The 57,671-nt window shown below is 53.6% G+C and carries 51 protein-coding genes, 2 tRNA genes and 2 rRNA genes (2 of these 55 cut by a window edge); 22 read left to right on the top strand and 33 right to left on the bottom strand.

Annotation, left to right across the window (positions count from 1 at the left end; all coding sequences use genetic code 11):
- The 15 genes from pnp to rlmE form a co-directional block, all read right to left on the bottom strand.
- Positions 1–1,551 carry the 5' portion of a polyribonucleotide nucleotidyltransferase gene (gene pnp, locus MED297_RS01300; protein ID WP_008041621.1) on the bottom strand. Its footprint begins 570 nt before the window's first position, so only the first 1,551 of its 2,121 coding nucleotides appear in the window; it begins with the start codon at positions 1,549–1,551; its stop codon lies beyond the left edge, outside the window.
- Positions 1,552–1,761: 210 nt separating this feature from the next.
- The gene (rpsO, locus tag MED297_RS01295) at positions 1,762–2,031 is read right to left on the bottom strand and encodes a 30S ribosomal protein S15 (RefSeq protein ID WP_008041619.1); all 270 of its coding nucleotides are present in this window, start codon (positions 2,029–2,031) and stop codon (positions 1,762–1,764) included.
- A 142-nt stretch (positions 2,032–2,173) separates the two neighbouring features.
- Entirely contained in the window at positions 2,174–3,091 is a 918-nt protein-coding gene (gene truB, locus MED297_RS01290) for a tRNA pseudouridine(55) synthase TruB (protein WP_008041617.1), read from the bottom strand.
- On the bottom strand, positions 3,091–3,504 hold the full coding sequence (rbfA, locus tag MED297_RS01285) for a 30S ribosome-binding factor RbfA (protein WP_008041616.1): 414 nt from the start codon (positions 3,502–3,504) through the stop codon (positions 3,091–3,093). Before rbfA ends, truB begins: the two co-directional genes overlap by 1 nt.
- Positions 3,505–3,618: 114 nt before the next feature.
- Positions 3,619–6,174, bottom strand: coding sequence for a translation initiation factor IF-2 (gene infB / locus MED297_RS01280; RefSeq protein ID WP_008041614.1), 2,556 nt, complete (start codon positions 6,172–6,174; stop codon positions 3,619–3,621).
- 17 nt (positions 6,175–6,191) lie between these two features.
- On the bottom strand, positions 6,192–7,685 hold the full coding sequence (gene nusA, locus MED297_RS01275) for a transcription termination factor NusA (RefSeq protein WP_040556375.1): 1,494 nt from the start codon (positions 7,683–7,685) through the stop codon (positions 6,192–6,194).
- Between the two features lie 60 nt (positions 7,686–7,745).
- On the bottom strand, positions 7,746–8,201 hold the full coding sequence (rimP, locus tag MED297_RS01270; protein WP_272912036.1) for a ribosome maturation factor RimP: 456 nt from the start codon (positions 8,199–8,201) through the stop codon (positions 7,746–7,748).
- 283 nt (positions 8,202–8,484) lie between these two features.
- Positions 8,485–8,561 (bottom strand) — tRNA-Met (locus tag MED297_RS01265).
- A 140-nt stretch (positions 8,562–8,701) separates the two neighbouring features.
- Positions 8,702–8,788, bottom strand: a tRNA-Leu gene (locus MED297_RS01260).
- A 16-nt stretch (positions 8,789–8,804) separates the two neighbouring features.
- Complete coding sequence (gene secG, locus MED297_RS01255; protein WP_008041608.1) at positions 8,805–9,152, bottom strand: preprotein translocase subunit SecG; 348 nt, start codon at positions 9,150–9,152, stop codon at positions 8,805–8,807.
- An 8-nt stretch (positions 9,153–9,160) separates the two neighbouring features.
- Complete coding sequence (gene tpiA / locus MED297_RS01250) at positions 9,161–9,910, bottom strand: triose-phosphate isomerase (protein ID WP_008041607.1); 750 nt, start codon at positions 9,908–9,910, stop codon at positions 9,161–9,163.
- A 147-nt stretch (positions 9,911–10,057) separates the two neighbouring features.
- Positions 10,058–11,398 (bottom strand): phosphoglucosamine mutase, encoded by a 1,341-nt coding sequence (glmM, locus tag MED297_RS01245; protein ID WP_008041606.1) that lies wholly within the window; start codon positions 11,396–11,398, stop codon positions 10,058–10,060.
- On the bottom strand, positions 11,395–12,261 hold the full coding sequence (gene folP / locus MED297_RS01240; protein ID WP_237613398.1) for a dihydropteroate synthase: 867 nt from the start codon (positions 12,259–12,261) through the stop codon (positions 11,395–11,397). The genes glmM and folP overlap by 4 nt, the downstream gene beginning before the upstream one ends.
- 90 nt (positions 12,262–12,351) lie before the next feature.
- The gene (gene ftsH / locus MED297_RS01235) at positions 12,352–14,283 is read right to left on the bottom strand and encodes an ATP-dependent zinc metalloprotease FtsH (protein WP_008041603.1); all 1,932 of its coding nucleotides are present in this window, start codon (positions 14,281–14,283) and stop codon (positions 12,352–12,354) included.
- Between the two features lie 45 nt (positions 14,284–14,328).
- Positions 14,329–14,949, bottom strand: coding sequence for a 23S rRNA (uridine(2552)-2'-O)-methyltransferase RlmE (gene rlmE, locus MED297_RS01230; RefSeq protein ID WP_008041602.1), 621 nt, complete (start codon positions 14,947–14,949; stop codon positions 14,329–14,331).
- An 82-nt stretch (positions 14,950–15,031) separates the two neighbouring features.
- Here rlmE and yhbY point away from each other — a divergent pair, with 82 nt between their 5' ends.
- Positions 15,032–15,346, top strand: coding sequence for a ribosome assembly RNA-binding protein YhbY (yhbY, locus tag MED297_RS01225; protein WP_008041601.1), 315 nt, complete (start codon positions 15,032–15,034; stop codon positions 15,344–15,346).
- Positions 15,347–15,386: 40 nt separating this feature from the next.
- Here the strand turns inward: yhbY and MED297_RS01220 are convergent, their stop codons facing one another.
- Both MED297_RS01220 and glnE read right to left on the bottom strand, forming a co-directional pair.
- Positions 15,387–16,421 carry a branched-chain amino acid aminotransferase gene (locus MED297_RS01220; RefSeq protein WP_083779297.1) on the bottom strand — a complete coding sequence of 345 codons (1,035 nt, stop codon included), beginning with the start codon at positions 16,419–16,421 and terminating at the stop codon, positions 15,387–15,389.
- 97 nt (positions 16,422–16,518) lie between these two features.
- Complete coding sequence (glnE, locus tag MED297_RS01215) at positions 16,519–19,356, bottom strand: bifunctional [glutamate--ammonia ligase]-adenylyl-L-tyrosine phosphorylase/[glutamate--ammonia-ligase] adenylyltransferase (protein WP_008041599.1); 2,838 nt, start codon at positions 19,354–19,356, stop codon at positions 16,519–16,521.
- 209 nt (positions 19,357–19,565) lie between these two features.
- Here glnE and MED297_RS01210 point away from each other — a divergent pair, with 209 nt between their 5' ends.
- Genes MED297_RS01210 through MED297_RS01195 form a run of 4 tightly spaced genes read left to right on the top strand, consistent with a single transcriptional unit; the run spans position 19,566 to position 23,782 of the window.
- Entirely contained in the window at positions 19,566–20,759 is a 1,194-nt protein-coding gene (locus MED297_RS01210; protein WP_008041598.1) for an ABC transporter substrate-binding protein, read from the top strand.
- A 13-nt stretch (positions 20,760–20,772) separates the two neighbouring features.
- The gene (locus MED297_RS01205) at positions 20,773–22,515 is read left to right on the top strand and encodes an ABC transporter permease (RefSeq protein WP_154650806.1); all 1,743 of its coding nucleotides are present in this window, start codon (positions 20,773–20,775) and stop codon (positions 22,513–22,515) included.
- A 9-nt stretch (positions 22,516–22,524) separates the two neighbouring features.
- On the top strand, positions 22,525–23,166 hold the full coding sequence (locus tag MED297_RS01200) for an ATP-binding cassette domain-containing protein (RefSeq protein ID WP_008041596.1): 642 nt from the start codon (positions 22,525–22,527) through the stop codon (positions 23,164–23,166).
- Positions 23,159–23,782 carry a CDP-alcohol phosphatidyltransferase family protein gene (locus tag MED297_RS01195; protein ID WP_008041595.1) on the top strand — a complete coding sequence of 208 codons (624 nt, stop codon included), beginning with the start codon at positions 23,159–23,161 and terminating at the stop codon, positions 23,780–23,782. Before MED297_RS01200 ends, MED297_RS01195 begins: the two co-directional genes overlap by 8 nt.
- A gap of 23 nt (positions 23,783–23,805) precedes the next feature.
- Here the strand turns inward: MED297_RS01195 and MED297_RS01190 are convergent, their stop codons facing one another.
- The 6 genes from MED297_RS01190 to MED297_RS01165 all read right to left on the bottom strand — a co-directional run bounded on the left by MED297_RS01190 (position 23,806) and on the right by MED297_RS01165 (position 28,894).
- Positions 23,806–24,846 carry a GMP reductase gene (locus MED297_RS01190; protein ID WP_008041594.1) on the bottom strand — a complete coding sequence of 347 codons (1,041 nt, stop codon included), beginning with the start codon at positions 24,844–24,846 and terminating at the stop codon, positions 23,806–23,808.
- 227 nt (positions 24,847–25,073) lie between these two features.
- A complete protein-coding gene (locus MED297_RS01185) occupies positions 25,074–25,328 on the bottom strand; it encodes a YfhL family 4Fe-4S dicluster ferredoxin (protein WP_008041593.1) in 255 nt (84 codons plus the stop codon).
- Between the two features lie 31 nt (positions 25,329–25,359).
- The gene (gene coaD / locus MED297_RS01180; RefSeq protein ID WP_008041592.1) at positions 25,360–25,845 is read right to left on the bottom strand and encodes a pantetheine-phosphate adenylyltransferase; all 486 of its coding nucleotides are present in this window, start codon (positions 25,843–25,845) and stop codon (positions 25,360–25,362) included.
- Positions 25,846–25,908: 63 nt separating this feature from the next.
- A complete protein-coding gene (locus MED297_RS01175; RefSeq protein ID WP_008041591.1) occupies positions 25,909–27,342 on the bottom strand; it encodes a coniferyl aldehyde dehydrogenase in 1,434 nt (477 codons plus the stop codon).
- A gap of 78 nt (positions 27,343–27,420) precedes the next feature.
- Positions 27,421–28,014, bottom strand: a complete 594-nt coding sequence (gene rsmD, locus MED297_RS01170; RefSeq protein WP_083779296.1) for a 16S rRNA (guanine(966)-N(2))-methyltransferase RsmD — start codon at positions 28,012–28,014, stop codon at positions 27,421–27,423.
- On the bottom strand, positions 27,998–28,894 hold the full coding sequence (locus tag MED297_RS01165; RefSeq protein WP_008041583.1) for a hypothetical protein: 897 nt from the start codon (positions 28,892–28,894) through the stop codon (positions 27,998–28,000). The genes rsmD and MED297_RS01165 overlap by 17 nt, the downstream gene beginning before the upstream one ends.
- 77 nt (positions 28,895–28,971) lie before the next feature.
- Between MED297_RS01165 and ftsY the strand changes: the two genes are divergently transcribed.
- The 7 genes from ftsY (at position 28,972) to MED297_RS01130 (ending at position 35,091) form a co-directional block, all read left to right on the top strand.
- A complete protein-coding gene (ftsY, locus tag MED297_RS01160) occupies positions 28,972–29,964 on the top strand; it encodes a signal recognition particle-docking protein FtsY (protein WP_008041582.1) in 993 nt (330 codons plus the stop codon).
- Positions 29,961–30,647: a cell division ATP-binding protein FtsE gene (gene ftsE / locus MED297_RS01155; RefSeq protein ID WP_008041581.1), complete on the top strand. Its 687-nt coding sequence runs from the start codon at positions 29,961–29,963 to the stop codon at positions 30,645–30,647. Before ftsY ends, ftsE begins: the two co-directional genes overlap by 4 nt.
- Positions 30,640–31,602: a permease-like cell division protein FtsX gene (gene ftsX / locus MED297_RS01150; protein ID WP_008041580.1), complete on the top strand. Its 963-nt coding sequence runs from the start codon at positions 30,640–30,642 to the stop codon at positions 31,600–31,602. The genes ftsE and ftsX overlap by 8 nt, the downstream gene beginning before the upstream one ends.
- 147 nt (positions 31,603–31,749) lie before the next feature.
- A complete protein-coding gene (gene rpoH / locus MED297_RS01145) occupies positions 31,750–32,622 on the top strand; it encodes an RNA polymerase sigma factor RpoH (RefSeq protein ID WP_008041579.1) in 873 nt (290 codons plus the stop codon).
- Between the two features lie 70 nt (positions 32,623–32,692).
- On the top strand, positions 32,693–33,064 hold the full coding sequence (locus MED297_RS01140; protein ID WP_008041578.1) for a DUF423 domain-containing protein: 372 nt from the start codon (positions 32,693–32,695) through the stop codon (positions 33,062–33,064).
- Between the two features lie 12 nt (positions 33,065–33,076).
- Entirely contained in the window at positions 33,077–33,775 is a 699-nt protein-coding gene (gene trmB, locus MED297_RS01135) for a tRNA (guanosine(46)-N7)-methyltransferase TrmB (protein ID WP_008041577.1), read from the top strand.
- A gap of 101 nt (positions 33,776–33,876) precedes the next feature.
- A complete protein-coding gene (locus MED297_RS01130) occupies positions 33,877–35,091 on the top strand; it encodes an MFS transporter (protein ID WP_008041576.1) in 1,215 nt (404 codons plus the stop codon).
- Between the two features lie 30 nt (positions 35,092–35,121).
- Here the strand turns inward: MED297_RS01130 and MED297_RS01125 are convergent, their stop codons facing one another.
- The 3 genes from MED297_RS01125 to djlA all read right to left on the bottom strand — a co-directional run bounded on the left by MED297_RS01125 (position 35,122) and on the right by djlA (position 40,124).
- On the bottom strand, positions 35,122–36,534 hold the full coding sequence (locus tag MED297_RS01125) for a phosphoglucomutase/phosphomannomutase family protein (protein ID WP_008041575.1): 1,413 nt from the start codon (positions 36,532–36,534) through the stop codon (positions 35,122–35,124).
- Between the two features lie 13 nt (positions 36,535–36,547).
- Positions 36,548–38,947, bottom strand: coding sequence for a glycoside hydrolase family 94 protein (locus MED297_RS01120; protein WP_008041574.1), 2,400 nt, complete (start codon positions 38,945–38,947; stop codon positions 36,548–36,550).
- 370 nt (positions 38,948–39,317) lie between these two features.
- Positions 39,318–40,124 (bottom strand): co-chaperone DjlA, encoded by an 807-nt coding sequence (gene djlA / locus MED297_RS01115; RefSeq protein ID WP_008041572.1) that lies wholly within the window; start codon positions 40,122–40,124, stop codon positions 39,318–39,320.
- 267 nt (positions 40,125–40,391) lie between these two features.
- Here djlA and MED297_RS01100 point away from each other — a divergent pair, with 267 nt between their 5' ends.
- From MED297_RS01100 to MED297_RS01080, 5 genes are read left to right on the top strand one after another with little or no spacing between them, the layout of a single operon-like run.
- The gene (locus tag MED297_RS01100) at positions 40,392–42,848 is read left to right on the top strand and encodes an LPS-assembly protein LptD (protein WP_008041570.1); all 2,457 of its coding nucleotides are present in this window, start codon (positions 40,392–40,394) and stop codon (positions 42,846–42,848) included.
- 11 nt (positions 42,849–42,859) lie between these two features.
- Positions 42,860–44,080, top strand: a complete 1,221-nt coding sequence (locus MED297_RS01095) for a peptidylprolyl isomerase (RefSeq protein WP_040556369.1) — start codon at positions 42,860–42,862, stop codon at positions 44,078–44,080.
- Entirely contained in the window at positions 44,080–45,075 is a 996-nt protein-coding gene (gene pdxA / locus MED297_RS01090) for a 4-hydroxythreonine-4-phosphate dehydrogenase PdxA (RefSeq protein WP_008041566.1), read from the top strand. The genes MED297_RS01095 and pdxA overlap by 1 nt, the downstream gene beginning before the upstream one ends.
- Positions 45,068–45,856, top strand: a complete 789-nt coding sequence (gene rsmA, locus MED297_RS01085; protein WP_008041564.1) for a 16S rRNA (adenine(1518)-N(6)/adenine(1519)-N(6))-dimethyltransferase RsmA — start codon at positions 45,068–45,070, stop codon at positions 45,854–45,856. Before pdxA ends, rsmA begins: the two co-directional genes overlap by 8 nt.
- Complete coding sequence (locus MED297_RS01080; RefSeq protein WP_008041563.1) at positions 45,853–46,713, top strand: symmetrical bis(5'-nucleosyl)-tetraphosphatase; 861 nt, start codon at positions 45,853–45,855, stop codon at positions 46,711–46,713. The genes rsmA and MED297_RS01080 overlap by 4 nt, the downstream gene beginning before the upstream one ends.
- Positions 46,714–46,718: 5 nt before the next feature.
- On the opposite strand, the gene MED297_RS01075 is transcribed toward MED297_RS01080, so the two are convergent.
- Together MED297_RS01075 and MED297_RS01070 are read right to left on the bottom strand one after the other, a co-directional pair.
- On the bottom strand, positions 46,719–47,945 hold the full coding sequence (locus MED297_RS01075) for a flagellar assembly protein T N-terminal domain-containing protein (RefSeq protein ID WP_008041562.1): 1,227 nt from the start codon (positions 47,943–47,945) through the stop codon (positions 46,719–46,721).
- Positions 47,946–47,974: 29 nt separating this feature from the next.
- On the bottom strand, positions 47,975–48,571 hold the full coding sequence (locus MED297_RS01070; protein WP_050762840.1) for an LPP20 family lipoprotein: 597 nt from the start codon (positions 48,569–48,571) through the stop codon (positions 47,975–47,977).
- A gap of 439 nt (positions 48,572–49,010) precedes the next feature.
- Here MED297_RS01070 and traF point away from each other — a divergent pair, with 439 nt between their 5' ends.
- Both traF and MED297_RS01060 read left to right on the top strand, forming a co-directional pair.
- Positions 49,011–50,567 carry a conjugal transfer protein TraF gene (traF, locus tag MED297_RS01065; RefSeq protein ID WP_161599254.1) on the top strand — a complete coding sequence of 519 codons (1,557 nt, stop codon included), beginning with the start codon at positions 49,011–49,013 and terminating at the stop codon, positions 50,565–50,567.
- 95 nt (positions 50,568–50,662) lie between these two features.
- On the top strand, positions 50,663–51,901 hold the full coding sequence (locus tag MED297_RS01060) for a multifunctional CCA addition/repair protein (RefSeq protein WP_008041558.1): 1,239 nt from the start codon (positions 50,663–50,665) through the stop codon (positions 51,899–51,901).
- Here MED297_RS01060 and MED297_RS01055 read toward each other — a convergent pair.
- Positions 51,873–52,478, bottom strand: a complete 606-nt coding sequence (locus MED297_RS01055) for a flavin prenyltransferase UbiX (RefSeq protein WP_008041557.1) — start codon at positions 52,476–52,478, stop codon at positions 51,873–51,875. The two genes, MED297_RS01060 and MED297_RS01055, sit on opposite strands and share 29 nt — an antisense overlap.
- A complete protein-coding gene (locus MED297_RS01050) occupies positions 52,471–53,340 on the bottom strand; it encodes an acyl-CoA thioesterase (protein WP_008041556.1) in 870 nt (289 codons plus the stop codon). Before MED297_RS01050 ends, MED297_RS01055 begins: the two co-directional genes overlap by 8 nt.
- 222 nt (positions 53,341–53,562) lie before the next feature.
- Between MED297_RS01050 and MED297_RS01045 the strand changes: the two genes are divergently transcribed.
- A complete protein-coding gene (locus MED297_RS01045; RefSeq protein WP_008041555.1) occupies positions 53,563–54,165 on the top strand; it encodes a hypothetical protein in 603 nt (200 codons plus the stop codon).
- A 9-nt stretch (positions 54,166–54,174) separates the two neighbouring features.
- Here MED297_RS01045 and MED297_RS01040 read toward each other — a convergent pair whose 3' ends face one another.
- The gene (locus MED297_RS01040) at positions 54,175–54,759 is read right to left on the bottom strand and encodes an alpha-ketoglutarate-dependent dioxygenase AlkB family protein (RefSeq protein ID WP_008041553.1); all 585 of its coding nucleotides are present in this window, start codon (positions 54,757–54,759) and stop codon (positions 54,175–54,177) included.
- Between MED297_RS01040 and MED297_RS22265 the strand changes: the two genes are divergently transcribed.
- Together MED297_RS22265 and MED297_RS01030 are read left to right on the top strand one after the other, a co-directional pair.
- Positions 54,758–55,078 carry a hypothetical protein gene (locus tag MED297_RS22265; RefSeq protein WP_008041552.1) on the top strand — a complete coding sequence of 107 codons (321 nt, stop codon included), beginning with the start codon at positions 54,758–54,760 and terminating at the stop codon, positions 55,076–55,078. The genes MED297_RS01040 and MED297_RS22265 overlap by 2 nt on opposite strands.
- Before the next feature lie 22 nt (positions 55,079–55,100).
- Positions 55,101–55,436, top strand: coding sequence for a thioredoxin family protein (locus MED297_RS01030; RefSeq protein ID WP_008041550.1), 336 nt, complete (start codon positions 55,101–55,103; stop codon positions 55,434–55,436).
- Positions 55,437–55,686: 250 nt separating this feature from the next.
- Here the strand turns inward: MED297_RS01030 and rrf are convergent.
- A 5S ribosomal RNA gene (rrf, locus tag MED297_RS01025) occupies positions 55,687–55,802 on the bottom strand.
- Between the two features lie 186 nt (positions 55,803–55,988).
- Positions 55,989–57,671 (bottom strand): 23S ribosomal RNA (locus MED297_RS01020); it runs 1,208 nt beyond the window's last position.

Genomic DNA, 57,671 nt, shown 5'->3' with positions numbered 1-57,671 from the left:
ACCCTGAATCTTGATGTCCATTTGCAGCGCCGTAACACCGTTTTCGGTACCGGCCACTTTAAAGTCCATGTCGCCGAGATGATCTTCATCACCCAGAATGTCTGTCAGGACAGTGAACTTGTCGCCTTCTTTAACCAAGCCCATGGCAATACCCGCCACTGGCTTTTTAACCGGAACACCGGCATCCATCATCGCCAGAGAAGCGCCACAGACTGAGGCCATTGAAGACGAACCATTGGATTCGGTAATTTCAGAAACCACACGGACTGTGTAAGGGAAGTCATCGGTATTTGGCATCATCGCCAGAACGCCTCGCTTAGCCAGGCGACCATGACCGATTTCACGACGGCCAACACCACCGATTCGACCCGCTTCACCAACCGAGAATGGTGGGAAGTTATAGTGCAGCATGAAGTTATCGGTAATCGTGCCAGTCAGCATGTCTTCCATCTTGCCGTCACGCAGCGTGCCCAAGGTGGTCGTAACCAACGCTTGCGTCTCGCCACGGGTAAACAGAGCAGAGCCATGCGCACCGGGCAGTACACCCACTTCGACTTTAATGTCACGTACGGTTTTACCGTCACGACCGTCAATACGTGGCTGACCATCCAGAATACGCTGACGGACAGTATTTTTTTCGATTTTACCGAACATCGAGGCGACATCGTCAGCGCTGGTTTCGCCGTCTTCGGTTGCCAGCGTTTCCACGGCCTGTGCACGCAGATCGCTCAGCGCTGCATAGCGCTGCATCTTGTCAGAGACCTGATAGGCTTCAGCAATTTTCGCCGCGTAAGCTTCGGAAACCTTAGTTTTCAGAGCTTCGTTTTCTGCTTCCGGTGCCCAGTCCCAGGCAGGCTTACCGTGTTCAGCGGCAAACTCTGCAATCGCACTGACGGCAACCTGGAACTCCTGGTGCGCGAACAAGACAGCGCCCAACATCTGGTCTTCAGACAGCTCCTGCGCCTCGGATTCAACCATCAGTACCGCATCCTGGGTTCCTGCTACAACCATGTCGAGTCGTGAGGTTTCCAGTTGCTCAAACGTCGGGTTCAGCAAATAGCCTTCAGCGTCGGTATAACCCACACGCGCAGCACCGATTGGACCGTTGAATGGTACACCAGAAACTGCCAGGGCCGCTGACGTTGCCAGCATTGCCGCAATATCCGGATCATCGGTCTTATTTGCTGAAAGCACATTAATAATGACCTGAACTTCGTTCATGAAGCCTTTCGGGAACAACGGACGAATCGGGCGGTCAATCAGGCGAGAAGTCAGCGTTTCTTTCTCAGAAGGACGCCCTTCACGCTTCAGGTAACCACCTGGAATACGACCAACAGAGTAGAACTTTTCCTGATAGTGGACAGATAATGGGAAGAAGTCCTGACCCGGAGATACGCTGTCTTTGGCAACGACGGTCGCCAACACCACCGTATCACCATTCATGGTACAGATTGCAGACCCTGTCGCCTGACGCGCAACGCGACCGGTTTCGATCGTTACGTCATGCTGGCCAAACTTAAAGCTTTTCGTTTTAGGTGTTAAATCTATCACTCAATTTTCCTCAATACGCCAGCTGCAACGATGCTTCTATCTTTGGATTCGAGGCAAAGCCAACCCAAAGATAGAAGCCCCGAAACGGGAATGTATCGTTGCCCGCCGGCAAATGGTTTTTAAAAAAGGAGGGTACAGATCACGCATAAGCGATACTCTGTGAAAAGACAAAGGGCCCCACAGTTGGAGCCCTTTTCGGAAATCAGGATCTTACTTACGCAGACCCAGGCGCTTGATCAGAGACGCATAACGGTTTACGTCTTTACGCTTCAGGTACTCAAGCAGCTTTTTACGCTGTTGAACCATGCGAATCAAGCCACGACGTGAGTGGTGATCCTTAGCGTGATCTTTAAAGTGAGACTGCAGCGAATTAATGTTCGCCGACAGCAGAGCAACCTGGACTTCAGGAGAACCTGAATCGTTTTCGCCCTGTCCGAACTCTTTGATGATTTCCGCTTTCTTTTCGACGCTTAAAGCCATCGTACTTTACTCCAAGAATGTGCGTTTCAATAAAGGAGTGCATGCCGTGCACATTAACAGCCGCATTCCGATTCCGGCTCCGCAGAGCAGGAAACGCGCGGATTATACACAAGGCCTCGCTCTGAACCAAGTGAAATCAGGCTTAACCCTGGGCTATGAGACGGACCGGCTGCAGCCGAGAACGCTCCGTCACGCGGCCAACCCCCAGAAAACGTTTATGTGTATCATAAACCCGCACCTGGCCAGGCTGATCCGCATCGATCTGCACATCATTGCCATGACTGAATAGCCGGGTTGGCTGTTCCGCCAAATGAATCGCCGGTAAATCGGCCAATAAGACATCGAGGCTAATCAACCAGAAATCGAGCGCCTCCGGCCCCTGCTCTTCACGTCGCCGCTCTAGCGCTTCGAGAGTGACGGCATTGTCCAGGTGAAACTGGCCATGCTGCAGCCGTCTGAGCGTTTTTACATGGGCCCCGCAGCCGAAGTGAGTACCCACATCAGCGACCAAGGTACGAATATAAGTCCCTTTCGAACAGTGAACATCCAGATCAAACTCAGGCAACGCCAACCGCGTGAGCTGATTCCGCTCGATACGCACAGGACGGGGCTCCAAATCCACGGATTTACCTTCCCGCGCTAACTCATAGAGCTTTTTACCGTCTCGTTTCAGCGCAGAGTACATGGGGGGAATCTGCTCGATCTCCCCTGTAAAGTGCTCATCCAAGACCTGCTGAACCTCTGTCGCCGATATCGAAGGCACCGGACTTTGTCGAACAACCTCGCCTTCGCCATCCAGAGTGTCGGTCTCAACGCCCATAACACCTGTCGTTTGATAGCGCTTATCGGCATCTAACAAGAACTGAGTAAACTTAGTTGCTTCACCTAAACATATCGGAAGCAGCCCCGTCGCTGCAGGATCAAGCGCGCCTGTGTGTCCGGCCTTCTGCGCCTGAAACAACCATCGGACTTTTTGCAACAAGCCATTTGATGACCATCCAGCCGGCTTATCAACCAACAAGACACCGGTGACCGGGCGACCTTTTCGTCGACGGGCCATCAGTCCTCGTCCTGTTCCTGACCTGAACGTTTCTGATCCTGCTCCCGAGCTTCATCAATCAGTTGAGAGACTCGGGCACCGGTTTCGATAACGACGTCGTAATGAAAACGCAGCTGAGGGATGACACGAAGTTTCAGCCCTTGAGCCAGCTGAGTCCTCATAAACCCGGCTGCACGATTCAACAGCTTTTCCTGCTCTTTTCGTTCCTGCTCCTGAGCTTCAGCTTCACTCTGAGGCCCGAATGCCATACAGGTGAAATACACATCCGCATAAGACAGATCGGATGAGACTTTGACGTCATTGATTGTCACCATGCCGACTCGGGGATCTTTTACTTCCCGCTGAATAATGACCGACAGATCTTTTTGGATCTGATCGCCTATTTTTCGGATTCGACTGCTATTACTGGCCATGACAGACCTCCTGAAATGACTCTGCGATGACGCCCTTCAACCGCGCCATCCAAAAAAAAACCGGCGCACCTATGTTGACCCATAAGTTCCACCGGTTTCGATTACTCGCCTGCGTCAATCATCGATTGAACGGGCAACCTCTTTCACATCAAAGACTTCGATCTTATCGCCGACCTTAACGTCAGTGTAGTTCTTCACGCCGATACCACATTCCATGTTCTGACGAACTTCCTGGACATCGTCTTTAAACCGACGCAAAGATTCCAGCTCACCTTCATAGATGACCACTTCATCCCGCAGGACACGGATCTTCTTGTTCCGATAAACCGTACCTTCGACGACCATACAGCCTGCAACCTGACCGAACTTCGGCGAGTTAAAGACATCACGAACTTCGGCAAGGCCGACAATCTCTTCACGCAGATCCGGTGACAGCATACCGCTCAGTGCTGCTTTCACATCGTCGATGAGATCATAGATCACGTTGTAATACCGAAGATCCAAACCACCACGCTCAATGACTTCACGTGCTTTACCGGTTGCCCGAACATTAAAGCCAAAGACAACCGCGCCTGCGGTAATCGCCAGGTTAGCATCCGACTCAGAAATCGCACCAACACCGCCTGCAACGATGTTTACCTTCACTTCATCGTTACCAAGCTTCATCAAGGCACCGTTGATGGCTTCCAGAGAACCCCGAACATCCGACTTGAGTACGATATTCAGTACTTTCTTCTCGGAATCGCCCATGCCGGAGAACAAGGCATCCAACTTGGCGGCCTGTTGCTGGGCCTGCAGGGCGTCTTTAGAACGCGATGAACGCAGCTCTGCAACTTCCCGAGCGGCGCGCTCGTTTTCCGCCACAACCAGTTCATCACCGGCTTCGGGCGTTCCGTTCAAGCCGAGAATCTCTACCGGAATGGAAGGACCGGCCTCATCGATCGGCTTGGCGTTTTCATCCAAAAGCGCACGCACGCGACCGAAATGAGCACCCGCCAGTACAACGTCGCCTTTCTTCAAGCGACCGCTCTGAACCAAAACGGTAGCGACCGCGCCTCGTCCCTTATCGAGACTGGATTCAATGACCACACCTTTACCCGGGCCGTCATGATGCGCCGTCAACTCCAGCAGTTCTGCCTGCAGGGAGATAGCTTCAAGCAGTTCATCAATACCTTGACCGGAATGAGCAGATACTTGGATAAACTGAGTATCGCCCCCCCAGGCTTCCGGAATCACATCGTGCTGAGACAGCTCGTTCGTCACCCGGTCAGGATCCGCAGTCTCTTTATCGATTTTATTAATAGCAACAACCAAGGGTACGCCAGCCGCTTTCGCATGCTGAATCGCTTCCAAGGTCTGTGGCATCACACCATCATCGGCCGCCACCACCAGGATAACCACGTCCGTAGATTTGGCGCCGCGCGCGCGCATTGCGGTAAAGGCCGCGTGTCCAGGCGTATCCAGGAAGGTAATCATGCCGCGTGATGATTCAACATGGTAAGCACCAATATGCTGAGTAATACCGCCTGATTCACCTGCGGTAACACGCGTTTTACGAATATAGTCGAGCAACGACGTCTTACCATGGTCAACGTGACCCATGACGGTCACGACGGGCGCGCGTGGTGCCAGATCGCCTTCATAGGTGACTTCCATCATGGAGTCTTCGAGCGCGTTTTCATTAACGATCCGGTACTTATGACCCATCTCTTCAATAACGAGAATCGCGGTATCCTGATCGAGTACCTGGTTAACGGTGGCCATAACACCCATCTTAAAGAGTGTCTTCACTACTTCGGCTGACTTGGCAGACATCTGTTGAGCCAGATCAGCAACCGTAATGCTTTCGCCCAGTTCAACTTCGCGTATGACCGGAGCGGTCGGTTTCTCAAACTGGTGCTCCAGATTCTTTTTGCTCTTCTTCGGCCGACGACGACGGCCAAAGCCATCCTCATCTAACGCATGCAGCATCTGCTGATGCTTGTTGCCGGTACGATGAGTAGACGCGCGCTGCACTTCCGTCTTCTTGCCGCCTTTTTTATGTCCGGCTTTACGGCCGGTCTCAGCGACGCCATCGTCAACGCGCACAGGTTCGCGCGTTTTCGCATGTTTTTTCTTTTCAGCCGTACGATCTTCTTTGGCGATTTTCGCTTCGGCAGCAGCAACGTCCGCGACGGGTTCTTTCTCGTCAGCAGTTTCAGCTTGCTGTTCTGCTCGTTTGGCCGCTTCTTTCTCCTGAGCCGCTTTTTCTTCGGCCGCTTTCAGACGTGCCGCTTCGAGCTTGGCATCTTCTTCAGCCCGCTTCGCCGCGCGATCTTCTTCCTGCACCGGTGCCACCGGTTCAGCAGCTTTCACTTCTGGTGCTTCAACGGCATCACGTTTCACATAGGTACGCTTCTTTCGAACCTCGATGCTTACCGTCTTACCTTTGTTGCCACCACCGGCTTTTAACGTCGTTGTCACTTTACGTTTTAACGTGATTTTCTTAGGCGCCGCGGCTTCTTCACCATGGCTGCTTTTCAGATGCGCCAACAGCGTTTGCTTCTGGTCATCATTCACGGAATCCGTTTCTTGCGTATGCGGCAAACCTGCCGATTTCATCTGCGTCAGTAACTTATCGACGGGAGTGCCAACGGACTGCGCTAACTCTTTAACAGTAACTTCAGACATTCAGTTCCCCTTCCCGCTTATTCATTTTCAAACCAAGGTGCGCGTGCAGCCATGATCAGTTTTCCGGAAGCGTCTTCATCAAGACCGCTGAACTCCATCAACTCATCAATGCTCAGTTCAGCGACGTCTTCCATCGACACCACACCGTTACTTGCCAGAACCCGCGCCAAATGGTCGGTCATGCCGTCCAGCCCCAACAGGTCTTCCTGCGGCTCAGCGGAATCCAGCCGTTCTTCCGTGGCCAACTCCTGAGTCAACAACTCGTCTTTCGCGCGTTGTCGCAACTCGTTAACCAGGTCTTCTTCAAAACCATCGATGTCCAACATCTCGTTGATGGGCACATAAGCCACTTCTTCGAGAGTGGTAAAGCCTTCTTCGACCAGGATCATGGCCAGTTCGTCGTCTACACCCAGTTTTTCAACAAAGTGCGATACCAATTGACCCGCCTCTTGCTCCTGACGAGCACCGGCTTCATCTTCTGTCATCACATTAATGATCCAGCCGGTCAGATCGGCGGCCAATCGAACGTTTTGGCCGTTTCGTCCAATGGCTATCGCCAGATTGTCTTCTGCAACCGCCACTTCCATCGTATTGGTGTCTTCGTCCATCACAATGGAGGCAACTTCGGCTGGCGCCATAGCATTAATCACCAGCTGTGCCGGGTTATCATCCCAGAGAATGATATCGACACGCTCATTACCCAACTCGTTGGACACCGCCTGCACGCGCGAACCACGCATTCCGACACAAGCACCAACCGGATCAATTCGGCCATCATTCGTCTTCACGGCAATTTTTGCCCGTGAACCCGGATCTCGTGCACAAGAGCGGATTTCAATCAACTCTTCCTGAATCTCCGGTACTTCTATGCGAAAGAGCTCAACCAGCATTTCATTGCTGGTTCGGCTGAGTACCAGCTGTGGTCCACGACCTTCACTTTTAATCTCCTGCAACACAGCCCGAACGCGATCAGCCAATCGGAAGGCTTCCCGGCCGATCATCTGATCACGAGGCAAAACGGCCTCCGCATTATTGCCAAGATCAATAATCAAAGCGTCGCGGGTGACTTTTTTAACAGTACCGGTGACCATTTCACCAACACGCTCTCGGTAATTATCAACGATTCGAGCGCGCTCAGCGTCCCGCACCTTCTGAACTATAATTTGTTTTGCTGCCTGGGCACTGATACGGCCGAAACCTTCGTTTTCAATCTGGACTTCGTAAACGTCACCAGGTTTCAAGTTTGTGTCCACTTCGTGGGCTTCTTCAGTAGTCCACTGAGATCCCAGCTCCGGCACGACATCATCACCCATGACTTCCCAGCGTCGGAAGGTTTCGTATTCACCGGTCTTGCGGTCAATGACCACGTAGACATCCGGCTCGCCCTCGTCGTCCAGTCGTTTTTTTGCCGCGGTTGCCAACGCCAGTTCCATGGCATCAAAAATCACATCACGAGACACACCCTTTTCGTTTGCAACTGCATCTACGACCAGGAGGATTTCTTTGCTCATCGTTTCAGCCCCTTCCATTTTTTATTTGAACGCAGTGCGCCCAATGACTTAATACGGTTGTCAGTTAAAGTTCGGAATAATCCGACCACGATCAATGCTTTCTATCGGTAACAGGAACTCTTCTTTGTCGACCTGCACAATGACATCCCCATCTTCAATGCCAACGAGGACACCTTTAAATTTCCTTCGGCCTTCAAAAGCATATCGAAGTTTAATATCGACCCATTCGCCGATATAAGCCGCATATTGCTCCAGCGTGAACAGAGGTCTGTCCATCCCGGGAGACGACACTTCCAGGGTGTAATTCGAACTGATCGGATCTTCCACATCCAAAACAGCGCTCACCTGGCGACTCACGTCCGCACACTGATCCACCTGGATACCATCTTCATGATCAATGTAAATTCGAAGCGTCGAGTAATTACCGCTGGGAATATATTCCACACCCCACAACAGAAAACCCATTCCAATCACCACAGGCTCTATCAGATCTGTTAACTCATCAATCTTTGCCAAAACGCCAACCAATCATTTTTTATCAGAGTCACTTTTTTAAGTGACAAAAAAAGGGCAACCGATGCAAATCTCCAAACTTGGTGACTTGCAGCAGACCCACAAATACGACCCGAGCTGCCTTAGCTCATGACATCGAGCAAATCGGGTTCCAAAAACGAAAAAACCCCTTCAAGAGGGGTTTTAAAAGCAACTTCCTATGGCCGAAACACCCCTCAGGTACTTCGGTGCGCACCGGATCGATGCACAGGTGATCCTCATCACCAACCAATTTCTCATTTGAAATTGGTAGCGGGGGCCAGATTTGAACTGACGACCTTCGGGTTATGAGCCCGACGAGCTACCAGGCTGCTCCACCCCGCAACAAACGCTTGAAAACACCGATTAACACTGATGCTTCCCGACAAATCGCGCGAGATTATATAGGGACAACACTCAGCATGCAAACACGCAACGGTTTCTTTCTGAAAAGCAGAGGGCCTGTCAATGACAGGCCCTTAAAATGGTGCCGACGACTAGACTCGAACTAGCACGGGCTTGCGCCCACCACCCCCTCAAGATGGCGTGTCTACCAATTTCACCACGTCGGCTTAAACGGCTTACAAATTACTCTGTCGGCAGTGCACTGCTGCCGTCGTCCGTAGACGCGGGCACATCAGATTCCACCGGAGCAGCCTGTTCACTGACAGGAACATTGATATTATTCATATCTTCAGCGCGCTGCTTCGCAACGTACGCCAGCGCCATGCTGGTCAGGAAAAAACCTGCAACCAGAATCGCTGTCGTACGGGTCAGAAAGTTACCACTCCCTGACGAACCGAAAACGGTCTGCGACGCCCCACCTCCGAACGAAGCACCAGCTTCAGCGCCTTTACCACGTTGCAGCAGCACAAAGACTACAACACCGATGGCCAACGCTACATGAATCAACAATATCAGATTTTCGTAAACCATTTTAAAACTTATCCTTGAGCTGCGTTGCAGATCGCAACGAACTCGTCTGCAATGAGTGACGCGCCACCAACCAGGCCGCCATCAATATCAGGCTGACCGAACAAAGCTTCAGCACTGGCGGCTTTAACGCTGCCACCATACAGGATTCGGGTACGCTGTGATACATCCGCTTCTTCTGCGGCAAGCAGCTGACGGATAAAGGCGTGCACTTCCTGCGCCTGTTCCGGGGATGCCGTCTTGCCCGTGCCAATCGCCCAAACAGGCTCATAAGCAATTACAATTTTTTCGAAAGCAGCAATGCCAACTTTCTTCAGTACCGCATCGATCTGAGTTTTAACAACCTTCTCAGTAATGCCGGCTTCACGCTCTTCAAGAGTCTCACCAACACACAGCATTGGAATCAGATCAGCAGCCAATGTCGCCTCGACTTTCGCAGCGATCTGCTCGTCCGTTTCACCGAAGATTTCGCGGCGCTCGGAGTGACCAATCAATACATACTGACAACCGAACTCTTTTACCATGGACAGTGCAAGCTCACCAGTATACGCGCCCTTCTCTTCGAAGTAGGCGTTTTGCACACCGTAAGCAATGTCGGTTCCTTTCAGGCTCTCAGCCAGTTGACTGATATACAAAGCCGGTGGGAACACAGCGGTATCTGCTGAGCCATCAAAGCCCTTTTTAAAGGCTTCTAACAATGCTTCATTCGAAGCTTTGTTACCGTTCATTTTCCAGTTCGCTGCAACCAATGTGCGACGCATAGTCTTTGCCTCCATCGAGCGGGCGCAGAGTTTACTTACTTTGCTATAACGGAGCAAGTCAGTAAGCTAAATTATCCCGCAGATTATAAAAAAATGTGAAAAATCAGTCTTTTACGATCTAAACAGTCCTCGTATCCGTTCAGAACGTTAACTGACCGCTGCCTCCACTACTGCTGCTAACTGCTTGCAGACTTTTTGCACTTGAGAGATGTCTTCGCCTTCAACCATGACCCGAACCACCGGTTCGGTTCCAGACGGTCGGAGCAAGACCCGACCACTCTCAGCCAGCTCAGCCTCAGCATGGGACACAGCATCGATAACCGGCGGCAAGGCTAACACATCCATCTGCGATGGCAGCTTGACGTTGATCATCACCTGCGGAAACTTTCTCATCCCGGTCTTTGCTTGAGCCAGAGACTGATCTGAGGCTCGCAAGGCACTCAACACCTGCAAAGCCGCAACGATACCATCCCCGGTTGTCGTGACATGCTTGCAGACCAAATGACCGGAGCTTTCCCCTCCGAGCACCCAATCATGTTCGTTCAGCTGTTCCATGACATAGCGATCGCCGACATTTGCCCGAACCAGCTTCAGATCCAGCTTTTCCAGAGCGACTTCTAATCCCAGATTGGTCATCGACGTCCCAACAATACCTTGCCGAACCGTTCCATTGACACTCAAATGCCGAGCCAGGATGTATAGTAACTCGTCACCATCCACAGCCTGCCCTTCATGATCAACCATGAGCAGACGGTCACCGTCGCCATCAAAGGCGATGCCGACATCCGCACCGGTATCGAGAACCGCCTTCTGCAGTGCCGACGGGTGCGTTGAGCCTACCTGTTCATTAATATTCAGGCCGTTTGGCTGCGCACCAATCACAGTAATCTGTGCACCTAACTCCCGAAACACCTTCGGTGCGACGTCATAAGTCGCCCCATGGGCGCAGTCCAGTACGATGTGCATGCCGTCCAGGTTGAGGTATCCCGACGTCGACTTACAGAACTCGACGTAACGCCCGTTGGCATCATCAATGCGACGCGCCTTGCCGAGTTTTTCACTGGCAGCCGTTTCCATGACCCGATCGAGTTCAGCTTCAATCGCCAGTTCGATTTCATCTGGAAGCTTGGTGCCATCAGCGGAAAAGAACTTAATACCATTGTCATAGAAGGCGTTGTGCGAAGCCGAAATCACAATGCCTGCATCACAGTGGAACGCGCGTGTCAGATAGGCAATGGCCGGAGTCGGCATCACGCCAACCATTAAACTATTGCAACCAGCCGCTGCAAGACCGGCTTCCAGTACCGATTCAAACATATAGCCTGAAATACGCGTATCTTTTCCGATAAGAATTTTTCCGCGCCCTTCTTTTGCAAAGACCCGCCCGGCAGCCCATCCTAATCGCAGCACAAACTCTGGTGTTATGACGCCCTTACCGACCTCACCGCGAATACCATCGGTGCCGAAATATTTTTTTCCCTGACTCACTGCTGACTCCTATGTTCGTCTTTGCTCTCGTATCGTTCCATTCGAATGGCTTCAATCATTCTGACCACATCCACGTTTTCCGCAACATCGTGCACTCGCACGATAAAGGCATTTTGCCAGGTCGCCGCGGCCGTAAAAGCCAAAGTACCGCTTAACCGAGCATCCACAGGCCGATTCAGTACGGTACCGATGGTGCTTTTTCTGGACATGCCAACCAGAAGCGGTCGACCACCGATGGCAACATCCTGAAGATGATTGGCCAATCGAAGGTTGTGATCAACGGTTTTTCCGAACCCAAACCCAGGGTCCAGCAGAATCTTATCACGATCGATGCCGGCATTGAGACAGGCCTCCATCCGCGCCTCCAAGAAGGTCTTAACATCAACCAGCACATCGGTGTATTCCGGGCGCTCCTGCATGGTTGCCGGCTTGCCCTGCATGTGCATCAGACAAACAGGCAGATTGACATCCACCGCGGCTGCCAATGCACCCTCTCGGCGTAACGCCCGTACATCATTAATCAAGTGTGCGCCGACACGGGCGGCTTCCCGAATAACGTCTGGAGTACTGGTATCAACAGAAAGAACTACGTCAAGCTCGCTGGCCAGTCGTTCAACAACGGGGATGACCCGATCTAACTCCTCGGCCACCGACACGCTCGCTGCCCCTGGTCGGGTGCTCTCACCACCAATGTCGAGCAATGCCGCACCATCGGCCACCATTTGCTGAGCTTGACGCAGCGCATCGTCAAGGTGACGATACCGACCGCCGTCTGAAAAAGAGTCCGGCGTGACGTTCAGCACGCCCATGATGTGCGTATGGTTCAGCGGTAGTGTTCGACCTGCAAAATCAAATACTGACACTGGCAAGATTCCTCTGAAATTAAAAAAGCCGGCTCTCGCCGACTTTAATTGTCTCGTTTACCGAGCTTGAATTACCTGCTCGCGCTGACCTTACTCAGAAGACGCATCAGGCTGCGCACCTGGAGAAGGTTTTTGCTCGTCAGACTCTTCTTCCTTTTCGGCGACTTCGGGTTCAGCTGCGGCCGCTGGCGGGTTATTGCGATCATCCCAGCCACGTGGCTTGCGAGGCTTTTTACCTTCCATAATGTCGTCAATCTGATGTGAATCGATGGTTTCATATTCCATCAATGCATCTTTCATCAACTCCAACTCATTGCGATGAGTACTGAGGATTTCAGTCGCCTTGGTATAGGCTTCATCAATGATTTCGCGAATGGCTTCATCGACGGCCTTCGACGTTTCATCAGAGATGTGACCCCGATTGGTCTGACTACCCAAGTAGCCCTGCTCTTCCTCTTCGTACTGAATCGGTCCCATTCGGGAGAGACCCCATTTGGTAACCATGTTCCGGGCCATACCCGTCGCCTGCTGGATGTCGTTAGACGCACCCGTGCTGACCTGATCGTCACCGTAAATCAACTCTTCCGCAATCCGGCCGCCATAGGCTGAGGCGATCCGACCTTTGATGTATTGCTTGCTGTAGCTGACCTTATCTTCTTCAGGCAGGTACATGGTCACACCCAGAGCCCGACCGCGGGGAATGATCGTGACCTTATAAACCGGGTCATGCTCAGGCATCAGCCGGCCAACAATGGCATGACCGGCTTCATGATAAGCAGTCATTTCCTTGTCTTTCTCACTCATGACCATGGATTTACGCTCAGCGCCCATCATGATCTTGTCTTTTGCTTTATCAAACTCTTCCTGAGTTACCGTGCGGCGGTTAATACGCGCTGCAAACAGTGCAGCTTCATTCACCAGGTTTGCCAGGTCAGCACCAGAGAAACCAGGTGTACCGCGGGCAATGACCTTCGGATCAACATCGTCGGAAACCGGAACTTTGCGCATATGGACGTTCAGAATCTGCTCACGACCGCGGATATCAGGCAGTGACACCACGACCTGACGGTCGAAACGGCCCGGACGCTGAAGAGCCGGGTCCAGAACATCGGGACGGTTGGTTGCGGCAATCACAATGATGCCGTCATTGACTTCAAAACCATCCATCTCAACCAGCAGTTGGTTCAGAGTTTGTTCGCGCTCATCGTTACCACCGCCAATACCAACGCCCCGTGATCGGCCAACGGCGTCAATCTCGTCGATGAAGATGATACAAGGCGCTTGTTTTTTAGCTTGCTCGAACATGTCGCGCACCCTTGAGGCACCGACACCGACAAACATTTCAACAAAATCCGAACCGGAAATGGAGAAGAACGGTACGCGAGCTTCACCCGCAATGGCCTTAGCCAACAGTGTTTTACCTGTTCCCGGCGGTCCCACCATGAGCACGCCGCGAGGAATTTTACCGCCTAAGCGCTGATATTTACCCGGGTCACGCAAGAACTCAACCAGTTCCTGTACGTCTTCTTTGGCCTCTTCGACACCAGCAACGTCTTTGAAGGTTGTTTTAATCTGATCTTCACTGAGTAACCGGGCCTTACTCTTACCGAAACTCATCGGACCTTTGGCACCACCGCCTCCGCCCTGCATCTGCCGCATGAAGAACATGAATACGCCAAGAATGATAAGAATCGGGAACGCAGCGACAAACAACTGAGTCCAGATACTCGGCTGTTCAGGCTGTTGCGCAGACACCTCAACGTTATGAGACAGCATACTGTCGCGGATTTCAGTGTTATCAACGCCAGAAGGCAATTGGGTTTCGAATCGGGTACTGTCGCGCCGCTCACCATAGATCATTGAATCACCGACGAAGGTCGCTGTCTTGATCTGATCCTGCTCCACCAGCTGCACAAAGCGGGAGTAGCTGACATTTTGTGCGCTGGAAGCCCCATCAAAATTCTGGAAGACTGCCAACAACACCACGGCGATAATCACCCAGAGTATTAGATTCTTTGCCATATCGTTCAATTTTCACCTTCTTACGCAGACTCGCTGCGTGCCTGCTTAGCCTTTAAAACCGGTAGCAACGATGTAAGTTTCGCGTGAGCGGGCTCGGGAAGCCTCCGGCTTACGCATGACTACTTTTGTGTACTGTTGACGAACCGTTTTGACGTACTCATCAAAGCCGGCACCGTGAAACAGTTTGGCGACAAAGGCACCACCCGGTCTCAGAATCGATTGGGCCATGTCCAGGGCCAGCTCAACAAGGTACATTGCCGCTGGCTGATCAATAACCGCATTACCGCTCATATTGGGGGCCATGTCAGAAATTACAAGGTCGACAGGCCGATCTCCGATACAGTCCAAAAGGGCCTGATAGACCGCTTCATCGGTAAAATCGCCCTGAATGAACTCGACATCAGGAACGGCATCCATTTCAAGGATGTCCGATGCCACCACTCGCCCCTGGTCACCCACCATTCGAGCGGCCACCTGCGACCAACCACCCGGGGCTGATCCAAGATCGACAACCATCATTCCCGGACGAATCAGACGATCTTTCTCACAGAGCTCAAGCAACTTGTAACTGGCCCGGCTGCGATACCCATCCTGCTTCGCCTTGTGGACAAAAGGGTCATCGAAATGCTCTTTCAACCAATCTTTACTGTTTTTGGGCCGTGCCACGCACTTTCCTCTTTAGTGATTTGCCCCGTTCTAAAGTACAATTTAGATCAAAGCAATGAAATAAACATGAGATTTACGGATTATGAGCCTAAGCCAGGATCAAAAAAAGCGCTTGCGCACCATCGGTCACCAACTGAACCCGATTGTCACCGTTGGAGACAAAGGGCTGTCTGCAACCGTCATCGAAGAAATCAATCGTGCCTTAAACGACCATGAGCTGATCAAAGTGAAAGTCGTCACCGAAGACCGGGAAGACAAGAAAGCCATCGTCGCTGAACTGATTACGCAGACCAATGCGGTCCTGGTTCAGACCATCGGCCACGTTGCACTGATTTTACGAAAAGCAGACAAGCCGAACCCTAAACTGTCCAATCTAAAGCGTTTCCAGAACCTCTGACAAAGTCAGTCGGGCCTCAAGGCCCGACGTGCCCCATCGATCAGATGCGGGTCAACCAGCCATGTGCGTCTTCGGCTTTACCCCACTGAACATTATTCAGCGCTTCACGCAGCCGTAGCGTAGTCGCACCCGGCTTTCCGTTACCCACCTGAAACTCCTGCCCGTTATGAATCAGGGTTCCCACCGGCGTCAACACCGCTGCCGTACCAGACAGTGCGGCTTCAGTCCCCGGTTTCTGGGCGCGTTCAATCAGCTCATCGACCGTCAGATCCCGTTCACTCACGGTCATGCCCAGATCCCGCGCCAGAGTCAGAATTGAGTCTCGCGTTACGCCATGAAGAAATGAACTGTCGAGGCCTTTCGTGATGACTTCATCGCCGTCAATCAGAATGAAGTTCGCCGCACCCGTCTCCTGAACGTCCCCATTAGGACAAAACAGCACCTGGTCCGCATCAACACTTTCACGGGCACGGGAAATCGGCCCTAAGGCGCTGGCGTAGTTACCGCCGCTCTTCACCATCCCCATGTGTGGCGCACAACGCTGACCGTTTTCTTCGAGCAACAGGCGCAGGGTGACATCGCCACCGGCAAAATAGTCGCCAACCGGTGACAGCAGAACATACAGCAGGGACGACATGGACGGCGCGGCCGCCTTACCAATGGCCGCTTCGGTGCCGATGTGCGTTGGCCGGATATACATCGACCCCGGCGGGGTAGGTACGTCACCTTTAAACTGAGTGACGATGTCGACGATCATTTGATGCAGTTGGGCTTCGTCAATCGGCGGTAAAGACAGCAAGCGACTCGACTGCGCCATCCGGCGAATATTGGCATCCATACGGAAAATGCACACATCGCCATTGTCATGGCGAAACGCTTTTAACCCCTCGAAACAGGTACTGCTGTAATGCAATACATGAGCGCCGGGATGAAACTCCAAACGGTCTGAGGGAACCGTCTGAATATCGCTCCACTGCCCATCCTCAAAGGTGGCCAGGGTCATCTGAGGCATAAAAACCGTACCGAATGCTGCCATGGTGCACTTCCTGAAACTTTTGTGAATACGTCCGGCCATTGTAAGCGAAGTTAAAACAGCGAGACCAGAACCGTGACCGCATCTAAGCCGCAAAGATTGCAAGAAAACGTTGCGGATAGTTTCCAATACGACCTGTTTATGTCGACTCAGCGGTCGGAAGCTGAGACAGCAATCGCGACGCCCATGCCGACTGGATGCGCTCCCTGACCTGCACCAGCTCCTCCGACATGTCTTCCAGAGGGACTTTTTTGCTGTCGCCGGCCAACACCGCGTGATGAATCTGCTGCCGCAGCACCAGATAAGCTTCCAGCCACTGCTGTTGTTCGGTGTCGGTCAGAACACCGGCCCGGGCCAGTTCCTCGATTGATCGGATATTGTCCGACCATTTCGCTACATCCGGGTGGTCGTGAGCATGAGACAGCAACAAGTATTGTACTAAGAACTCAAGATCGACGATACCGCCGGGGTCCTGCTTAACATGAAACACCTCAGCACTTTCTCCGGTCGCCGCGGAAGACAGGTGATCGAGCATTTTCTGCCGCATAGCCACCACGTCCGCTGCCAAGGTATGAGGATCTCGTGACTGACAAATAAGTTGTCGCCGATAGCCATCGAACGCCTCGCGAATCCTCACGTCACCAGCAATAAAGCGAGCTCGGACCAGCGCCTGGTGCTCCCAAACCCAGGCCTGCTCCTGCTGATATTTCATAAACGACCCCAAACTGCTGACCAACAGCCCGGAATTACCCGAAGGCCGCAGCCGGGTGTCAACCTCGTACAACATTCCGGATGGCGTAACGGCGGACAGCAGGTGTATCAGCTTCTGCCCCAATCGGGTCATAAACACCACGTTTTCAACAGACTTCGGCCCTTCAGTCATTCCCTGCGGGTCGGCGTTGTGCAGAAAGACCAAATCCAGATCGGACTCGTAAGACAGTTCCAACCCACCCATTTTGCCGTAAGCAATAACGCCAAAGTCCGGATCACACCAGTCGCCATCGGCTTTACTGGGACGCCCGTGCCGTGCCACCTGAGCACGCCAGACGAGGGAAAGCGCCTGTTCAACAACCACTTCGGCCACCCAGGCCAGGTAGTCGGAGATTTTCATCAGTGGCAGATGCGCGGCCACTTCACAAGCGGCCGCACGTAATGCCCGTCCATGACGAAAATGCCGCAACAACTCCATCTGCCGCTCCAGATCTTCCTCTGGAACCCTCAGCAACTGTTGATGTAAATCGTCCATCAGCTCCGAACGATTCGGTAAACGGTAGAGCTGATCGACGTCGGTCAGTTCATCCAATAGAAATGGCTTCTCTTCCAGCAACCGACCAATCCAGGGGCTGGCCGGCACCAACTTGACCAACTCCCGGATAGCCTGGGGGTTTTCACGCAACAGCGAGAAATAGGAAGAACGCCTTAAAACCGCTTCGAGGATGGGACGAATCGCGTCGAAGCGCTCCACCGCATCGCTGTGGCGACGAAGCTCGGCCCACAACAGTGGCATAAACGCATCGAGATTATCCCGGGCCATTCCGCTCAATCGCTTGACCCCCGGCAGCTCGTGGAACACCTGCATCGCGTCGGTCAGAGCATTTTCACCCGCTCCTGCCCACTTTTCAGCTTGCCAGGCTTCCTGTAAGGCCTCCTGCTTAGCCGTATCGTGTTCATTATCCTGATCTGAAATCAGCTGACTGAAATGAGTCTGCACCCGCGCGCGATGCTCAGCCAATCGATCGAGCAACTCGCTGGCGTCCTTAAAGTTCAGACTCAACGCCAAACGCTCAAGATCGGTTTCATCCACAGGCAGATTCTGTGTTTGTTCGTCGCGAATGGCCTGAATACGGTGTTCAAGGTCTCGCAAAAAATCATAAGCCGCCACCAGTTCGTCAACCGCTTCTGCCGGCATTAACCCCATCGATTTAAGCACCGATAACACCGGCCAGGTCCCCCGCTGCTGGAGAATTTCATCTTGCCCACCACGCACCAGCTGGAACACCTGTGCGATAAACTCGACTTCCCGGATGCCGCCGGCGCCCAGTTTGACATTGCGATCCAGGTTCTGCCGCCGGACTTCCTTTTGAATTTTTGATTTAAGATCGCGCAACGCGCCTACGGCCTGAAAATCGACATAGCGGCGATAAACAAAAGGATGCAATATTGCCATCAGAGCTTCCTGAGCCGCCGGATGACCCGTGACCGGACGCGCCTTCACCAAGGCGTAACGCTCCCAAAATCGCCCTTGCTGCAGATAATAGTTTTCCAATGCCTTAAACCCGGAAACCAGCGCGCCCGACTGCCCCCAGGGGCGCAGTCGCATATCAACCCGGAACACAAAACCGTCCGCGGTACGGGTATCCAGCAACTGAATCAGTTTGCGCCCGATACGGGTAAAGTAAGATTCGTGATCCCGTCCTTCGGACGTCTGGCCCTGCGCAGGGTAGGCAAATATCAGATCGATGTCCGATGACAGGTTCAACTCACTCGCACCATGCTTCCCCATCGCGATGACAATGAGCTGCTGAGGCTCACCACTGTGAGGACAAACCGCCGCGACGCCTTCTTTAGCCCGCCAAAACGCTGTACTCCAGGCCAGTGCATGCGTTAACGCCCGATCAGCCATATCACTGACGGCTCGTGCCGTATCACGGACCGTCGACATCCCCCAGACATCCCGGGCAATTAAACGGGCCATATGGCGATTGCGCCAGTGACGCAGATCCGCCATGACTTGATCCTGTTCATCAACAGACCAGTGCTCAGCCAAGGCGTCCAGATCTTCAAAGGTGACATCGTCCGCATGACAAAAAGCCATCAGCTCAGCGTAATCAGACTGATGTTTTAACCAGCCTGCAAACCAGGGACTGGCCAGCGCTACCCGCATCAATGCATCTATCTGAGCATCGTCCAGCGATGCCCATCCGGTCTCCGCCAGATATCGACTCTGTTCTTTTTTGAGCACTTTACTGAGCGTCATGTTCACCTCGATTCTAAACGGAACTCAATCTATCCTGAGCAAAAGCGATAAAGATGTGAAGACCAGACCACCATCGGCCCATTGAAATGTACAGTTTTTATCCGGCGGAACTTTTTTGACCCGAATCTGTCTTCTCTCGTATAACATTGACATCATAAATCACTGTTCTGTTTATACCGAACTCACTTGATTGAAACAGGGAAAATTTCATGCTGAAACGCCTGCTTAGTTCTGCAGTCGCATTTTGCGTACTGACTACCTCACCTGTCTGGGCAGAAACCTGGACTGACATTCTTGAAAAGGCCAAGGGCCAGACCGTGTATTTTCACGCCTGGGGTGGCGACGAAAACATCAACGATTATATCCAATGGGCCATCAATCGCGTGGACAGTCTCTATGACGTTGAGGTGCAACATGTTAAGAACGTCGCGCCGAATGCGGTGAACCAGATTCTGTCTGAAAAAACCGCTGGCAACGACGATGACGGAGCCGTAGACCTACTGTGGCTAAACGGTGAGAATTTCGCCAACATGAAGTCCAATGGTTTGCTCTACGGCGCATTTACGCAACTGCTGCCCAACTATGCGCTGGTCGACACTGAGAACAAACCAACCACATTGTTCGACTTTACCACGCCAGTGGATAACCTCGAGGCACCCTGGGGCATGGCGCAACTGGTATTTCTGCACGACTCTGCCGAAATCGCCGAGGCGCCCACTTCGGCCGCTGAACTGCTGAACTTTGCCCAAAACAATCCGGGGCGCTTTACCTATCCGGCACCCCCGGCTTTTCATGGCACGACGTTCGTCAAACAGATTCTGCTGGAACTGACTGAACCTTCCGATGCCTTGTACAAACCGGTCGAACTGGCCGACTTTGACGCCATCACGGAACCACTGTGGTCGTATCTTGATGAACTCCATCCGTTAATGTGGCGTGAAGGCAAAGTCTTTACCGACGGAGCGCCGCAAATGAAGCAACTGTTAAATGACGGCGAAATCCTGATTTCCCTGAGCTTCAACCCATTTGAAGCGAGCAATTCCATTGCAAATGGCGAACTGCCCAACAGTGTCCGCACCCATATTCACGACAGTGGCACCATTGCCAATACGCACTTTGTCGGCATCCCCTACAATGCTGGTAGCCCGGAAGGTGCGATGGTCTTCGCCAACTTCCTGATGTCTCCCGAAGCCCAGGCTCGAAAAGCGAACACCGATATCTGGGGTGACCCAACGGTACTGGCCATGAGCAAACTGACGGCAACCGATCGAGCCCGCTTTGCCGATTTACCCAAAGGCGTCGCGACGCTGTCTAATGAAGCCCTGGCCAACGTTCTGTTAGAACCCCATGCTAGTTGGGTAGAAGCGCTCGAAAAGGCCTGGTTGGAGCGCTACAGCCAGTAACAAGGTGCCGACGTTGACATCCTCCCTCTCACTGCGCCGGCCAACGTCGCTGTGGTCTGCCATTCTGGCCATCATACCCTGGCTGACCGCAGCGCTGTTCCTGTTACCGATCATCGTTGGGTTGCTGGGCACCTGGTTACCCGCCTTCGGCTACTTTCCGGCGCTGAATGAACACAGCCTGTCACTGACGCCCTGGCGTCAGTGGTTGGCGTATCCGGGAGTGAACAGTTCGACCGTAAAAACACTGATCAGCGGTTTGGGCGCCTCATTCCTTGCTTTGGCGATGCTACTGCTGATTCTGATCGGACTGTATCCTTCGCGACTGTTCCAGAAAATCGAAAAAGCACTGTCTCCGGTTCTTTCGGTGCCACACGCGGCTTTTGCGATTGGACTGGGCTTTCTGATTGCTCCAAGCGGCTGGTTGTTGCGTTTGGTCCATGAAGCGACTGGATGGGTAGCCCGCCCACCGGTCTGGAGTCTCTTTCAGGACCCTTACGGGTTCAGCCTGGCGGTCACTCTGGCATTGAAGGAGCTGCCATTTTTACTGTTCATGTCGCTGGCCGTATTGCCTTCATTGAAAGTGCATCGAACCCTCTGGCTGATGCGAGGCATGGGTTACTCCCGACGGGCGACCTGGCTGTGGATGTTGTGGCCGCAACTGTACCGACAGATTCGACTGCCCTTTTTTGCGGTCGTCGCCTACTCACTTACGGTGGTTGACCTTGCGCTCATTGCCGGTCCGACCACACCACCAACGCTGTCAGTCCTGATCACCCGGCTGTTTAATGATCCGGATCTGAGCCTGCGCACGGTTGGTGCGGCCGGCGCGACCGCACTGTTCCTCGGTGTTTTGCTCATTTTGTGGGCATTACGCATCGTTGAAAAACCGCTGGCCTGGTGGCGTAACCGCACGCTGCGCCGTGGTCGCCAGATCACCCGGCACACATGCCCCGAGCGGCCCATTGCGATTTTATTGGTGAGCATCACCGGGTTACTGTATTTACTTGGCCTGGTCGTAACGACGCTCTGGAGCCTGACCTTACGTTGGCGCTATCCGGACTGGTTGCCGGAATCGACTTCACTGAGGGCCTGGAGCCGCATCACCGGTCGCATTGAAGATCCACTATGGTGTACTCTGCAACTGGCCGGACTGGCCAGCCTGATTGCCATTGTTCTGGTGATTCTGGCGCTGGAAAATGAGGTTCGGCTCAAGCAGATGAATCGCCCGGTCAATACCCGCCGGGTGCTCTGGTTGCTATACCTGCCGTTGGTCGTTCCCCAGGTTGCGTTTATTTTTGGCTTTCAGGTTTCACTGATCGGTCTGCGCTGGGATGGCACCTTTCCGGCTCTGCTCTGGTCACACCTGGTATTTGTTCTGCCATACGTTTTCCTGACTCTCAGCGGCCCTTATCGCCGGTTTGACGAACGTTACGCCTGGGTCGCCAGGACTCTGTCCAGCGGTCCGTTCACAGCCTATTGGCGGGTGAAGTTCCCGATGCTGTTACGACCCATACTGTATGCTGTCGCCACAGGCTTTGCTGTTTCAATCGCCCAGTACCTGCCCACACTGTTTGTCGGGGCTGGCCGTTTCAGTACCCTGACCACTGAAGCCGTAGCCATGGCCACCGGCAGTGACCGGCGGATGATGGCGGTGATGGCATTGTGGCAGCAATCGCTACCGCTGGTGATGTTTGCGCTGGCGACCCTGATTCCGGCTCTGTATTTCCGAAACCGACGCGAGATGATGCAAAACTGAGTGGCTAATATGTTTATTCTTGATCAGTACCAAATTCATTTACAGGGCGCTGCGCTTTTTGCTCCGTTGACCGCCCAACTGAGCAGTCGGGATGTTCTGGCTATCCAGGGGCCCAGTGGTTCCGGCAAATCCACGTTATTGGCTGATATCTGTGGCGTCCTCAATCCGGTCTTTTTCAGCACCGGCGCATTGACACTCAACGACCGGAACCTCAGGGACCTGAGTGTCGACCAACGCAACGTCGGCATCCTGTTTCAGGATGACTTGCTGTTCCCGCACCTGAACGTCTACGACAACCTGGCATTTGGCTTGCCATCCGGCCTGAGTCGGGACGTACGGGATCAACGTATTCACAATGCCCTGGAAGAGGCGGGTCTGACTGGCTTCGCCCCCAGAGACATCGCCACGCTGTCCGGCGGGCAACGTTCTCGGATCGCCCTGCTGCGTACGCTGTTATCCGAACCTGATCTGATTTTACTGGATGAGCCCTTTTCCAAACTGGACCAGCAACTGCGCACCCAGTTCCGGGGATGGGTGTTTGAACACATCGCCGAACAGAACATTCCATCCATTCTGGTAACACACGACCCAGCCGACATTCCTGAAGGCAGTCAGCGACTCACCCTCAACAAGGAGCCTGCCAATGCTTGATCGCTGGACATTACAATGGATTAAACCTCCACTGGCACAGACTGCAAAACGCCTCGTTAACCGGGGCGTGACCGCCGATCAGGTGACGATTTCCGGCTTCATGGTTGGCATGGCCGCCGTTCCGGCTATTGCCTTGGGCCATACCGGTGCCGCGGCTGTATTGATCCTGGCTAACCGGATTATGGATGGACTTGATGGCGCCATCGCCCGTCAGACTGAAGCGACGGATCGCGGCGCCTACCTCGATATTGTTCTGGATTTCATTTTCTACTCGGCGGTGGTATTTGCCTTTGCATTGGCAGACCCGGCGCAGAATGCCCTTGCGGCGAGTGCATTGATTTTTTCTTTCATGGGCACCGGATCGACGTTTCTGGCGTTTGCCATTCTTGCCGAACGTCGCAAGCTGCAATCAATGCAATATCCCAGTAAAGGGTTTTATTACCTTAATGGCCTTGCTGAGGGAACGGAAACGATTTTGTTCTTACTGGCCATGTGTCTCATACCGACGCACTTTGCCACCATAGCCTGGGTGTTTTTTGCCATCTGCGTGGTCACCACCGTGACCCGGGTAATCGGCGGCGCGCATACTTTAGCGCAACCGCCCATAGAGAACTGACGCCGAATGGCGCCAGTCTATGCTCAGCGTCCGAAGACCTGATTTTCCTGCTCTTCGACGCGGATAAAGGTTGTGCGCTTGCTCAACTCTTTCAATGCCGCGGCGCCCACATAAGTACAGGTTGAACGCACGCCACCCTGAATGTCCGCCAAGGTAGCGACTAACGGGCCCCGGTAGGGTACTCGTACTGTTTTGCCCTCACTGGCGCGATAATTAGCGACGCCACCGTGATACTTGTTCATGGCTGTGTCGGAACTCATGCCATAGAACAAACGGTACTGTTTGCCATCGTCCTCAACCAGTTCACCACCGCTTTCATCGTGACCGGCCAACATGCCGCCCAGCATGACAAAGTCAGCACCTGCACCAAAAGCTTTCGATACATCGCCAGGACAAGTACAACCACCATCGGACACCACATGTCCGTTAAGCCCATGAGCAGCATCGGCACACTCAATGGTCGCCGAAACCTGAGGATAACCCACACCGGTCTTCACCCGGGTGGTACAGACCGACCCCGGACCGATACCGACTTTAACGATATCCGCACCAGAGAGCAGTAACTCTTCGGTCATTTCACCGGTGACGACATTTCCGGCCATGATGGTTAACGACGGAAACTCACGGCGAACACGACGAACAAACTCGACAAAATGCTCAGAATAACCGTTGGCGACATCAATGCAGACAAACTCCAGCCCGTCGTTCAGAGCAGTAATGGCTTTTAGCTTGTCATAGTCCGCGTCGGAGGTACCGGTCGAGACCATGATGTAAGGCAGTACCGATGAATCGGATGTCGACAGAAACGCCTGCCATTCGTCCACGCTGTAGTGTTTGTGGATCGCTGTGAGCATTTTGTGCTCGGCCATCACAGTGGCGGCTTCAAAGGTTCCGACCGTATCCATATTGGCCGCAATGATCGGGACACCAGTCCAGGTGCGTTGACTGTTTCGGAAGGTATAGGTTCGTTCGAGAGAGACCTGGGAGCGGGATTTTAATGTGGATCGCTTTGGACGGATCATCACATTTTTAAAGCCCAGTTTAATGTCGGTTTCAACGTGCATGTCAGTGCTCCGGTTAGATAATTTTGGCAAACCGGTGATTAAGCCTATCACCGGAAATGGAAATCACCAACACCTTTCTGACCGTTTGGTCAGGTGACCACTGATTGAAATCAACTCCCAGCGAAAACCACGTTTACCAGGGTTTTGTGGAGGTATCCAATACGTTGGTTCGGAGTGTGTTTAACAAGGAAGTGTGGGCCGAATCGGATGACCAGCCCGGGCATTGATCAGGCCTGTGCCGCCATGATCCGTTCGTACTTATCCATCAGCTGTTCTTTGGACTCGACATGGTTCGGATCGTTAGGAATACAATCCACCGGACAAACCTGCTGACATTGAGGCTCATCGTAATGACCGACACACTCGGTACAGAGCGTCGGATCGATTTCGTAAATTTCATCACCTTCATAAATTGCATTGTTCGGACATTCCGGCTCGCAAACATCGCAGTTAATGCATTCATCAGTAATAAACAGGGCCATTCAGTTTTCCTCTTACAAACCAGATCGCGACTCAGTCCTGACTGAATCGTTTTTTCAATGCCGCTTCAACTGCAGGATGGACCATCTTAGAGACGTCTCCATTCAAGTATGCAATTTCCCGGACAAATGTCGATGAAATAAACGAATACTGCTCAGATGGGGTCAAAAACAGGCTTTCCAAATCCGGAGCCAACACACGATTCATGTTCGCCAGCTGAAACTCGTACTCAAAATCACTGACCACCCGTAATCCGCGCAGGATAACCTGAGCGTTATGTTCCCGGGCGAAGTCGACCAGCAGGTTACTGAACCCGGCCACTTCCACGTTGCCGAGTGATTCTGTCACTTCCCTTGCCAGAGCTACCCGCTCATCGAGGGAAAACAGGGGTTTTTTCTTGGGGCTGTCGGCCACGGCAACGATAACCTTGCCGAAATGGCGTAAACCACGTTCGATCAGGTCCATGTGCCCAAGCGTGATCGGATCAAACGTCCCAGGGTAAATGACAGTACTCGACATAATTCCGGCTCACTGGCAATAAAAAAGCGCGCGCATGGTACCTCAGCGACGCGCCCCGGGCAATTATCGGCCAAAAAGCTTCAGAATTGCGGTCATTAACCAACCTTTGTAAGGCGGGTAAATCAACTTAAGGCTATTCAGACGCTGTTTAGAAACAACCGGTTTCAGTTTAGAAAAGGTATTGAACCCGTACCGTCCGTGATATTGCCCCATGCCACTGGCACCGACGCCGCCAAAGGGGAGACTGTCCATGGCGACATGAATCAATGCTTCATTAAACAACAGTGCACCGCTGTGGGTCTTCTGCTCAAACGTGGCTCTCAGTTGTTTTTCATAACCATAAACGTAGAGCGCCAAAGGCCGGGGGTGCGCATTAATGTAGGCCAGCGTTTCGTCGAAGTGCCGATAAGCCATGACCGGCAGGATCGGTCCGAAAATCTCGTCCTGCATCAGCGTCATCGACGCTTTCACGTTCGTCACCAGGATCGGTGGCAGTTTATCGCCGTAATCGTCCAGGTTATCCGAATCTCCCGCGATATGGATCGACGCACCCTTGTCACGGGCATCGTCCAGATACCCCACCAATCGATCGCGCTGACGCTTGTTAATGATGGCGGAGTAGTCAGGATTCTCAGCAACATCCCCAAACTGGCGCCGCGCTTCATTAATAAAATGCTGTACGAAGGCGTCGACACTGTCTTCCGGGCACAGCACGTAATCGGGCGCCACGCAGGTCTGACCTGCGTTCAGACACTTAGGGTAAACCAACCGATCCGCCGCCTCGCGAACCGGCATGGAGCGATCAATAACCGCCGGGCTTTTGCCGCCTAACTCAAGCGTAACGGGTGTCAGGTGTTCGCTGGCCGCGCGCATGATATGCCGTCCCACCGACGTCGATCCGGTAAACAACAGATGATCAAATGGCAGCGAAGAAAACGCCTGCGCCACCTCAACCTCGCCGTTCACAACCGTTACGACGGATGGATCAAACGTCTGCTTCATCAGATCCGCAAACAACGCTCCGAAAGCCGGTGTGAACTCGGACATTTTGATCATGGCATGATTACCGGCAGCCAGTGCGGCAATTAATGGTCCAACCGCCAGATACAGCGGATAGTTCCATGGGACGATGATACCGATGACACCCAATGGCTGCGGAAAGACTTTCGCGGCCGCCGGCTGAAAAACCAAAGGCGCCAGTTTCCGCTGTGCTCGCATCCAGCCCTTCAGATGCTTCATCGCATCGGTGATCCCCATGATGCTGGGAAGAAACTCGGCCGACAGCGTTTCCATCCGGGCACGACCATTAAAGTCCCGGTCGATGGCGTCACACAGCGCGTCCTGATTGGTCTGCAAAACGTGCTTCAGGCTCAATAAACGACGTCGACGTTCCGCCGCATCCGGATAGGGTTGATTCAAAAACGCTTTCCGCTGCCGACTCAGCGTATCGCTTAACCACTGAGTATCTATCGGCTCGGATGGTACCTGTGCGGACATATCCCGCCCTCCTGTGATCAATCAACGCTATCCTGCCGCGTAAATGACCGCCGGTCAATTAAGTTCTGTTAACCGTTCCTAGCCAGCCACGCCAGCTTTCTGCCAAAGCTGAAAGCGCACCTTGCCGGCCGTTTTTTCCTTCACCACCGTCAATCCATCCGGCACCGTGAGGGTTTGTCCGACAGGCGCCTCGACGTAGATGTAGCCACCCGATGACAGCCGGTCCGAGACCGCCAGTCGATCGACTGTCGATTGCCAAAGGTCCAGCGAAAAAGGCGGATCGACGAACACCAGATCAAAGACCGCATCGGTCTGCTCGAGAAACTGCTCAGCAACCATGACCCGGACCTCCGCCGTCAGATTCAATGTCTGAAGTGATTGACGAATGCCCTCGGCAGCCACCGATTGCGGCTCAACAAACACAGCAGATTCAGCATCCCGGGACAACGCTTCCAATCCAAGTGCACCGGTACCGGCAAAAAGATCGAGAACATGCATCCCCGGTAACTCAAACTGAAGCCAGTTAAATAACGTCTCCCGGGTCCGGTCAGAGGTCGGTCGCAAACCATCCAACGCCGGAATGGGCAACTTTCGTCCTCGATGGCGTCCTCCGATAAGGCGTAAGGTTGAAACAGGCACAGCGGATGTTTTGCGTTTATTGTATCTGGGCAAGCGTGTTCTCCCGGCTCTGGTTGATATCCGACAGAGTGATCTGCTGCAATCGAGCAGACTGACGAACAAAGAAATCAAACGGTACATCATACAGCAGACTGGTCTCGAGATACCGGTGTATCTGCTCTGCAGAACGTTCGGTTTGCGCGGCCGCCGCCAAATAGGCGTCCTTAACCGGCTGCCATTCGGTGTCGGTCACCGGATACAAGACATCCGCTGACAGTGTGGTGTTCATCCGGATCAGGCTGGATGCCCGGCGATGATCCCAGGTCACGGTTACCTGATACCCAGCCAGACGCTGCTTGAGTACTTCAATCCACAACAAGTACGCCAACTGCTCGGATGTTCCAAAGGTTGGCGCCTCTAAGACCGTTAACGCCGATGGCTCTGACAAGGCTATTGGGCGTCCGGCGCCGATACTGGTCTCATTTAGGTTTTGCAATGCTGTCCAAAAACGATCCGACACCGCCCCGGTAGCGACCCAGCGAGGTGAGCTGTTTTGCGGCAATAGGACCCGAAGAAACTCGATGACCTGAGACTCCAGCGTTTCCGTCGGTGCAAAGGCCAGACGAACCACGGCATAACCGGCGCGTTGACTGAATGACATCTCGACCCTGTCCGGAACCTGCTCGGCTCCGGCAGGAACAGACGACACCAACGCACTGACACGGATAAAATCAGTGCCGTCCAACAGCAGTCGACAGCCATCCATGCAATCCGGCGCAAGCTCGTTCATTGTCCAGCGCAGGTCGGTGTTTTCTGCTTGGCGATCCACCACCACAGACTCTTCCGGGTCCGGCCCCAGACTGTTCAGAATCAGAATCAGCGGGATCGTGATATAAATGATGATCCACAGCGTTCGGCGTTTAAAGTGAAACATTCGTCCATCCATTTTCAACGGGCAATATGCTAGCATAGCGCCCCGTTTATCAACCGCTGACCGGTACCCCTGACACCATGTTCGGATTTTCAAAACGTAAAGACAAGCAACCCAGCCAAGAATCCCAGAATAACGACAGCAAACCGTCCTGGTTTCAGCGCGTCAAGAACGGACTGAGCAAGACACGATCCGGGTTTTCCAATGGGCTGGCCACCGCCCTGCTGGGCCGAAAAACATTGGATGACGACACGCTCGAAGAGTTGGAAACGCTGCTGTTGTCTTCAGACGTCGGCATCGAAGCGACACAGACCATTCTCGATGACCTTGTTGAGCGAACTTCCCGCAAAGAACTCAACGATAACAACGCCCTGATGAACGCACTGCGGGAAACATTGGTAGAACAACTCACCCCCGTCGAGCAGCCGCTGCAGATCGATACCGGTAAACAACCCTTTGTCATTCTGGTGGTTGGCGTCAATGGTGTCGGTAAAACCACCACCATCGGCAAAATGACGCAACGTTTCCAGTCGGAAGGCAAGTCCGTCATGCTGGCGGCCGGCGATACGTTTCGCGCTGCGGCCGTAGAGCAACTGCAAACCTGGGGTGAGCGACACAACGTCCCGGTCATTGCTCAACATACCGGCGCCGACAGCGCCTCGGTAATTTTCGATGCGGTACAGGCGGCGAAAAGCCGTGGCGTAGACGTTTTGATTGCGGACACGGCCGGCCGACTGCACAACAAAGATAACCTGATGGCCGAGCTCGAAAAGGTGCTGCGGGTCATGAAAAAAATCGACGACTCCGCACCGCACGAAGTGCTCCTGGTTCTGGACGCCGGTACCGGTCAGAATGCTGTGGCTCAGGCCGAGTCGTTCACCAAAGCCGCCCCATTAACCGGCATTGCCCTGACCAAACTCGACGGTACAGCCCGTGGCGGAATCATCTTTGCACTGGCGCGTAAGTTCGGCATACCGGTGCGGTTTATCGGGGTCGGTGAACAGGCTGAAGACCTCGACCGGTTCTCGGCACAAGAGTTTGTCAGTGCGCTTCTGGACAGTGACGACGAATGATCCACTTCGATCAGGTCAGCAAACGCTACGATGGCGGCTTTGAAGCGCTTTCTTCGGTCAGTTTTCATATCGAACCGGGTGAGTTTGTCTTTCTGACCGGCCACTCGGGTGCCGGTAAAAGCACCTTGCTGAAGCTGGTCACGGCGACAGAGAAACCCTCCTCCGGCCAGGTTCGGGTGGATGGACAGCAGTTAAAGTCCCTCAATCGCCGGGAAATCGCCTTTTACCGGCGCAAACTGGGGATCGTACATCAGGACCATCAGTTGCTGATGAATCACTCGGTTTATGACAACGTCGCACAGCCCTTGTTCATCAGCGGAGAGCATCCGGGTGACGTTAAGCGCCGGGTTCACGCCGCTCTGGATAAGGTCGGCTTGCTAAACAAGGAAAAATTCAGACCCATTCAGTTGTCCGGCGGTGAGCAGCAGCGGGTTGGTATCGCCCGGGCCGTGGTCAAAAAGCCCGATGTGATTCTCGCAGACGAACCGACCGGCAACCTCGATCCGGCCTTGTCTCGCGACATCATGAACCTGTTTGCCCAGTTTAACGATATCGGTACCACCGTTCTCATCGCCAGTCACGACCTGGGTCTCATTGCCCGGCTGAATTACCGGGTGCTATCACTGAAACAGGGACAGATGATCAGCTCGCCGTTCGGAACCAACGGAGGTACTTATGGCTAAAAAACGCCCAGCCTCCAACCGTCGTCGTAACCGCGCCCCAACCTTCGATGCTAAAGGCTGGGCCCGACACCATTGGCTGTGCTGCAAAGACAGCGCCTTAAGCCTGCTTAAAAGCCCTATTTCCAGTGCGCTGACGTGGCTGGTAATCGCCATCGCCCTGCTCCTGCCCACGCTGTTCTACATCTCACTACAGGCGTTGAACAGCCAGGCGGATACCTGGCAGGAAGGTGGCCAGATCACGCTTTATCTGACGTTCGATACCGAAGAATCATCCGGTCGCCAACTGGCGCAGGAACTGACCGCACGAGCTGAAATACTGCGAACTGAATACATCAGCCAGGAGCAAGCCTGGGCCAGTTTCAACCAGACGTTAAGTTTGGAATCCAATCTGGAGCTGGCGGAGAACCCCTTGCCAGCAAGCATTGTGGCTATTCCGGTACAGCAGAGTCAGGCGGATTTGGAAGCCTTACTGCTGATGCTCCGCGATTTACCGGAAGTAAACGATATTCAGATTGATTTGGCCTGGATCGACCGGCTGAACCGACTGCTCGATCTGGCACGTTCCATGGTGCTGTTGCTGAGCCTGATTCTTTCGGTCGCCGTGCTACTGATCGTCGGGAACACCATTCGATTGTCGATTGAGTCGCGCAAGGCCGAAGTTCAGATCATCAAGCTGCTCGGCGCGACCGATGCTTACGTCCGACGCCCGTTCCTGTATCTGGGGCTGTGGTTCGGATTGCTCGGAGGCATCGCCGCCTGGGTCATGCTGACGGCGATCAGTGTTAGCTTTCAGCAACGGTTAGACGGCTTTCTGGGCACCTATGGTCTGGATGCACCAGCCATCTGGCTGAACGCGACTGAGCTCAGTCTGTTACTTCTGACATCTGTCATTGTCAGCCTGGCCGGTGCCAGAATCGCACTCTGGCGGCATCTGAAAGACACCGATCCGAGTTGATCCGATTCTGTCAGTCCGACGTAAAACTCACTGAGAAAGCTCTGGCCTTAGGTCTATACTCGTGTCAGCACTTTCAAAATTCGGCCGGGTTGCTACAATACTCGGTCCGAAACTAGTTCACCGTTGCACCCATTTGGAGGTTATAGCGTGAAACTGAACCGAAGCGTTCCTGCACTCGCACTGGACACATTGTCACCAGGTCAGAACCTCGAAGCCTATATTACGACCGTTAATGGCTTCGAGCTGCTCAGTGCCGAAGAGGAAAAAGATCTGGCGGAACGCCTGTATTATCACGACGATCTCGAATCGGCCCGTCGGCTGGTTATGTCGCACCTGCGCTTCGTGGTCCACATTGCCAAGAGTTACTCCGGTTACGGTCTGAACCAGGGCGATCTGATTCAGGAAGGTAACGTTGGCTTGATGAAAGCCATTCGTCGGTTTAACCCGGAAGTCGGGGTTCGCCTGGTGTCCTTTGCAGTGCATTGGATTAAGGCCGAAATTCATGAGTACATCCTGAAAAACTGGCGCATCGTTAAGATCGCGACGACCAAAGCTCAGCGCAAACTGTTTTTTAACCTGCGCAGCTCGAAAAAACGTCTGGGCTGGCTGAATGAGCGCGAAGCTCAGGCCATTGCCGACGATCTGGGTGTTGAGAAGAAAATCGTGTATGACATGGAAGGCCGTCTGACAGCGTCCGATGCCGCCTTCGATGGCTTTAACGACGATGACGATGATGGTGCAGCCTTCCATCCGTCTGACTACCTGATGAACGAAGCGGATGACCCGGCGGCGGCCGTTGAGCAGGCTAACTACACCGATGACGCCCATGGGCAGCTGTTCAGCGCCCTGGAAGATCTCGATGACCGCTCGCGCGACATCATTCAGCAGCGCTGGTTGAATGAAGAAAAAGCAACGCTGCATGAGCTGGCCGATAAGTACGGCGTATCCGCCGAGCGTATTCGTCAGCTTGAAAAAAATGCCATGAATAAAGTCAAAAAGGTAATGACCATCGAGTTTTAACTGATTTGACGTTGGAAAAGCCGCCTCGGGCGGCTTTTTTTATGTCTGATTCCTATCGACAGGACACGCTATGAACCGTTTTGCTCTGATCAGCGGCAGCCTATTTGCCGGCCTCGCTATCGCACTCGGCGCCTTTGGTACCCACGCCCTGGACACGCTGGTCACCCCGGCCCGTTTGGAAACCTGGGCCACCGGCGCGCGTTATCTCATGACTCAAGGTCTTGGGCTGTTGCTGATCGGATTGCTCAGCGAGCAACTCAAACGACCGTTAAGGGGCCCGAGCTACTTGCTATTTGCCGGTACTTGCGTATTCTGCGCAGCGCTTTTTTTGCTGGTTCTGTTGAATCAGCCCTGGCTTGGCGCCATTGCTCCGCTGGGAGGCGTACTGATGATCGCAGGTTGGCTAAGCCTGGCCATCATCCTGATTCGACAACCGAAATAAACGAGACACCCGATGATACAATCCGAGCAGCCTTTTCAGCGTAAAATCCGCAGTTTTGTCATGCGTGCCGCACGCATGACCGATGGTCAGAAGAAAAGCCTGGAGCGAAACTGGGCCGAGTTTGGTCTGAGCAAAGCCACCGGCCCGCTGGATTTGACCGAGACCTTTGGACGCGATGCGGATACCGTGCTCGAAATCGGCTTTGGTATGGGCGACTCGTTGGTCGACATGGCTCTGGCCGCACCCGACAAAAATTTCATCGGCATCGAAGTGCATCTGCCGGGTGTTGGGCGAATGCTCAATCGCACCGAATCGGAGGGTTTGACGAACATCCGTTGCTACAAAGACGATGCCGTTGAGGTCCTCTCGGACTGCATTGCCGACGCCTCACTGAGCACTGTCCAGTTGTTCTTTCCAGACCCGTGGCATAAGAAAAAGCACCATAAACGCCGCATTGTGCAACCGGAGTTTGCGCAGCTGATCCGTCGCAAGCTGAAGACCGGCGGTACTTTTCATCTGGCGACCGACTGGGAAAACTACGCCGAACACATGCTTGAGGTGATGGACGCTGCTGAGGGTTTTGAGAACACCGCCGGGCAAGATCATTACCTGCCGGAACGCCCTGCACATCGCCCGGTGACCAAGTTTGAAAAACGCGGACAAAAACTGGGTCATGGCGTCTGGGATCTGATTTACCAGAAAACCAGCTAACGGCTTTAAATTTATCCATATAAACCCCGCATAAAGTCATTCACAGCTTGGTTGGGGTTCATTACACTCCCCGGCCTCCTATTCAATTTGCGAGGTCGCCTGTGCTCAACGCCTACTGGTTCGTGATTCGACGTTATTGGCCCATGCTCAGCTTTGGTTTGCTGACGGTCTTTTTCGGTAACTTCGGCCAATCGTTTTTTATCAGTTGGTATGGCGCATCGATCCAGGAACAGATGGGCCTGTCGGCGGCGGCATACGGCTCTGCCTACGCCACCGCAACACTGATCAGCGGGCTGCTGATCTTTTTTGCCGGCGGCATGATCGACCGGTTGCCACTGCGGGTGTTCCTGACCCTCGCCGCCCTGGGGCTGACCGCCGCCGCGCTGGTGATGTGGCAGGTTGAAAGTTACCTCAGCTTATTGATCGGACTGTTTCTGCTGCGCTTTTGCGGCCAGGGTTTACTGCCGCATACGGCCATGACAACAATGGCCCGCTATTTCTCTGACAACCGCGGCAAAGCCAGCAGTATTGCCAGTAATGGTGTTCCGGTTGGGGAAATGATTTTACCGACACTGGTCGTCGCTCTGATCGCCATGCTCGGGTGGCAGGCCAGCTGGCTGGCAATTGCCCTGCTCATCCCCATCCTCTACCTGCCGTTGGCCCACACCTTCTTATCCTTTGCCGGACCGGGTGAAACCGACGCACAGACTACAGCTCAGAACCAGCCGGCCAACCCAATCCCCGATGGTTCCCGCCGCACCGTGCTTCGGGACCGGCGATTCTGGCTGGCCCTGCCACTGGTACTGGCGCCGCCGTTTATTGTCACCGGTCTGTTCATTCAACAGGGTACGATCCTCGCCGACAAAGGCTGGTCTCCGGCGTTATTTGCCAGTGCCTTCGTCGTCTACGGTGGCGTTCATTGGTTAAGCTCGTTCGTTTCCGGGGCGCTGGTGGACCGCTTTTCTGCCATCGCATTACTGCGTTTTCTGGGCTTGCCGTTTGCGGTAGGCATGGGCTTCGGGGCCGTTCTTCACGGACCGTGGGTCGCGTTTCTGATGATGGCCATCATCGGCATTGGTATTGGCATGATGGGGCCGATTTCGAACTCATTGTGGGCGGAGGTCTATGGCACCAAGCACATCGGTGCGATCCGCGCGCTGCTAACGTCCATCATGATTGTCAGTACGTCGGCGTCACCGTTTCTGCTCGGTCTGGCGATTGATGCGGGCTTGTCCGGCGCACAACTGCTGCTGGTCATGGGTGCTTACGCGGCCGTGGCCACGGTGCTGGCCGGATTTTCGTATAAAACACGCTAAGACTGGCGGGCCATTGCCCGCCATTCCGATTCAGATCGCCAGAAAGGTTTTCATCTGCTGAACCAGAGTTTCCGCGTCGGCTTCATTGTCCGCTTCGGCAAAAATACGCAGCAGAGGTTCTGTTCCGGAGAAACGTGCGATAACCCAGGCACCATTATCAAACATGACTTTGGCACCGTCGGCATAACTGACGCTGGCAATCGGGAAATCAAAAGTCGGCAGACGTTTTTCTTCGTAAACCATATCCCAGATACGCTGACGGTCTGAAGCCTTAAAGGTGCAGTCGCCTGAGGCCGTGACAAACCGGCCGTAACGTCCGTAAATGTCATCGAGCAACTCAGACAGCCGCTTACCAGTCACACTGATCATTTCCACCAGCAATGATCCGGCAAAAATACCGTCTTTGCCTTTGATGTGACCGCGGATCGTCAATCCACCGGAACTTTCACCACCAATCAACGAGTCGTCTTTTTCCATGGCTTCGGAGATGTGTTTGAAGCCGACCGGAACTTCAAAACTTCGCTCGCCGTGATCTTCAGCAATCCGATCCAACAGATGCGTCGTCGCGACGTTGCGCACCACGCTGCCTTTTTCGCCCCGATACTCCAGCAGGTAAAAATACAACAACGCCAGCACTTCATTCGGGTGCACAAACCGACCGGTTTCGTCGATGATGCCGAGACGGTCCGCGTCGCCATCGGTACCGATGCCCAGGTCATAGCCCTTCTCCGGGACCAGGTGCGACAGCTTAAACAGCGTATGCGCGGTCGGCGATGGCAAGCGACCACCAAAGGTGGTGTCGTGCCGATCGTTGATGACATCCACATCGCACCGGGCGCTGATCAGTACTGCCTGCAGGGAGGTTTTCGCCACGCCGTACATCGGGTCGAGCAGGATTTTCAGGTTCGCGTTTTTGATTGCTTCGATGTTGATACCGGCCAGGACGGAATCGATGAAATCGTTCAGCGGCCGGACGATGCGGATTTTACCTTCGGCCAGCGCGTCCTCGAACGGGAAGACCTGCAGATCACCGTCGGTAAGGCCACGAATTTCGCTTTCGACCGCATCCGTCAGAATTTCTGTCGCATCGCGCCCACCCTCCGCAAAGAGTTTGATCCCGTTGTAATCGGCCGGGTTATGCGAGGCCGTGATGCAGGCACCATAGGGCAGGTTCTGATTTTTCACACAGAACATCACCACCGGGGTCGGCACCGCCTTATCGATCAACTCCACGGCAATGCCATTGCCCGCCAACACTTCAGCTAACCATTTAGCCGCCTTGTCCGATAGAAAGCGCCGGTCATAGCCGATGACAAACGGCGCAAAGGCGACCTTTTGTTTATGCATCAGGTTAGCGACCGCCTGACCCACCCGTTGTACGTTGGCTTTGGTGAACTCCTCACCAATAAAGGCGCGCCAGCCACCTGTTCCGAACTCAATCATAGGATGCTCCCGATTACCCTAACGTGACCACAACGTTGTTTTCCGAGCCGGCCGGTTGTACCGGAATCTCGCCGTTTATCACCTCGCCGTTCAGCTCAATGCGGATCACGCCTTTGCTGACATGGTTCGGGTTTTTAACCTCAATCTGGTAGACCGCGTCACGCCATTCCCGTCGGACAGAAAAGCCATCCCATTCGGGCGGGATGCACGGATCGACTGTCAGACCATTGAAACCCGGCCGGACACCATAGATGTAGTTGGTCGTCGCCACGTAAGCCCAGCCGGCCGACCCGGTCAGCCAAGGATGGTTCGCGCGACCGAAGTCCTCGTGATCCCGTCCCATCACAAACTGACAATAGGAGTAAGGCTCAGCTACGCGCTTATCGGCCAGATCGTTGTAATTGGCCGGCAGCAACCCATCAATGAACTTCATGGCGCGGTCACCGCGGCCCAGTTTTGCTTCGGCCACCCAAGCCCAGGGGTTTGGATGCGAGAAGATCGCGCCGTTTTCTTTCACGCCCTGATACACCCGGGTCACAAAGCCGATGTCATCATTCGGCGTGGCAAACGAAGGGGCATTCAGATGCAGGCCATAGTCGGAGGCCAGCCAGGTATCGACCGAGTCCATCGCCTTCACGGCACGCTCCTGCGACGCTGCCCCGGAAATCACGGCCCAGGTATTCGACTCCAGATGCACCTTGCCTTCGTCTTGTGTGTGAGTGCCCACTTTGTCGCCGTGTTTGGTAATGCCGCGAAGGTACCAGTCACCATCCCAGAGCTGCGTTTCGCACGCATCTTTCACCCGATCGGCCATGGCTTGATAGGTGTCAGCATCATCGAGACGACCCAAATGTTGCGCGGCTTCAACAAAGGCTTCACAAGCCCAGAGGTGCAGGAAGGACACCAATGCAGACTCACCACCACCCAGGTTCAGACAGTCGTTCCAGTCTGCGCGCAGGCCCAGACAGATACCGCTTTGCCCGATGTACTTGGCTGAGAAATCCAACACCCGGGTCATGTGCTCATACACGGTGCCTTCGCCGCCGTCGGCGTAAGTGATCACTTCATCAAAGAAGGCCGTATCGCCGGTTTCCTGCACATAACGGCAGATCGTCGGTACCAGCCAGAGAGCATCGTCCGAACAGGTGTCTTCAATGCCGTGAATCTTGTCATCATCGCTGGGGGTGGGTACCACCGTAGGGGATTTGGACGGTGCCACGTCCTCTTTTTCCGGATCAAACCAATCCGGGTCAAACAAATGCAGTCCATATCCCGCCTGCACCTGACCACGCAGCAGATCAACAATGCGTTTTCGGGTCATCGGGGCATTGGTGTGCGGTACCGCCATGGCATCCTGTGCAGTATCGCGATAGCCCAAACCGGTTCGGCCGCCCACTTCAATAAAGGAGGCAAAGCGTGACCAGACGACGCAGGTTTCAGCCTGATACAGCGTCCAGATGTTGGTCATGGCATCGAGTTCAGAGTGCGGAGAGCTCACCTGAAAACGGGACAACCGATCGTCCCAATGCGATTTGATATCGGCGAATGCCGCATCCACATTGGCAAAATCCTGGTATTTCGCACGCTTTTCCTGCCCTTTGCCTTTACCCAGTCCCAACACAAGAACAAACCGAACCTCTTCACCCGGCTGCAGCTCAAACGCTTTGTGCAAGGAACCACACTGGTTGTAACAGGTTTTGGCGGTGTTGCTGCACTGCCCTTGCTCTACGGCAAGCGGATTGGACTCATCACGATAAGCACCGAGAAAATTATCGCGCGACCCGTCATAGCTATCAGGATCGAAACTGGAAGCCAGGTAATACCAACCTTCGTATTCATCGGTGTTGTAATAGAGGTCATACTCGATCACGCCGTCTTCATAAGACGTACCGGAAGAGTACAGACTCATCTGATGATTCTGGTTATCCGAGGCAATGTGACTGAACGAAAACTCCACATAGGAAAAAGCAGAAATCCGACGCGGACGGTCATCGTTGTTGCGGATTCGCACGTCCCAAATCTGCAGATCTTCGCCTTTGGGTACAAACAGTGTTTTTTCGGCCTTGATCCGATCGTAATCGCACTCGAACTTGGAATACGAGAGGCCATGACGAACCACATACTCAGCCTCATCCAGGCTTTTTGCGACCGGCTGCCAGGAGATTGACCAGTAGTCGCCAGAGTCATCATCCCGCAGATACACGTAATGCCCGGGCCGGTCAAAGGTGAAGTTCGGTCGGAACTTAGTGACCCGGTTGTACTCGGGTGAGTTATAGAACGAATATCCCCCGGCATGGTTTGAAATGACGGTGGCAAACTTTTCCGTCCCCAGGTAGTTCGTCCATGGTGCCGGCGTATCCGGCCGGGTTATAACGTATTCGCGGTTGTCGTTGTCGAAGTAGCCGAATCGCATGATCGCATCTGCCTCTAATTGGTATTGTTATTTAAACGCTTATTTAATACCAATTGTATACCAATAATATTATTGGTTCTAACGTATTTTACGCACTCAGATCAATTCCCGTGCCGGGACACAGCGCTGATGAAGGTGTTGCCTATGGGAGGTTAATGTTTTTTGGCTGATGGCTCTGATGGCCGGACTTTTCCAGGCCCGCAAGCGAATGATTCCTGAGCAAGAACCATTAAAACGACTTGATCAGGTCCGTTTGATGGCAAGATCGAGACTGATCTCATCTAAGTGGATAGGTTGTTTGGCAGGCTGGGCAAAAAACAGAGTCATCTGCCCCGAGGCAATGACGTTATTCAAGAATGGCAGTCATCACTCACCCAGCGCGTCGGGCATTGCGTATCTGTTCGTAAGCTTTCTGAATGTCCTGCGTTTTTTCCTTGGCAATGGCCATCATCTCCGGCGGCAGCCCCCGCGCCACCAGCTTGTCGGGATGGTGCTGATTCATCAGCCGTCTATAGGCTTTTTTCAACTCTGCATCGGACACGGTCGATTCAACCCCCAACACCTGATAACACTCTGTCAGTGCCTCTCGGTCGGCGTTAACACCCGCACGCTGCTGCTGTTGCGAAAAATGCATCTGTGCGCGGATGCGCTGGTGAATGATCTCAAACTGCACCCGGTTAATGCCCAGGTGAGTGGCAATGGTATGCAGTACATCCTTTTCATTGACGGTGAGCTGTCCATCGGCGTAGGCCGCTTGCAGCTGAACCTCAAGGAAAATCTGTGCCAACGTCACCCGGCGCCCAATCACCTCAGCCAGATCGGTCAACACCGCTTCCACGGAAAAATCAGGCGACTTGCCTTCATTAAACAGCCGCATGGCTTCCAGTCGCTGAGCTTCATCGAGCGCCATACGCGCCATGATGTGCCGAGCCAGCTCAATTTCCTGCTCACTGACCCGGCCGTCCGCCTTGGCGATTTTTCCCATAACCGTGAAGGTGGCTTGAAAGAAGGTGGTCTGCAGAATGCCATTGCTGGAAGAACCGGCCTCGTTCAGATCCCGCCGGGCCTGTGTACGATCAAAGGCATTGCCCAGTAATACGCCCAAAGCCAACCCCACCGGCCCTCCTGCATAGAGCCCGATCGCGCCACCCAGAATTTTACCGGTCCAGTTTTTCATGCTGTCTTACCCACCATCCAATCAACTTCCACGCCCTGAGGGGTCATAAACAGTGTGCAGATTACCCTGATCATTGCTTTTTTACTAACGGTTTACCGACCGACAAGACAGCTAACGCCACTCACACAACCAGACCAAACGAGACCAGCAGCCACACAGCGCGTGCACAAGCCCTGATGTTGAGGCATGTTGAAAGAATGCCCGGGGACGGCGGTAAGCCGTGAACGACCGCGCTAAATTCGGTATCATGCGCGGCTCTGATTCATCGTGAGTTCCAAGCTGCCTGTGCGCCACTATCTTGCCATCACCGTTATCGGTTTTTCTCTGCTCAGTCAGGCACTGGCCGAGTCCGTTGTCGTGTCTGACTGGCAACCCTGGAGCGCATTGCCGGAATCCGAAAAACAGGGCGTTGCGCCCTATTGCCCGGGCGGTTTCATTGCCATGCCATTGCAGGCGGAAACCAACCCGGAACAGCATTTTCGCTTCGACCAAGGGCAGTTCAACCAGGATCGCAGTGCCACGCTGAATGGTCATGTCGTCATTCAGGGTCCAAACCTCGCTTCCGAAGCCAATGCCGTTAACTACCAGCCGGACGGAATCAGCACTCTTTCTGGTGAAGTCAATTTTCGCCTGCCCGGTGTTGCCTTCAGCAGTGACGAGGCTGAAATCAGCATAGAAGGCTATTACGCTCAATTAAAACGAGCCGAGTTTGTGCTGGCCGAGCAGGATCTGCATGGTCAGGCCGACTCAATTGAGCGTCAATCGGAGCGGCGCTTTCGCGCCAATGACATCGCCTTTACCCGCTGTGCACCCAGTTCCAACGCCTGGCGCATCCGCGCCGCACGTCTGGACATCGACAATGAAGAGCAGATCGCCCGGGCCTGGCACTCCCGAGTGGAAGTTCAGAACATTCCGGTTCTGTATCTGCCTTACGTCTCTTTTCCACTGAATGATCAGGCCCGTACCGGTTTCCTCATTCCAACCTTTGGCAGCGGTTATTACCAGGAATATTACCTGCACCTGGCCCCGAATTATGACGCAACCCTGGCAGCCAACTATGTCGGTCAACAGGGCTTATACGGGCATACCGAGTTCCGTTTTCTGACAGAACATCACAACGGCATCACCAACCTGGGAGTGTCACTGACCGAACCGGATAGCCAGGACTTGGATCGAGACACGCGTGACTACGCATTTGAGCATCGCCAGTCCGGCGAACTCACCGATTGGTTAGGCTACGATTTGCAAACCCGATGGGTCAGCCATAAAGATTACGACGTTGAGATCACCCCCGGTGCCAACAAAGAAATCGAGTACAACCGGACGGCGGTGAACTTAACCGCCAAAACCGGTCAGGCCACCAGCAAGGCCGGAGTGACCTACCTGACGCCAGTGTCCGACAGCAGCAAACTATTCGATGAACTGCAGAGCCGGTTCTCCGTCAAACAGTCGGTCTACTCACTGTCCATTTTGCAGGAGAATCATTGGGCACACGAAGGTCTGACCGTGGCTCCAGCGTCCTACGAACTGATCCGACAGCCGCAAATCACCCTTGGCTGGGCACCCGGAGCGATTCTGGGCAATCTGCAACTGAACCAAACCGGTCAGTACAGTCGCTTCCGCCGGGATCTGAGCGACGAACAAATCAACGCATTGGCCGGCTCCGAGCGAACCCTGGCCACTGAAACCCAGCGGACCGACACCAACACCCGCCTGACCTACCCCTTACAAGCCGGGCCCGTCAAACTGACCCCCACGGTTGAAGGACTGTATGCGTTTTATCGACGCGACAACGAGACGGACCTGAACGTCGCTGACACCTATGGTGAAAACTCACTGCATCAGGCCAGCTGGCGCTCGAGTCTGGATCTCAGCGCGACCCTGCCCTGGCAGTCGCAATCGGTTGAGCATCGCGTCAAACCAAGAATTTACTGGGCTTACAGCCCGTTCATCGAACAGAATGGACCGATTCTGGATGCCGAAGCCGAAGACAACTTCACCCTGTTCAGCCGAAGCCGCTTCACCTCGGTCGACCGCGTGGGCGATCTGAACCGCCTGTCCACCCAGCTTGCTTATGAAGTATCACCCATCGGCCAGTCTTACCCGGCGTTCAGTACCAGCCTGCGCAAAGGTCTGAAGCTGTCGCAGGAGCGTTTAACGCTGACCGGTGTGGACGCCATCGACTCTAACTGGCAGACAGAATACAGCCCCTGGGTGATGGGCGCGGAGGTGAAACCCTCAGACAGACTAACGTTGTCCGCCAGCGGCGATCTCGATCATGAGCAGACCACCTTCAACCGCTTCGATCTGAACCTCGATTTCCGCCCCAGCGAACGCGTGTTTGCCAATGCTCATTGGGAGAAAACCGACGATTACCATGCGTTGTCCGCTGGCGCCTATTTCCCGATCCGTCAGAATGTCGCGCTGATCGGCTATGGCGAGCTCGCCACCCGTGACGATCAGCCCGAATGGCGGGATTATCAACCCACACAATTACTCGCGGGGATTGACATTGACAGTTGCTGTTGGAACATTCGTTTTGCGTTGCTGGAAACTTCAGCCGCCGAAGACGAAGACGGCGCCCCGGTGTTTCTGGAACAATCCACCATCGCGCCGTATTTTGAAGTCACCCTTAAGGGCATCGGTGCCGGTGCAGGTACCATTGAAAACATTCTTGAGCGACTGGATTTCGGTTATGCCGGTCGACTGTTTAATTCACGATAATATGGAAACAGATGCAGATGCAGACCTGGTTTAAATCCGCTTTATTGGCAACGTCATTGCTGATGAGCACGCTGACTTACGCACAAACCCTGGACCGGATTGCCGCCGTCGCCAATGATGACGTCATTACCGAGCTGCAGCTGGCCCAACGCGTGGAAGCCGTCCGCCAGCAATATCGAAGCAATCCGAATGTTCTACCGACCGATGATGTCCTGACCCGACAGGTTCTGGATGCCATGATTCTGGAATCACTGCAGATGCAACTGGCCGAGCGTGGTAATCTGGTTATCCCGGAACAGCAAGTAAACGCCGCCATTCAATCCATTGCGTCGCGTCAAAACATGACACTCGATCAGTTACTCGCCGCCGTGCAAAGCTCCGGCCAGAGCGTCAGTGATTTTCGCGAACAGATTCGCCGTGAAATCACCCTCAACGAACTGCAACAGCAGATTGTCGGTCGCCAGATTTTCATTTCCGACGCCGAAGTCGAACGCTTTCTGAAAAGCCAATCTGGCCAGTCATTGCAGGAAACCGAGTATCAGCTGTATTACAAACGCTTCGATGTTGATCAGCAGGCCGAAGCTGACGCTTTGGTGGACCGACTGAACAGCGGAGAATCCCTGCTCGACTCGCCCGACAGCCGGGATCTCGGTATGCGCACGCTCGATCAGATTCCCAGTATTTTTCGTACATTAGTCCCGGTGCTGGAAGAAAATGAAGCGGTTCTGCTGCCACGCGATGGCGTTCTGCATTTGGCCCAGCTGGCCGATAAAACCGAAGCCGCCAGTGTGAACATTGAAGAATATCAGTTGCGCCACATCCTGATTAAAACCGATCAGCTGTTCAATGCTGAGTCCGCACAAGCGCTGGCCGAAGACTTACGCCAGCGGGTACTTAACGGCGAAAGCATGGCTGAACTGGCCGATGAATACTCTCAGGACAATGGCAGCCGCGGACGTGGCGGTGAACTGGGCTGGGCCACTTTGGACAACTACGTCGAAAGCTTTCGTGATGCCGCCCGTAGCACCGAGGAAGGTGAACTGTCGGATGTCTTCCGCTCACCTTACGGGTTTCACTTCCTGCGGGTCGAAGGTCAGCGCACCCGAGACGTCGGTACCGACGTTCTGCGCAACCAGATCCGCAATCAGCTGTCTCAACAACGCTACAGTGAAGCGCTGCAGCGGTGGCAATCCGAGCTGCGCGCAGAATCGTTCGTGGAGATCCGCCTCTGATGCCGGTCTTAGTCGTCACACCCGGTGAACCGGCCGGGATCGGTCCGGACATTCTGTTGCAAACGGTTGCGACCGGACAGCATCCGCCGTTAGTCGCCATCGCCGATCCGGACCTGATGACTCAACGGGCTGCTATGCTCGGTGTTAAGGTCCGTTGTGAAGTGATCGATGACAGTTTTTTTGAACAACCGACTCACGCGCCGGGTTACCTGCCGATTTTGCCCGTGACACTCGAAACGCCGGTTACGCCGTCGCAACTGAACCCTGCGAACGGCGCCTATGTGATTCGAACGCTCGATAAGGCCATCGATTTGTGCCTGAGTGGTCAGGCATCTGCACTGGTCACCGGTCCGGTACACAAAGGCGTCATCAATGACTCCGGCTTGGCCTTCACCGGCCATACCGAATACCTGCGTGATCGAAGTAACACTGACGACGTTGTCATGATGCTGGCCACCGAAGGCCTGCGCGTAGCCCTGGTGACCACACACTTACCATTAAAAGACGTCAGCGGCGCCATCACCGGCGATCTTTTAAAGCGGGTCACCCGCATCCTGCATCATGCCCTGATCAAAGACTTTGGGTGCCCGGCGCCGTCTATTCTTGTTACCGGTCTGAATCCACACGCTGGCGAAGACGGGCATCTGGGCCGTGAAGAAATAGACATCATTCAGCCCGCATTGGCAAGCCTGGCCGATGAGGGCATCCCCACGCGCGGTCCGCTGCCAGCAGACACACTCTTTCAACCGCATTACCTGGATACAGCCGATGCCGTGCTGGCGATGTATCATGATCAGGGACTGCCGGTTTTAAAGTACAAAGGATTCGGCAATGCTGTGAACATCACTCTGGGGTTGCCATTCATTCGCACGTCCGTTGATCACGGCACGGCTCTGGATCTGGCTGCCACCGGACGTGCCGACACCGGCTCCCTGAAAGTGGCATTGGATACCGCCTGGTCCATGGCAACAACACGAGAACAGACACATGCATAAAGCCCGTAAACGTTTTGGTCAAAACTTCCTGCACGATCAGAACATCATTGACCGCATCGTCGGCAGTATCATGCCGAAGCCCGACCAACACATGGTGGAAATCGGTCCCGGTCGAGGCGCCATTACCGAACCCTTGCTGGAAGCAACGGACGGTCATCTGGATGTGGTCGAACTGGATCGGGACCTCATTCCCATGCTGCGTGCTCAGTTCTTCCGATACGAGGGCCTGACCATTCACGAAGCCGATGCCCTGCAATTTGATTTCGGCTCGCTGGCCACGGACGATCGCCCGCTCAGGCTTGTCGGCAATCTGCCATACAACATTTCCACGCCGCTGATGTTTCATCTGCTCAGCTATTCCGATGTCATAAAAGACATGCATTTCATGCTGCAGAAAGAAGTTGTGCAGCGACTGTGCGCCGCTCCGGGCGACAACGCTTACGGAAGATTGGGCATTATGATGCAGTATCACTGCGAAGCGCGTTACCTGTTTACCGTGCCGCCGGGTGCGTTTTCACCCGCACCGAAAGTCGAGTCTGCCATCGTCCGGCTGACCCCACGCAAAGCGCCAAAACGGGAAGCCACCAACTATGAACTGTTTGCCAAGGTAGTCAAAGCCAGTTTTGCACAGCGACGCAAAACGCTGAAGAACAACCTCAAAGATCTTCTCGATGGCGACGGTTTTGAAGCCTTAGGTATTCAACCGGGTGCGCGCGCAGAAACCTTGCCGATTGATGACTTTGTCCGTATTGCTAACTACGTGGATTCTGTCCAGAAATGACCCTATACGCCGTCGGAGATCTCCAGGGTTGCTTGGAACCGCTGCAGATTCTGTTAAAGAAAGTTCGGTTTGATCCCGATCAGGATCATCTCTGGCTGGCGGGTGATCTGATCAACCGGGGGCCTGACTCCATCGGTTGTCTGCGCTTTGTTCGGGATCTGGGCGACGCCGCAACGACTGTGCTGGGTAATCACGATCTGCACGCATTGGCGATTCACGATCTTGGATTGAAAACCAAAGACGCCGACATTCGGCAACTCTTATCTTACCCCGATGCGGATGACCTGTTCGATTGGTTGGCTCGTCAGCCACTGCTGGTTCGGGATAAAGAACGACACCTGATCATGACGCATGCCGGCTTACCACCTGTGTGGAGCGACAAACAGGCGCGTAAACTGGCCGATGAAGTACACGCCGCACTTGCCGACAAAGCCACCCGACGGGCCTTTTTTAAAGCCATGTACGGAAATGAACCTAAAACCTGGCACGACGACCTGACCGGGCATGACCGCCTGCGATACATCGTCAATGCGTTCACGCGTATGCGTTTTTGTGAGCAAGACGGCACGTTGGATTTCAAATTCAAATCGTCCGTCACCAATCATCCTCCCGGCATGCGTCCTTGGTTTGACTGGCCGGTAAAACGCAAGCACCGCATCATCTTCGGACATTGGGCGGCACTGATGGGAAAAACAGATTGGGAAGAAGTTATCGGGTTGGACACCGGTTACGTCTGGGGAAACCATCTGACACTGATGGATATGGACCGTAACCTCCGCTACACCTGCGACACCGACGGCAAAGTGCGCAAAATCCCGCATCGGGAGTTTACGCACGCAAGGCGCCGACCGATCTGAACGGGCTACCAGGCCATCACCAGATCGTCCATCTGCAAATTCAACCGCTGCGTACCCACCGCCATTTCGGCCACCGCGTAATAAGGCTGTACCTGTTTCACTTCGGCCACTAAGCGGGTATCAATGATCTGCCAGAACGAATCTCCCTGTCGGTCAAACTTCTGCGACGTACGATACACCGACAGAAAATCGCCAGGGCGTAATCCGGCTTCGGCACCGGCGGAGACAAAAATCCGGTTATCACTGACTTGTGCAATGGTCGCCATAAAGGGCTGACACTGTACCGTCTGTTGGATATCGGAAACCGCCTGATCAATTAACTGACGCACTTCCTGACCGTAATCGGTCGAAAAGTATTTCGCGGTTCCAAAACCAACACGGGCGTTGTTCTTTTCATTCCAGAGCCCATAGGTGCGATAGCGGCTTTGGAACACCAGGGCACCCGAATAGCCATCGTGAACAAACACATCGAAGACAAAATGACGAGTCCGTTTGGCTTTGGTAATGCCAACTTTCTTCAGCCATTTATCCCATCCACTGGCACGCGGTGCGTCCGGGTTTTCCATCGCCATATCACGAATCACACCGGAGACCACAAACTGAACCCCCAGGTCTTTCGCTGCGCTGACTGCACGCGTCAGCGTCATACGTGGCGAAATCTGTGTTGGGGCACTGGGTGTGTTCGGGTACAGCGTCATGTAGTTTGCGCTGAGCGCCCGTAATCCCTGCCGACCGTTCAGATCATTGACCATTAAAGCGGCCAATGAGCGGTCAACCGAACCTAAATGCCCCAAGGTCGCATGTTCCGGATGCTCCATCGAAAACCCGGTAATGGCCACCGATTTCCGGTAATGATTACTCATGACATTGGCGCAGATTTGATTCGGGGAGACTTTGGCCAGAATACGCACACGATAGAGGTCACCATCACGACCTTCGGACAACACCTGAATGTCGGTCACGCGCGCCGACGAGTTCACCCGAAGATAATCCACGGTGAGATTGCCATTTTCCATCACCTGAGTACTGTGCACGTTGGCACTGACCTGAACCGACGCATTCTGCACCGCATTGCGCATGGCACGCACACGGGCGCTGTTTTCATCGTTGTACTCAACTGGCGCCACCCCTTCTGCTTCGATCGGCACCAGTGAATCGGTATCGGCCAAGGCGAAGCCGGCCAGAAAGAGAACAACGGTCACCCCGGCCGCTCTGAATAAGCTGCTGAACATAGCCTGTCTCCTGATTATTCCGTCGGATATTACTCGATGAAGTACAGTCCGGAACCGGTGGACTCAACACCCTGTGCCGAGAGATTGCTGCGGGTCACCGCATCGAGGTCGTGCACCATGTCGGAGGCACAGGTGTCGTTACGCTTGCCCGGTCCCTGATTGGCCAGACAGTTTCGGAAGCCTTCATCGATCACCATTTCCACCATGGTTTCATAACTGCCATCGGCCATGACTTCCTGATAGACAATTTTGGCACCCAGAATATGAGCATCGACAAAGGTACGGTACTGATCGCTCTGCACCACCAGGTTCTCTACCGTCGAATTACCGATAATCTGCGTCCCGTAGACTCGCTCCGCTAAGGTCCGGTAGGCATCGAGCTTGGAAGCCCGCATGGCCAACAGGCGTCGCTGCACTTCGGTCAGACCACGCGTGGTCGGGTTAATCGCGCCATAACCGGTGGCACGCAAAACCATGGGCTCCATCGGTGGCAGCTTTTCATTAATCTGCTGGACCTGAGTCACAATTTCATCGACCTTTTTGGACTTGCTGTTAAAAGGCCAGATACTGCAGCTGCTGGTTAACACCACAGCCAATGCCATGATTATCAAATGTCGGCTCGTCATAATTCACTCCACAGTGATGCGGCTGTTCCGTCTACTTAGTTCGTGTATCGGCCCTGCCGTAAAAAGCCTTAGCAGAATAGCGAAGATTTTTACGTTCGTTGGATCTGTCAAAAAAACGCCGAAAGTACAGAAAATCAGCACAGAAATGTGATTTACATCACATTATTGGCTAGACTGGGGTGAACCAAGCCGATGAGCGGTCTCAGGATACGCACATCAAAGTGGCGAGCTGAACCAGTCGCGCTACGCTTATTGAGTCTTTCACCAAATTATTGAGCCGAGAATGATGAAAAAATCTTTACTCTTTTGTGCGGTCTCACTCGCCGGCACAGCCATGGCAACACCCTTTACCGGAAACGACGCTGAATCGAGCGCAATGGGCAACACCGGGGTTGCCTCGGCTTCGCCACAGAATGCGTTTCAGTTTAACCCAGGCCTGTTGGCCGACTATCCGGATAATGTCGATTTTGGATTGACGTTGCCCGCGATTAAGTTTTTTGTTGATGACTCTAATGGCTTTATCGACAGCGCTTCAGCCTTCACCGATGAAGGTGGAACCTGGGATCAATTCCAGACTGTAGATGCAACAGCGTTACAAGATGCTGTAACCAACATCACTCCGACGCTAGATGCCATTGCCGGAGCTGGCGGTGATCTTGAGCAAATTCAACAAGCCGTTACTGATCTGGAAAATGCTACAACGGAAGCTCAGGCACAAGCTGCAATCGACGACCTGAATACGGCCTCTGCAAGTTTAAGTACTAACGCGGATACACTCGACTCCGACACGACCACAGTCAACGTTCAGATGTCTAACCTGAATGGCACTGCAACATCAGCACAGAATGACCTCGAAGGATTTACCGACAAGCCGGTTCAGTTGGGATTAGGCATCGACTTACTTAATGTCGCAATTCCGAGCGAACGTCTTGGTATGGCATTAAGTTTATCTACATCGTCTACCGTGGGTACTTCATTCCGAATTGCTTCTGAAGATTTAGATCCTGTCATTAATCTGTCAGCAGACTTAACCGGTTTTACGGCAGAATCAACAGCCTTGACCACCGCCGTTAGTGATCTGGCAGATGCCAATGCAGAATTAACAGCGCATTTCAATGACCGGCCAAACCCTGAAGACGATCCAGCCGCATATAGCGTATGGACTGACGAACTTGAGGTTCGTCGACAAGCTGTCGAAGACGCCGCCACGGATGTGCAAACAGCACAGACAAACCTTCAAACTTATAACGGCGCTAACGGTACCATCACAAATGGTGAGATCACCATAGGAACTATTGAAGACCCACAATCTGAAATTGATATCGTTGGTGCAAACATCAGCGAAGTCGGAGTTACAGTCGCGAGAAAGTTCGTGATACAGGGAGAAGAAGTTGCCGTTGGTGTGACACCGAAGTTTCAATCCATTAATGTTTTTGAAAAAACCATCGCTTTTAGTACCTACGAAGACGAGCTGGATTCCGCCAGCTCTGACCCTGTTGGTTACCTAACCGAAAACACCACCATGCTATATCGCGTGAACCTTGATGTGGGTGTCGCCAAAACCTGGGATTTCTACGGTCGTGCCCGCGCAGGTCTCGCCGTGAAAGACCTGATCCCATGGACGTTGGAAAGCGATTCAGGAACCGAGTTATTGATCCGTCCGAAACTCCGTATCGGGGGTGCACACGAAACCAAGTTCACTAAACTGGCATTGGATCTCGACCTCACCGAAAACAAACCGCTCAAGTACGGCGTACCAACCCGTTATCTGGGCTTGGGTGCAGAAGTGAATGCGTGGGGACATGCAGCCCTGCGTGTTGGCTACCGCAACAACCTGAGCGTCGAGGACAGCCACGTATTGACCGGTGGCATCGGCCTGACACCATTTGGTACCGGCCTGGACATCAGCGCGTGGGCGAAGCCAGCGTCGTTTGATGACTGGACGACCATTATTCAAGACGCTGGCGCATCGGTTCAGTTTTCAGTCAACTTCTGATCCTCAACTCGATCAACAACTGACCTTGCAAACGCCCCGCTCCGGGGCGTTTTTTGCTTTATACTAGCCACCACATTGTCCGTTCTGGTTTCTCTATGAATATCTATCTCGTCGGCGGTGCCGTACGCGACCAATACCTCAACCTGCCGGTCAAAGACCGCGATTGGGTTGTCGTCGGGGCCCGTCCGCAGCAGTTGCTCGATTTAGGTTATAAACAGGTGGGTGCCGACTTCCCGGTCTTCCTGCACCCCCAGACGCACGAAGAGTACGCGCTGGCCCGAACCGAACGAAAGTCGGGCCACGGTTACAGTGGGTTTAACGTCCACTTCGACCCGGATGTCACCCTCGAAGACGATCTGGCCCGTCGGGACCTGACCATTAATGCTATGGCACAGGCCGAAAACGGCGAACTGTTCGATCCGTATCAGGGGCTGCAGGATCTGGAACAGAAAAAACTACGTCACGTCACCGAGGCGTTTCGGGAAGACCCTTTACGGGTGCTGCGAGTCGCACGGTTTGCCGCTCGTTACGATCATCTGGGTTTTACCGTCGCGGACGAAACTTTGCAGTTAATGCACTCGATGGTAACCAGCGGAGAGTTAGCCTATCTAACCCCTGAACGCGTCTGGACAGAGCTATCCAAAGCCCTGACCGAAGCCACGCCCAGTACGTTTTTCAATATATTACGCCAATGTGGCGCTCTGAAGGTGGTGTTTCCGGAGCTGGACCGATTATTTGGCGTGCCGCAGCCGATGCGCTGGCATCCGGAAATTGATACCGGGATTCACGTACTCAAAGCTCTGGATACCGCAAGAAAACAGACCAATCAGGTTGCCACGCTGTTCGCGAGCCTCTGTCACGATCTGGGCAAGGGCCTGACACCATCCGCTCATTGGCCGTCACATCGTGGGCATGAATCGCTTGGGGCAGACCTGATACCGGGCTTGGCGAAAAAGTATCGCTGGCCAAAACAGGTGGCCGATCTGACTGAAAAAGTCGCTCGCTATCATACCCATTGCCATCGTATCGATGAGTTGAAACCCAGCACCATCGTTAAGCTGCTTGGTGACTTGAATGCTTTTCGCCAACCAGAAACGGTCGAAAACTTTGTGCTCGCCTGTCAGGCTGATGCTCGAGGGCGTTCGGGTTTTGAACAAACCGACTATCCACAGGGGGATGTGTTAAAAGCGTGCCTGGAGGCCTGTATAGACGTTACAGCGCAGCCTTTTATCGATGATGGGCTGACCGGAAAAGCCATTGGCGAGGCGATGAACTCAGCCAGAGTCCAGGCCGTCGCCAATATAGTCAGGCCTTCGACGCCCCCCAGGGGTTGAGCAGCGTCTGCTCAAAGCCGGCTGCTTTGAGAATACGAGCCACCATGAAGTCGACCAAATCGTTGATGGACTCAGGTTGATGATAAAAACCGGGCGCGGCCGGCATGACCACCGCACCGGCACGTTTAACGGTCAGCATATTCTGCAAATGAATCTCGCTGAGCGGTGTTTCACGGACGACCAGAATCAGTGTGCCGGTCTCCTTCAAAACCACATCCGCGCCACGCTCAATCAGATTATCGCATTGGCCGGTCGCAATACTCGCCAGTGTCCCAGTCGAGCAAGGGCACACAATCATGGTATCAGGTGCACCTGAACCGCTGGCGACAGGGCTCGTCCAATCTTCCTTCCCGTAAACACTGAGTGTCCCCTTCGATGAGAGAGTGTCACGAACATGCTGTGCGATGCGATCGTGACCCGATGGCCAGGGTTGATTTTCCTCATAGGCGAACACCATCTGCGCCGCTTTTGAAATCAACAGGTGGACATGCACTTCCTGATCCAGCAGTACCTGGAGTAACCGGGTGGCGTAAGGGGCTCCGGACGCACCGGTGATCGCCAGCGTGACATTACGCATCGGGCTTGCCTTTATAGCGGATCAAGCCTTCCTGCGTGGTGCTGGCCACGAGGCGCCCTTCCTGATCAAAGATCTGCCCCCGCACGAACCCGCGTGCGCTGCCGGCAGTCGGACTATCGGCAACATAAAGCAACCAGTTGTCCAAACGGAACGGCCGATGGAACCAGATCGCGTGGTCCAGACTAGCGATCTGCAAACCGGGCTGCGCAATGGAAATACCATGCGGCATCAGCGCGGTTTCCAGAAACCCGTAGTCGGTCGTATAGGCCAGCATCGATTGGTGAACCAGCGGATCATCCGGCAGCGGCGCCGCCGAGCGAATCCACATGTGTCGTTTAGCAATGCCGTGGCGTGGGCGGAAGGGGTTCTGTGCTTCGACAATCCGGTATTCAATGGGTCGTTCGGCGGTGAACTGGCTGCGTACGCGTTCTGGAATCTCATTGGCATGATCACGAAACAGTTTTAACTCAGGTTCGAGATTTTCGGGTCCCGGCACATTCGGCATAGCCACCTGGTGTTCCATGCCGTCTTCCTCAACCTGAAACGATGCCGTCATCGCCAGAATCGGCTTACCGAACTGACTGGCAATCACCCGTCGAACACTGAATGAGCGCCCATCTCGAATGTTCTCGACTTCGAACTCAATGGGGTTTTGCGCATCACCCGGACGGATAAAGTAACTGTGCAGGGAATGTGGATGCCGATGCTCCTGGCTTTGTGCGGCAGCGGACAACGCCTGGCCGATCACCTGCCCCCCGAATAACTTAGCGTAACCAAGATCCTGTGAATGACCGCGATAGCGGTTCTGACCAATGGATTCAAGCTTAAGCAGCTCAATCAGGTTTTTAACAACATCTGACATGCGTTCCTCTCGTATAACCTATACAGCGTTTAATTCATCGACAATCCTAGTCGATTGTCTTATCTTAGACGATGAATGCCAAACATTTGACGGATGTCTTCGTCTAACAGCATTCACTGTGATGACCACTTCACATTATCAACGGCAATTTCATCAAAAACTCGGCGGTAGCACCACTAAGGCGCTATATTAATTAACCGAAGCGTATTCAGGAGCGATTGCATGACGGCCGCGCAACAGCCCTCGCAAACCAACAACGACCTGGTCTGGAGTCTCGACAACTTCAACCAGCGTGATCTGGCAAAAAGTTTTGTCAGTCGGTTTGAGTCGCGCCTGTGTGTTTATTCTCCGTCGGTTGAACAGGTTTACACCAATTACAGCATCAACTTTCCATCGTCTGAGAACGGAAAAATGGTCGTTCTGCCCAATCCATACGCGTTTCACGATACCTTTCACAATGTCACAGCTAATGCCGTTAGAGATACCGGCCTGTTTATCGTCCCCGGGGCGTTAATCAAGAAGAAGGGATTATACGTCATTGTGAAATATAAAAATCAATCGGTTAAACCCGTCCCACTGCCCATTCGCCACGCGCTGAAAAAGATGGTTCGAACCGGCGGAGACAACGATCCGTTTCTGCCAATTCTGATTAAGGGCGATCTGCGCGAATTCAACTCCGAAACTCCCTGCCTGCATCTGCATCGCATCAAACTGGCAGATCTGGACTCTCGTTCCGAGTTCGAAAAAGACAGCATTAAAAATGCAATTTTTGACAAGATGTCCGATCTCTACCGGGATGCGGACGAGATTGCTGCTGGTCTGTAAGCGAAGTTTTCACGCCACTATCCGTCGAAACGTACAACTGATTCTCGGGCGGGCTTGAGCTCGTTTGGGTAAGGCATGTTGCCAATGGTGCTGCACGGCGCCGGACATCAGTAAAAGACTGCCTTCAGGCAAGCGCAGTTTTAATTTCTGACTGTGGTCTTTGTGTTGCCGGAAATGAAAATCCCGCGCACCACCCAGAGATAAGATGGCAATGGTTGGATTTAAGCCCAGTTCAGGTTCATCATCCGCGTGCCAACCCATGGTATCGGCGCCGGAACGATAGTAATTCATCAGGGCACCATTCGGAGCAAAATCATGCTGAGACTGAAATCTGTCCAGCAACGACTTAAAGCCTTCCGGCCAACCTGACGCAACATACTCCTGCCCACTGTAGCCATACCTCAACCCTGGATCACCCAACCAGCATTCCAGCCTGGGGATCACGTGGGCTTTGCCGAACAGTCGTATGGTGCGGCTTTGCCAATCCAGATTCTGCCGACAATACTGGTAAAATGCCTCTGAATTGCGCAACCATTCCGGATACAATTTAACGAGACCGGAGTCATCATCTAACAGAGTTACAGGAGTCTGCATGTCTACGTCCGCTGAAAGTGCCAAGCAATGGGTTGATTCTAAACAGCCCAGCACTGAACAGATACAGGAAGTTGTCGATAAGCTTGAAAAGCGCATTGAAGCTTGGGACGGCGACGAAGAGTCCATTCAGGGCTCGATCGAAGCACTGGATTATCTCAGCGCCTTCTTAGTTAAAGAAGAAACACCCTCGGTCAGCCAAGTCCCGCTGGATACATCCAACCTGATCCCGGATTCAGCACCGGTCGAGCTTGAGCAGGAAGTGAAAGAAAAAACCTTTGCCGAGCTCAAAGCACAGTTGGGTATTGCAGTTAAAAAGTAACGGTTAATGGGAGGAGTTGCACATGACCGAACAGGTCTTAACACAACTGGAAGCGCTCAACGAAGCGATCGTGTCCCATCCTGCCTGTGCGTTATATTTCTCTCAGCCTCAGTGCGGTGTCTGTCATGCACTGAAGCCGAAATTACTCAGTCTGTTCAAAGAGCAGTTCCCCAACATTCCGTTCTATTACATCGATGCAGAACAATCTCCCGAACTCGCGGCTCAGAACCAGGTATTTACCGTTCCGACTTTGCTGGTGTTCTTCGAGCAGTCAGAAATGATACGTGAAAGCCGACATATCTCGCTCTCTGCCCTGAAAGAGCAATTAGAACGCCCCTACAGCATGATGTTTGGGTAGGGGCTGCGGGATGCGAGAAGGAGCCTTCAGCGAATAGCTGCAAGCGATCAGCATGAGGCGGCTTTAAGCCGGGTCAAGGGAAGGACGCGCCACCTTAACCAATGCTCGGTGTCGGAGCGAGCCTGCTCGCGATCCTATTCAGGCGCGATTGCTAAGCGATCGCCTGCCGGCAGGCTCTTACAGACCGCTCACCTTTCCCGCAGGCCATAAAAAACCCCAGCAAGTCGCCTTGCTGGGGTTCGGTTTGGGAGCCTGACGATGACCTACTCTCACATGGGGAAGCCCCACACTACCATCGGCGATGCGTCGTTTCACGGCTGAGTTCGGTATGGAATCAGGTGGGTCCAACGCTCTATGGTCGTCAAGCAAACTGGCTGGGATTGCATCAGCTGGTACGTGTTAGCTCATGCCCCAATTCGTTTACTAATAAAGTTCTCTTTGCTTTCGCTTCTTCACTGCAGCCCTTCCGGGTACCAACTCTTGGCTTTCTCAGCCTCGTATCCAATATCTTTCTTCGCACAACCTTGCGCACATAAACACCTTGGGCGTTATATGGCCAAGCCTCACGGGCAATTAGTACAGGTTAGCTCAACGCCTCACAACGCTTACACACCCTGCCTATCAACCAGTTAGTCTTACTGGGCCCTTTAGGAGACTCGAAGTCTCAGGGAAAACTTATCTTGAAGGGGGCTTCCCGCTTAGATGCTTTCAGCGGTTATCCCGTCCGAACGTAGCTACCGGGCAATGCCATTGGCATGACAACCCGAACACCAGAGGTTCGTCCACTCCGGTCCTCTCGTACTAGGAGCAGCTCTTCTCAATTTTCCAACGTCCACGGCAGATAGGGACCGAACTGTCTCACGACGTTCTAAACCCAGCTCGCGTACCACTTTAAATGGCGAACAGCCATACCCTTGGGACCGGCTTCAGCCCCAGGATGTGATGAGCCGACATCGAGGTGCCAAACACCGCCGTCGATGTGAACTCTTGGGCGGTATCAGCCTGTTATCCCCGGAGTACCTTTTATCCGTTGAGCGATGGCCCTTCCATACAGAACCACCGGATCACTATGACCTACTTTCGTACCTGCTCGACTTGTCTGTCTCGCAGTCAAGCTGGCTTGTGCCATTACACTAACCTCCTGATTTCCGACCAGGATTAGCCAACCTTCGTGCTCCTCCGTTACTCTTTGGGAGGAGACCGCCCCAGTCAAACTACCCACCACACACGGTCCGCAACCCCGTATAGGGGCCCGCGTTAGAACCTCAAAGGTATCAGGGTGGTATTTCAAGGTTGGCTCCACAGCAACTGGCGTCACTGCTTCAAAGCCTCCCACCTATCCTACACAAATACATTCAAAGTCCAGTGTGAAGCTATAGTAAAGGTTCACGGGGTCTTTCCGTCTAGCCGCGGATACACTGCATCTTAACAGCGATTTCAATTTCACTGAGTCTCGGGTGGAGACAGCGCCCCCATCGTTACACCATTCGTGCAGGTCGGAACTTACCCGACAAGGAATTTCGCTACCTTAGGACCGTTATAGTTACGGCCGCCGTTTACCGGGGCTTCGATCAAGAGCTTCGCTTACGCTAACCCCATCAATTAACCTTCCGGCACCGGGCAGGTGTCACACCCTATACGTCCACTTTCGTGTTAGCAGAGTGCTGTGTTTTAAGTAAACAGTCGCAGGGGCCTGGTATCTTCGACCAGCCTCAGCTTAAGGAGCAAGTCCCATCACCAAGGCCGGCGTGCCTTCTCCCGAAGTTACGGCACCATTTTGCCTAGTTCCTTCACCCGAGTTCTCTCAAGCGCCTTGGTATTCTCTACCTGATCACCTGTGTCGGTTTAGAGTACGGTTCCAATACAGCTGGAGCTTAGAGGCTTTTCCTGGAAGCAGGGCATCAATTACTTCGGGCTCCGTAGAACCACCGTCATCACCTCTCAGCCTTACGAAGAACCGGATTTACCTAATTCTTCAGCCTACAAGCTTGAACCACGACAACCAACGCGTGGCTAACCTAGCCTTCTCCGTCCCCCCTTCGCACTGTATTGAAGTACCGGAATATTAACCGGTTTCCCATCGACTACGCTTCTCAGCCTCGCCTTAGGGGCCGACTCACCCTGCCCCGATTAACGTTGGACAGGAACCCTTGATCTTTCGGCGTGCGGGTTTTTCACCCGCATTATCGTTACTCATGTCAGCATTCGCACTTCTGATACCTCCAGCATGCTTCT

This window comes from Reinekea blandensis MED297 (assembly GCF_000153185.1).
Classification (GTDB): Bacteria; Pseudomonadota; Gammaproteobacteria; order Pseudomonadales; family Natronospirillaceae; genus Reinekea; species Reinekea blandensis.
The sequence above is the reverse complement of the archived record's forward strand: the minus strand, read 5'-3'. Positions and strand labels throughout refer to the sequence as shown.

Excerpts from the sequence above, each read along its gene's own strand:
- MED297_RS22265 (WP_008041552.1), top strand. The coding sequence starts at position 54,758 with ATGTCTACGTCCGCTGAAAGTGCCAAGCAATGGGTTGATTCTAAACAG.
- MED297_RS01210 (WP_008041598.1), top strand. The coding sequence starts at position 19,566 with ATGCTGAAACGCCTGCTTAGTTCTGCAGTCGCATTTTGCGTACTGACT.
- rsmA (WP_008041564.1), top strand. The coding sequence starts at position 45,068 with ATGCATAAAGCCCGTAAACGTTTTGGTCAAAACTTCCTGCACGATCAG.
- ftsX (WP_008041580.1), top strand. The coding sequence starts at position 30,640 with ATGGCTAAAAAACGCCCAGCCTCCAACCGTCGTCGTAACCGCGCCCCA.
- MED297_RS01080 (WP_008041563.1), top strand. The coding sequence starts at position 45,853 with ATGACCCTATACGCCGTCGGAGATCTCCAGGGTTGCTTGGAACCGCTG.
- MED297_RS01125 (WP_008041575.1), bottom strand. The coding sequence starts at position 36,534 with ATGATTGAGTTCGGAACAGGTGGCTGGCGCGCCTTTATTGGTGAGGAG.
- MED297_RS01070 (WP_050762840.1), bottom strand. The coding sequence starts at position 48,571 with ATGACGAGCCGACATTTGATAATCATGGCATTGGCTGTGGTGTTAACC.
- MED297_RS01220 (WP_083779297.1), bottom strand. The coding sequence starts at position 16,421 with ATGGCCGGACGTATTCACAAAAGTTTCAGGAAGTGCACCATGGCAGCA.
- MED297_RS01045 (WP_008041555.1), top strand. The coding sequence starts at position 53,563 with ATGACGGCCGCGCAACAGCCCTCGCAAACCAACAACGACCTGGTCTGG.
- tpiA (WP_008041607.1), bottom strand. The coding sequence starts at position 9,910 with ATGCGTCGCACATTGGTTGCAGCGAACTGGAAAATGAACGGTAACAAA.
- ftsY (WP_008041582.1), top strand. The coding sequence starts at position 28,972 with ATGTTCGGATTTTCAAAACGTAAAGACAAGCAACCCAGCCAAGAATCC.
- rpsO (WP_008041619.1), bottom strand. The coding sequence starts at position 2,031 with ATGGCTTTAAGCGTCGAAAAGAAAGCGGAAATCATCAAAGAGTTCGGA.
- MED297_RS01040 (WP_008041553.1), bottom strand. The coding sequence starts at position 54,759 with ATGCAGACTCCTGTAACTCTGTTAGATGATGACTCCGGTCTCGTTAAA.
- ftsE (WP_008041581.1), top strand. The coding sequence starts at position 29,961 with ATGATCCACTTCGATCAGGTCAGCAAACGCTACGATGGCGGCTTTGAA.
- nusA (WP_040556375.1), bottom strand. The coding sequence starts at position 7,685 with ATGAGCAAAGAAATCCTCCTGGTCGTAGATGCAGTTGCAAACGAAAAG.
- MED297_RS01050 (WP_008041556.1), bottom strand. The coding sequence starts at position 53,340 with ATGTCAGATGTTGTTAAAAACCTGATTGAGCTGCTTAAGCTTGAATCC.
- ftsH (WP_008041603.1), bottom strand. The coding sequence starts at position 14,283 with ATGGCAAAGAATCTAATACTCTGGGTGATTATCGCCGTGGTGTTGTTG.
- MED297_RS01120 (WP_008041574.1), bottom strand. The coding sequence starts at position 38,947 with ATGCGATTCGGCTACTTCGACAACGACAACCGCGAATACGTTATAACC.
- MED297_RS01165 (WP_008041583.1), bottom strand. The coding sequence starts at position 28,894 with ATGTTTCACTTTAAACGCCGAACGCTGTGGATCATCATTTATATCACG.
- glnE (WP_008041599.1), bottom strand. The coding sequence starts at position 19,356 with ATGACGCTCAGTAAAGTGCTCAAAAAAGAACAGAGTCGATATCTGGCG.
- MED297_RS01060 (WP_008041558.1), top strand. The coding sequence starts at position 50,663 with ATGAATATCTATCTCGTCGGCGGTGCCGTACGCGACCAATACCTCAAC.
- MED297_RS01190 (WP_008041594.1), bottom strand. The coding sequence starts at position 24,846 with ATGCACGTTGAAACCGACATTAAACTGGGCTTTAAAAATGTGATGATC.
- MED297_RS01075 (WP_008041562.1), bottom strand. The coding sequence starts at position 47,945 with ATGTTCAGCAGCTTATTCAGAGCGGCCGGGGTGACCGTTGTTCTCTTT.
- infB (WP_008041614.1), bottom strand. The coding sequence starts at position 6,174 with ATGTCTGAAGTTACTGTTAAAGAGTTAGCGCAGTCCGTTGGCACTCCC.
- MED297_RS01175 (WP_008041591.1), bottom strand. The coding sequence starts at position 27,342 with ATGTCCGCACAGGTACCATCCGAGCCGATAGATACTCAGTGGTTAAGC.
- MED297_RS01185 (WP_008041593.1), bottom strand. The coding sequence starts at position 25,328 with ATGGCCCTGTTTATTACTGATGAATGCATTAACTGCGATGTTTGCGAG.
- MED297_RS01195 (WP_008041595.1), top strand. The coding sequence starts at position 23,159 with ATGCTTGATCGCTGGACATTACAATGGATTAAACCTCCACTGGCACAG.
- MED297_RS01030 (WP_008041550.1), top strand. The coding sequence starts at position 55,101 with ATGACCGAACAGGTCTTAACACAACTGGAAGCGCTCAACGAAGCGATC.
- MED297_RS01140 (WP_008041578.1), top strand. The coding sequence starts at position 32,693 with ATGAACCGTTTTGCTCTGATCAGCGGCAGCCTATTTGCCGGCCTCGCT.
- djlA (WP_008041572.1), bottom strand. The coding sequence starts at position 40,124 with ATGAAAAACTGGACCGGTAAAATTCTGGGTGGCGCGATCGGGCTCTAT.
- truB (WP_008041617.1), bottom strand. The coding sequence starts at position 3,091 with ATGGCCCGTCGACGAAAAGGTCGCCCGGTCACCGGTGTCTTGTTGGTT.
- rbfA (WP_008041616.1), bottom strand. The coding sequence starts at position 3,504 with ATGGCCAGTAATAGCAGTCGAATCCGAAAAATAGGCGATCAGATCCAA.
- coaD (WP_008041592.1), bottom strand. The coding sequence starts at position 25,845 with ATGTCGAGTACTGTCATTTACCCTGGGACGTTTGATCCGATCACGCTT.
- pdxA (WP_008041566.1), top strand. The coding sequence starts at position 44,080 with ATGCCGGTCTTAGTCGTCACACCCGGTGAACCGGCCGGGATCGGTCCG.
- MED297_RS01055 (WP_008041557.1), bottom strand. The coding sequence starts at position 52,478 with ATGCGTAATGTCACGCTGGCGATCACCGGTGCGTCCGGAGCCCCTTAC.
- yhbY (WP_008041601.1), top strand. The coding sequence starts at position 15,032 with ATGAGCCTAAGCCAGGATCAAAAAAAGCGCTTGCGCACCATCGGTCAC.
- secG (WP_008041608.1), bottom strand. The coding sequence starts at position 9,152 with ATGGTTTACGAAAATCTGATATTGTTGATTCATGTAGCGTTGGCCATC.
- trmB (WP_008041577.1), top strand. The coding sequence starts at position 33,077 with ATGATACAATCCGAGCAGCCTTTTCAGCGTAAAATCCGCAGTTTTGTC.
- MED297_RS01200 (WP_008041596.1), top strand. The coding sequence starts at position 22,525 with ATGTTTATTCTTGATCAGTACCAAATTCATTTACAGGGCGCTGCGCTT.
- MED297_RS01095 (WP_040556369.1), top strand. The coding sequence starts at position 42,860 with ATGCAGATGCAGACCTGGTTTAAATCCGCTTTATTGGCAACGTCATTG.